Raw genomic sequence first — 57,671 nt, 5'->3', positions numbered from 1 at the left:
GGCCGGGCGGTGACGAGCAACGATTCGGATTTGGAGGATGCGGCACACATGGTGTCACCTTGGCGCCAGATCCCCAACGGTTCCGTTAACGTGGCGCCGGATTGTGCAATTTCTTTTCCATCGGCAACCACTGTCGTTCAGGAACACGACGACATCAGGCTCACCGGCGCGGTCCTGCCAGGCGGGATGCTGCCCTGATGTTCAAACAAAAACGGCCCGGAAAGCCGGGCCGTTCGCTTGTTCTGACAGAACAGGGATCAGAGAATGCTCTGACCGGTCTTGGCCCAGTCGGCCAGGAAGGCTTCCAGGCCCTTGTCGGTCAGCGGGTGCTTGACCAGCGCCTTCAGGGTTGCCGGCGGTACGGTTGCCACGTCGGCACCGATGATGGCGCAATCCTTGACGTGGTTCGGCGTACGGATCGAAGCGGCCAGAATTTCCGTATCGAAGCCGTAGTTGTCGTAGATCACGCGAATTTCGCGGATCAGTTCCAGTCCGTCGGCATGAATGTCATCCAGACGGCCGATGAACGGCGAGATGTAGGTTGCGCCCGCCTTGGCGGCGAGCAGGGCCTGGTTGGCCGAGAAGCACAGGGTGACGTTGGTCTTGGTGCCTTCTTCGGTCAGCAGCTTGCACGCTTTCAGTCCATCGAACGTCAGCGGCAGCTTGACGACCACGTTGTTGGCAATCGCGCTGAGAACGTGTGCTTCCTTGATCATGGTGTCGAAGTCGGTCGCGGCTACTTCGGCGGAAACATCGCCTTCGGTGATGGCGCAGATCTCGGCGATAACTTCCTTGAAGTCCCGGCCGGACTTTGCGATGAGCGACGGGTTGGTGGTCACGCCGTCAAGAAGGCCGGTGGCTTCCAGTTCCTTGATCTCAGCCGTGTCGGCCGTATCGACGAAGAATTTCATCTGTCTTTACTCCCTTTAGGGCTACCGGACCGTCGCCGGAAACCTGGTCCCGGCTTGCGGGACAAAACGATTGCGTGGTCAGCTGGGCTCTCTTTACCCTAGGATGATGACAAGAAGAACCCCTGATTCTCCGGTGGACGAATTTTTTGCGGTACGTACCTCAAGAATGGCGGGGCTTGATCCAGGGAACCGGACGGGCAATGTCCTGCGAGGGGCCGGACAGTGCTCGACACATGGGTCCGTGCCCGTTCGCGGAGCGATGAGGACCTGACGCCAAGTGTTGTTCGACGATCCAGACTTCCAGGAAACGATTGCCAGCGTGCTGGTGCCGGTCGCAGTCGCAGGGGCCTATACCTACAAGGTGCCTGCCGGAAAGTCCGTGGTTCCGGGCACCATCGTCAAGGTGCCGCTCGGCCCGCGAGAGGTGATTGGCGCGGTCTGGGATATCGAACCGGACGCGGCCATCAATCCCAAGAAACTGAAGACCATTTCCCATGTCTACGACACGACGCCGCCGCTTGACGACGATTTGCGCCGGTTCGTCGACTGGGTGGCGAACTGGACACTTGGCGCGCCGGGTATGGTACTGCGCATGGTCCTGCGATCCGAAGACGCGCTGGAGCCGGAGCCGCCCGTTCCCGGTGTTCGCCGTATCGAAGGGGCCGAGCCGGAGCGCCTGACGCCGGCGCGAGCACGCGTTCTGGCGACAATGGAAGACGGCTTTGCCTGGACCAAGAGCGGCCTTGCCCACGCTGCTGGCGTGTCCGCGTCCGTCATCGATGGCCTGCTTCAGCAAAATGTCCTCGAGACTGTCATGATGCCGGCGGCGCCGCCGCCGCCGAAACCGCAGCTGGACTATGCGCAAAAGCCGCTGACCCCTGCGCAGCAGGCTGCAGCAGACGGTTTGACAGCCTGTTTCGGAAAGGGCAGTGCCGTTGCCCTGATTGACGGCGTTACCGGATCGGGCAAGACCGAAGTCTATTTCGAGGCCATTGCCGAAGCCCTGCGGCGGGGTAAGCAGGCCCTGGTGCTGCTGCCCGAAATCGCCCTGACCGAGCAGTTCCTGCGGCGCTTCGAACAACGCTTCGGTGTCTATCCGGCCGAATGGCACTCGCAGATCACGGTCAAGAACCGCTCGCGGGTGTGGCGCGGCGTGGCCTCGGGAGATGTCCGGGTTGTCATTGGTGCGCGCTCTTCCCTGTTTCTGCCGTTCAGGGAACTCGGCCTGATCATCGTTGATGAAGAGCATGACGCAGCCTTCAAGCAGGACGACCGGGTGCCCTACAGCGCCCGCGACATGGCAGTGGTCCGCGGCCATCTCTCCGGCTTTCCCGTCGTTCTGGCTTCGGCAACGCCGTCGGTCGAAAGCATCGTCAATGCGGAAGTCGGCCGCTACAAGCTGTTCGAGCTGCCCGAACGGGCTTCCGGTGCCGCCCTGCCGGACCTCACGGCCATCGACATGCGCCAGGACGGGCCGGAGCGGGGACGCTGGCTGGCACCGGCGCTTGTCCACGGTATTGCCGATACCTTTGCCGAGGGCGGCCAGTCCCTTTTGTTCCTCAACCGGCGCGGTTATGCGCCGCTGACCCTTTGCCGCACGTGCGGCCACCGCTTTCAATGCGCCCATTGCAGTGCCTGGCTGGTGGAACACCGGTTTCAGAAAAAGCTCGTCTGCCACCACTGCGGCCATGTCGAGCCGGTCCCCAAGGCCTGCCCATCCTGTCAGTCGGTAGACAGTCTTGTCGCCTGCGGGCCTGGCGTGGAAAGAATCGCCGAAGAGGTCTCGGAACGATTTCCGCAGGCGAGGGTGCTGGTGCTTTCGTCCGATATCGCCGGCGGACCGGACCGGCTGAAGCGGGAAATGAAGATTGTCGAGGAGGGCGGGGCCGACATCGTCATCGGCACGCAGCTTGTCGCCAAGGGACATAACTTCCCGCTGATGAAGCTGGTCGGCGTGGTGGATGCGGATCTGGGCCTGGCTCATGGTGACCCGCGAGCGGCGGAAAAAACCTTTCAGCTTCTCGCCCAGGTGACTGGCCGTGCGGGCCGCGTGACCGGAGGTGGCAAAGGCTATCTGCAAACCTACAATGCGGATCATCCGGTCATCAGGGCATTGCTCTCCAGCGACAAGAAGGCGTTCTACCAGGCAGAGATCGAGGCACGGCGCGTGGCGGGACTGCCGCCGTTCGGGCGCCTTGCCGCTGTTATCGTCTCCGGTCCGGACAGGGGATTCGCGGAAGGCTTCTCACGGGCTCTTGCCCGCGCTGCACCGCCCGATCAGGCCGTCATGCTGCTTGGCCCGGCGGAAGCCGCGCTTGCGATGGTTCGCGGACGCTACCGGTTCCGCCTGCTTGCGATGGCTCCCCGCCAGTACGACCTGCAAACCTATCTGCGCCATTGGCTGAGCATCGGCCCCAAGCCCTCAAAGGGCCTGCGCTTGCAGGTGGACATCGACCCGCAGCATTTCCTTTAGGTTCCCGACGCCGCAATCAGTAAAGCGTCGACCGCGCATGTTCCCTGAGGCGGAGAGAATCGGTCGCAGCCACGGAACCTGCCATGTGCCTCCTTTCCCTTTGCGTTCAAAACACCGCTACGACCGAACTGGCCGTCGGTGCGAGGCGCTCATTCAGCCTTAAATGAAGGATTGTCGGCGGGATGGTGCCTGTCGCCGGCTGCCGGTTTTGACGCAGGGAAGGAGAGAGGATGTCGGGCCGTCTGCGCGCCTGCGGCAAAAACGCCCTCCGGTCCTGCCCCTTGAACCCTTTTGGAACGGCCTTTCTGGCTGCTCTGCGGAAAACCGTCTAAAGGTTTATGACAGGGCGTAGACGTTGATCCGAAAGGGTTTTTATCAGCCTTTGACAAAAAACACCGAGGAATCGGCAATAACAGTCTTTAGGCGAAGTTGCACACTGGGAAACCCTGTGCTAATTGAGGCGCGGCTTTGGGGGCAGCGGTTTAACCGTCATACCTTCTGACCTTGAAATCATTCATTTTTTCAATGCTTTGCGGGCGCTTGCCGTTTCGCGGGCATGAAAAACGTCAGAGAGCACGGACCTGGTGACTGACAACGTATCTCTCGTATCCGGCGTGGCACAGCGTTATGCGTCCGCCCTTCTCGACCTCGCCGAAGGCGAAGGTGTAACGGCTGACGTGGAGCGGGATCTGACAGCTTTCGAAGGCATGCTTGCCGAAAGCGAAGATCTCGTCCGTCTCGTGAAAAGCCCGGTATTCAGTGTGGAGGAGCAGCTTGCAGCGCTTACCGCACTTCTCGACAAGGCAGGCATCAAAGGCCTGGCTGCTAATTTCGTGAAGCTGGCAGCCCGTAACCGGCGCCTCTTCGTTCTTCCCGGCATGATCAAGGCATTCCGCACCCTGCTTGCGCAAAAGCGTGGTGAGGAAACGGCTGAGGTAACCTCCGCAGCTGCTCTTTCCGACGATCATGTCGCTGCCCTGAAAGAAGCTCTTTCGGCTTCCACGGGCAAATCTGTAAACATCGTGGCAAAGGTTGATCCTGCCCTGATCGGTGGCCTCGTGGTCAAGGTCGGCTCCCGCATGATCGACACGTCGCTGCGTACCAAGCTCAATTCACTCAAGTTCGCGATGAAAGAGGTCGGCTGATGGATATTCGGGCCGCGGAAATCTCCGCAATCCTCAAGGACCAGATCAAGAGCTTTGGCCAGGAAGCCGAAGTTTCTGAAGTCGGTCAGGTGCTCTCCGTCGGTGACGGTATCGCCCGTGTTTATGGTCTGGACAAGGTCCAGGCTGGTGAAATGGTCGAATTCCCGGGTGGTATCAAGGGCATGGCCCTGAACCTGGAAACCGACAACGTTGGTGTCGTTATCTTCGGCTCCGACCGTGACATTAAAGAAGGCGACACCGTCAAGCGGACCGGCGCCATCGTGGAAGTGCCGGTTGGCAAGGGCCTTCTGGGCCGCGTCGTTGACCCGCTCGGCAACCCGATCGACGGCAAGGGCCCGATCGAGGCAACCGAAAAGCGCCGCGTGGACGTCAAGGCTCCTGGCATTCTGCCGCGCAAGTCCGTGCACGAGCCGATGTCTACCGGCCTGAAAGCCATCGACGCCCTGATCCCGGTTGGCCGTGGTCAGCGCGAGCTGGTGATCGGTGACCGCCAGACCGGCAAGACCGCGATCATTCTCGACACCTTCCTGAACCAGAAGCCGCTGCATGCTTCTGACGACGAAGACGCCAAGCTGTACTGCATCTATGTTGCGGTCGGCCAGAAGCGCTCCACCGTCGCTCAGTTCGTGAAGACCCTGGAAGATGCCGGCGCGCTGGAATACTCCATCGTTGTTGCCGCGACCGCTTCCGATGCTGCTCCGCTGCAGTTCCTGGCACCGTTTGCCGGCTGCGCGATGGGCGAGTTCTTCCGCGACAACTCCATGCACGCCGTGATCGGTTACGACGATCTGACCAAACAGGCCGTTGCTTATCGTCAGATGTCCCTGCTGCTCCGTCGTCCGCCGGGACGTGAAGCATTCCCGGGCGACGTTTTCTACCTGCACTCCCGTCTGCTGGAACGTGCGGCGAAGCTCAACGAAGACCATGGCCGTGGCTCTCTGACCGCTCTGCCGGTCATCGAAACCCAGGGCAACGACGTGTCCGCGTTCATTCCGACCAACGTGATCTCGATCACCGACGGTCAGATCTTCCTGGAAACGGACCTGTTCTATCAGGGTATCCGTCCGGCCGTGAACGTCGGTCTGTCGGTGTCCCGCGTGGGCTCTTCCGCTCAGATCAAGGCGATGAAGCAGGTTGCCGGCCCGATTAAGGGTGAACTGGCTCAGTACCGCGAAATGGCGGCCTTTGCCCAGTTCGGCTCCGACCTCGACGCCACGACCCAGCGCCTCCTGAACCGCGGCGCGCGTCTGACCGAACTTCTGAAGCAGCCGCAGTTCTCGCCGCTGAAGACCGAAGAACAGGTTGCAGTCATCTATGCCGGCGTGAACGGCTACCTGGATGCAATCGCGGTCAACCGTGTGAAGGACTTCGAAGAAGGCCTGCTTCTGTTCCTTCGTGGCGAGCACAAAGCGTTGCTCGATGCCATCTGGGAGAAGAAGGCACTCGACGACGAGCTGACCGGCAAGCTGAAAGCTGCCATCGACGCGTTCGCCAAGAACTTCGCTTAAGACCACGCCGGGATAAGGAGCAGGGGCGGCCATGCCGAGCCTGAAGGACTTACGAAACCGCATCGCTTCCGTTAAGGCGACGCAGAAAATCACCAAGGCCATGCAAATGGTGGCCGCGGCGAAGCTGCGTCGTGCTCAGGAAGCTGCGGAGGCCGCACGCCCCTATGCGGAACGCATGGGTGCGGTGCTGGCCAACCTCGCTGTGGCCTTCGAGGGGCGCGACGACGCTCCGAAGCTCATGTCCGGCACCGGCAATGACCAGGTTCATCTCCTGGTCGTAGCGACTGCCGAACGCGGGCTGTGTGGGGGCTTCAACACCAACATTGCCAAGCTTGCGCGTGAAAAAGCGCGCAGCTTGATGAAGCAGGGCAAGACGGTCAAGATCATCTGTGTCGGCAAGAAGGGCTACGACGCCCTGAAGCGTGAGCTGGGCCAGCACATCATCAAGACAATCGACCTGCGCAGTGTTAAGAATGTCGGCTTCAACAACGCGGACGAAATCGGCCGCGAAGTGCTCTCCATGTACGACAATGGCGAGTTCGACGTTTGCACGCTGTTCTATTCGACTTTCAAATCCGTGATCGCGCAGGAGCCGACCGCCAAGCAGCTGATCCCGGCCCATTTCGAGGCTGGCAGTTCTGACGAAGGCGCAGGTGCCAACGCGGTTTACGAATATGAACCGGAAGAGACAGAGATCCTTGCGGATCTGCTGCCGCGCAACATCTCCGTTCAGATTTTCCGGGCACTTCTGGAAAATGCTGCGTCTGAACAGGGTGCTCGTATGTCCGCAATGGACAACGCGACCCGCAACGCCGGCGAGATGATCGACAAACTGACGATCAACTACAACCGCCAGCGCCAGGCTCAGATTACGACGGAACTGATTGAAATTATCTCGGGCGCGGAAGCGCTCTAACGGGATCGAGACGAGGATTAGGGATATGGCTGACAAAAAGGTCGGACGGATCACCCAGGTCATCGGCGCCGTTGTCGACGTCAAGTTCGATGACCACCTGCCGTTGATCCTGAACGCTCTTGAAGTTGACAACCAGGGCACACGTCTTGTGCTCGAAGTTGCTCAGCACCTTGGCGAAAACACGGTACGTACCATCGCGATGGACTCCACCGAGGGTCTGGTGCGCGGTCAGGAAGTTGTCGACACCGATGCACCGATCGTGGTGCCGGTTGGCGACGGCACCCTGGGCCGCATCATGAACGTGATTGGTGAGCCGGTTGACGAAGCCGGTGAGATCCCGCACGAAAGCAAGCGTGCGATCCACCAGGAAGCTCCGACGTTCATCGAACAGTCCACCGAAGCTGAAATCCTTGTAACGGGCATCAAGGTCGTCGACCTTCTGGCTCCGTACGCAAAGGGCGGTAAGATCGGCCTGTTCGGCGGTGCCGGCGTGGGCAAGACCGTTCTCATCATGGAACTGATCAACAACGTCGCGAAGGCGCACGGCGGTTACTCCGTGTTTGCTGGCGTGGGCGAGCGTACCCGTGAAGGCAACGACCTTTACTGGGAAATGATCGAATCCGGCGTGAACAAGGAAGGCGGCGGAGAAGGCTCCAAGGCTGCTCTGGTTTACGGCCAGATGAACGAGCCCCCGGGAGCCCGCGCACGTGTTGCTCTGACCGGTCTGACCGTTGCTGAACACTTCCGTGACCAGGGCCAGGACGTGCTGTTCTTCGTGGACAACATCTTCCGCTTTACCCAGGCAGGTTCCGAAGTGTCCGCACTTCTCGGCCGTATCCCGTCCGCTGTGGGCTACCAGCCGACGCTGGCCACCGACATGGGCGGCATGCAGGAGCGCATCACCACCACCAACAAGGGCTCGATCACGTCCGTGCAGGCCGTGTACGTTCCGGCCGATGACTTGACCGATCCGGCACCGGCTTCGACCTTTGCTCACCTGGACGCAACGACGGTTCTCAACCGTTCGATCGCTGAAAAAGGCATCTATCCGGCTGTGGATCCGCTGGACTCCACGTCTCGTATGCTGGATGCCCGCATCATCGGTGAAGAGCACTACGAAACGGCTCGTGCAGTCCAGGTTACGCTGCAGCGCTACAAGGCTCTGCAGGACATCATCGCCATCCTGGGCATGGACGAACTGTCTGAAGAAGACAAGCTCACCGTTGCCCGCGCCCGTAAGATCGAGCGCTTCCTGTCCCAGCCGTTCTTCGTGGCTGAAGTCTTCACCGGTTCTCCGGGCAAGCTGGTTGCTCTCGAAGACACCATCAAGGGCTTCAAGGGTCTGGTCGAAGGCGAATACGACCACCTGCCGGAAGCAGCTTTCTACATGGTTGGCTCCATTGACGAAGCCATCGAGAAAGCACAGCGCCTGGCTGCTGAAGCCGCTTAATCGGCGAATTGACCGGACGCCCGTCTCGGGCGTCCGTCTTCTTCATGCATGATGGCTTGCCATCAGAATCTGACTGACAAGGAAGACGCCAAATGGCTGAACTTTTCCAGTTTGAGTTGGTCTCGCCGGAGCGCCAGCTCCTCTCCGAACAGGTCGCCGAGGTTGTTGTACCGGGCGCCGAAGGCGAGTTTGGCGTTCTGAAGAACCATGCCCCGTTCATCTCCACCATCCTGCCGGGCATCCTGAAGGTGCGCAGCGAAGCTGGTGGCTGGGACGAGTACTTCGTCCGTGGTGGTTTTGCCGATGTTGCAGCAGGCGGCCTGACCGTTCTGGCTGAACAGGCCGTTCCGGTTGGCGAAATCAGCCGCGAGCAGCTCGATCAGGCGATCCAGAACGCGCAGGAAGATGTTTCCGACGCCAAGGACGACGCCTCCCGGCAGAAAGCCGAGATGACACTGGCTCAGCTCAAGGACGTTGCTGAGGCCCTTACCAAGGCCTGATACGTGTCCCCAAGCTTCTATTGAGAACGCGGTCCGGAAACGGGCCGCGTTTTTGTTTGTGGTGAGAGGGAAAACAGTTTGCGGACCATGACAGGCTGATCAAGTTTGCCGGATATGATGGCCCGCTGGCGGCGTCGGTGGCACGTGGGATCAGATCCGGGCGAACCTTGCCACGTCATCCTCTTCAAAGAACTTGAAACCGTTGCGGCCGTTTTTCTTGACCTCGTAGAGCGCCAGATCCGCGCGCTTGATCACTGGACTGGGATCGATCTCGGCGCCCGTGATCGGAGAGATACCGACGCTGACGCCAACTGAGATGAGCTGCCCCTGTACGGCAAATGGCGTTCCGATCTTGCGAACAATACGGTCTGCAATTTCGGCGGTTCCGGCATTTCCCGACCCGGTTCCTGTGAGAATAATCCCGAATTCGTCGCCACCCAACCGGGCGACAAGGTCGGAAGACCGGACGCATTCCCGCAAACGCTGTGCAACGGATTTCAACAATTCATCACCGACATCATGGCCGAAGCTGTCGTTAACCGGTTTGAATTTGTCCAGGTCGAGAAGCATCAGGTCGCCGGCAAGGCCGTTGCCTGCCGCCGAAACCAGAGTTTCGTCCAGCTTGGCGTTGAACAGCGTGCGGTTGGCTAATCCCGTCAAGGTGTCATGGTGAGCCGCATATTGAACTTTTTCAGCGGCCAGTTCACGCAAGGTGATATCCTCATGGGTGCCGATCCAGCCTCCGGCGGGCAGGGGGGCATGCACGGCACTGATGATCTTGCCGTTGGGATGTCTGAATTTCGAACGGACCACTTCACCTGCCGACAGGCGGATCATCAGGTCCATCACGTGTTCCTGGACATTGCCCTCGAATTCTCCGCGTTCCTTCTCCGCCTGAATCAGTTCTATCAGGCTGACGCCCTCGCGCACGTCGCCTTCGGGTTTGCAGAAGATTTCGATATACTGTCTGTTCCACAACGTGAGACGGCCGCGTGCGTCGAAGACACTGACGCCCTGGCGCATGTTGGCCAGAATTGCTTCGAGCTCCTGTGAGCGGTTTCTGGCAAGCCGTTCGTTAGACGCCAGTTGCTCTTCCAAGTTCTTGCGGTCGGTGATGTCATAAAAATTATGAATCAGACCTCCGGACGGCAATGGTGTGCTTCGGGTTTCGATATAATTGCCGTTTGCTGCACGACGTTCGAAAACCTGGGACGTATTCAAATCGTAATGCCGGAATCGCTCCAGAGCGAGGGTCTCCGGATCACCTGGTCCATAGTCTCCTCTTTTCGCGTTGTAGCGGAAGAAATCATAGAGATAGGGTCTGCCGTCAATCAGCTCCTTGGGATAGTTCAACAACTGGCGGAACTGTTCGTTGCTCGACGCAAGCCGATGCGTTTCATCGTAATAAACGATGCCGCCGGGAAAGTTGTCGAAGATGCTTTGCAGAGTGTCGGCCTGCTGCTTGGTTTCGGTGATGTCCGTCAGCGACACGACCACGCCGTCGAGATCGAATTCCTGATCCTCGTCAACAGGTCTGGCGCTCAGGCGCAGCCATCGCCGCGGGCGTCCGTTGGTAGGCGACAATCGGGCGATGACATCCCGAATCGACCCAGGGTCGCGCGCAGCAAGCTCAAGAGGTGCATCGCACTCGCCCTTGCCTTCCAGGTCGCAACGAAGGCCAAAGTCGACGTCGGACACATTCATGCCCATCAGGTCCTTGTCGGCGAAGCCGAGCAGATCGACCGCCGCAGGATTGGCTGACTGAATTTCACCGGTATGGGTCAGCAGAAGGATACCTTCGCTGAGCGATTCGAGCGTTGTCCGGTGCACGGCCTCGGAGTGACGTAAAATATGTTCCGCCCGCTTTCGCTCGGAAATATCGAAGAAACTCGTGACAAGCCCTCCGCTTGGCAGCGGAATGCCGCGCACTTCCAGATGGGTTCCGTCGGGACTGACGCGTTCATAGATATGCGGTTCGGGATTGTCGAACTGCTCGAATCGTTTTTCGACAAGCCTGGCAGGGTCTCCGGGGCCGTAGTCTCCCCGTTCAGCCAGATAGGTCGCCACTTCCAGAAGGTGTGCCTTGCGATCGATGAAGCCCTGAGGCAACTGCAGTAATCTTTGAAAATTCCTGTTGCAAACCGCCAGCCGTCTCTCCGCGTCGTAATAGACAAGGCCACCGGGCAAATTGTCGAAGATGGCCTGAAGCGCGATGAGCTGGCGCTTTGTCGCCGTAACGTCGGTCAGGGAAAGAACAACACCATCAAGACCAAGGGCATTTGTGTCGCCAATCGATTTTGCATTCAGACGGAGCCAGTTGGACTGGTCTGTCCCGTGCCGGGCCACATTGGCGACAACGTTCCGGACCTTGTCCGGATGTGTCGCTGCCAGTTGCAGAGGATTGCAGCCGCCAACTTCGCCGTCTTCCTCGCAATGAATGGCCAGATCGAGATCCTGAACATTCTTGCCCTTGATTTCCGCGCTCGAATAGCCGAGCAGAGCGGCGGCGGCAGGATTGAGTGACTGGATCTGTCCGGCTCTGTTGATGAGCAGAATACCTTCGCTCAAGGATTCAAGAGTGGTTCTGTGAACTGCCTCGGAATGGAGAACCGCCTGCTCGGTCTGCTTGCGTTCGGTGATATCCTGGAACGCTCCGACCAGGCGTGTCGGGCGACCACCTTCCGTGATGGGCCTGCCTGCCGTGCGAACCCATATTTCGCGTCCCTTTGCGGTGACGAACGGCAGTTCAAGATCCCAGGCGACACCTTCCCTGATGCTCTTGATAACGGCATCCGAGATCTGGCGGCGGCAATCCGGCGCGTAGAACGAGAGCGCCATGTCGACGGTGGGTTTGAAATCCGTGTCGACTTCATGGATATCGCAGGTTTTGTCCGTCCAGGTCACCGTGTCCGTATCGATGTCGAATTCCCAGCCACCAACGCCCGAAACGGCTGTAATTTCTTCAAGCAGGTCGCTTTTCCGGATTGCCAGCCGCTGCTGTTCTTCGGCGGCCCGAAGAGCGGACTGCGTTTCACGTTGTGCCTGGTGCGACTTCATCAGTCCCAGAACAACGGTTCCGAGTTGACGAAGCTGGTTGAGCTGGCCTTCGCTTGGGTGCATTGGCTTGTTATCGAGGACGCACAGCGTTCCGAGCATGTGCACACCGTCGAGGGACAGCGGATAACCCGCATAAAACCGAATGAACGGCTCCCCCACCACACGCTCGGAGTTGCAAAACCGCTCGTCTTTGGAGGAATCGGTGATAACCGTGAGCTCTCCCGACAGGATTGCCAGATCGCAGAAACTGCCCGCACGCGCGGTGGTGTCACTCTCGATGCCCATACGGGCCTTGAACCAAAGCTCGTCCTCGCCAACGATAGAAATGCAGGCCATGGGGCAGTCGAAAATCGTGGCGAGCGCGGAAACAACCGCATCGTATTCAGGAAGACGTTCAGAATGCAGAATCTGGAGGCTGTCTAGCGCCCTGAGACGTTCCTGCTCGCTGTGTACCGACACAGAATTCATGATGCACAGCGTCTCCCGGACAAACGCGCTCAATTCTCGGGTTCCGATTAATTACTTTTACCCAAGGAACCAAAACAAATACTTAACTTCGGGAGGTTGAATTGATTTGTCTATAAATACAGGGTTGTTATTAAAGGCTAATCCAATTTTTTCAAAGGCTAACGAGCCTCTAGGTAATATTGGGTGCGAATATTTGCGCAGCGGGAAAAGATGAAATGAATACAGGGGGGCCTTTGCGTCCCGTGCGGTGCGCCGCTGCGCGATCCGTACTGCTCCGTCTCAGTGAGCGCCTTCCGGATACAGGCAACAAAAAACCCGGCCTGACGACCGGGTTTCGAGGTGCGTGGTCTTGGCCACGGTATGTCTGCTTTTCTCGTTCAAGCAGCTTGAACAGCTTTTATGCCGCGCGGCGGAAGGACAGGCTCATGCCACCACCGGAACGGTTGCGGCGGCGCTCTTCCGGCGGGATGTAGACGATGGCACTGTGTTCGGTGCAATAGGATACACCGGCTTCAACGCGCGTGCTGCACGGGAAGATGTAGTTACCAGAGTCGCCTTCTGCCCATTTGCAGCAGCCCGGGCGCGGGAGAGACAAGTCAGCCATGACGTTTTCCTTCGTTCTTCTTCTAACCAAGCGACAAAAGCGCTCGAGCATCCTCGGGAGGGAGGATCCGAACAGCTTTCGACAGAAATCGGATGTAAGCGGCGCCCGGGACGTCATCCGTTGTCCAACCCAAATGGGTGCCCTTCAGCAAGCGCAGGCATTACATAAGCGGCATGTCACAAAATTGCAATAGAATAGCTGGCAATTCCGGCCTGCACTCAGTGCATACCGGGTTAATGTAGTGTTATCGTTTGTTTTTATTGCTTCAGCTTACTTTGCAAGCTCAAAACTTTAGCCTTTTGTCCCAGGCAACTTGCCTCCGGCTTGCCGAAGCGCGTCGGGCGTATCGAGATCCAGTCTTGCGGCTGCGCCAATCTCGACTTCAGACACAAACCCGGGATTTTCGCCAATGATATGGCGAGCACCGACGTCGCCGCTCAGGGATTTCAGAGCTTCGAAGAAGCGCCGGTCCCACAAGACGGGATTGCCGCGCTTGCCGTCGGCTGTCGCGGTGACGATCAGGCTGTTGTCGTTGTCGCGGTAGGCGCTGATCAGCTTCGTCAGAACATCGCTGCCGATGCGCGGCATGTCGCCAAGAAGCACGATTACGGCGTCGGTATCGGCGGCAAGGGCATTCATGCCGGCGCGGATCGATCTGGCCATGCCATCGGCGAAATCGGGGTTATGCACCAGCGTGACGCCCAGATCTTCAACCTGTGCACCGACCTCCTCCGCAAGATGCCCGGTCACCAGAACGGTCTGCGTCAGGCCCGCGCCGGTCGCGGCTTCAGCGGCGTGCCGGATCAGTGTCTTGCCGTCCAGTGTCGCAAGCAACTTGTTCGGCCCGCCCATGCGCGAAGACTTGCCTGCTCCCAATATGAGAGCAGCGATCTTTGCGGCCCCGCCTTTGCGTTTGGCCTCGCGTGGTTGCGGCCGTGTTCCGATTTCCATCAACAGCCCTCCGACACCCATGGCCGTGATGTCGTCTGGACGGACCTCCAGCCCGGCCAGAAGACGATCGAGGACCCAGTCGAAACCGTTCTCCTTCGGGCTGCGCGCACAGCCAGGTGCGCCAAGCACCGGAAGACCGTCGAGACTGCCGAGCATCAGCAGATTGCCCGGATCAACCGGCATGCCAAGGTGATGAACCGACCCTCCGGCGAGATCAAGTCCTGCAGGCAGCACATCCTGCCGATCGACAACGGCAGAGGCGCCGAACAGGATCAGAAAATCGGCGCCTTCGCTCTTCAGTGCCAGAAGGGCTTCGGCAACGGCGTCCTTGTCGTGGGGCACCCGGCGTTCGCTCAGCACCGTTGACCCGCTCGGCAGGAGACGGTCTTCCAGCACACGGCGGGTCTTGTCCATGGTTGACGATTTGAGGTGAGGCAATTGCGTTGCCACAAGGCCGACCTTGCGCGGACTGAAACCGGCAACACGGACTGCCTCCTTGAGGGCCTCCTCGGCGGCGCTCAGTTGCTCTTCCGGCACGGCGAAGGAAATGATCTTTGCGGTTGCGACCATGCGTCCGGTCAGAACCTTGCTGTAATTCGGCAGCGTCGCGAAGGTGATGGCCGGATCGATCCGGTTGGCCGCGGTGATGGCGTTCGCATCGACCACCAGAATGCCGTTGGTGCCGGCATAAAGGTTCATGCGACCCGTGAAGGCGGTGTCGGTCTCAAGACCTGCGCCTGCTGCTGCGGTTGCAAGCCGTTGGGCGGCCGCGTCCTCGCCAGTGTCGCCAGGCTCTGTCCGGGCGACCACGAGGCTGGTGATTCCGGCGGCGGCTATGTCGGCACAGTCTTGTCCGGTCAGAGGGTGGCCTTTTTTCAGCACACGGTTCGGCAGAGCCGTTCGGTGCGCGAGAATACAGCCTTCAGCTTCTTCCGGCGGACAGGGGCCGAATTTCATGCGGCAGCTCCCGGGGCTGTTCGCAGTGCCTTGATGATGGCGCCCAGCACCGCCACCGCGATCTCCTCCGGTGATGCCGCACCGATATCGAGGCCGATCGGAGCATCGATCCGGTCAGACAGGTCGGGTGCAAGACCTGCTTCGGCAAAGCGTTTCAGCCGCTTGCCATGGGTCTTGCGGCTGCCGAGTGCGCCAACATAGAAACAGCCGGTCTTCAGCGCTTCCATCAAGGGGAAATCGTCGATCTTGGGATCATGCGTAACGGCGGCCATGGCCGTGAAGGCATCAAGCGGGGCGTCCTTCAAGACGTCTTCCGGCCAGGCCGCCTTGAGCGTGCTTCCGGGAAAGCGGTCTTCCGTGGCAAAGGCCGTGCGCGGATCGATAACGGTCACATCAAGCCCGGCGATCTCCGCCATCGGCACAAGAGCCTGGCTGATATGAACGGCGCCGATGATAACCAGACGCGGTGCGGGCACGGATACGTTCAGAAAGACCTCGCCGTCTTCACCGGTGATCATGCCGGATTTGCCGGACCGGAATCTCTTCGCGAGTTCCTCCGCAAGGGGATCACCTGAAAAATCGTCGGACTTTCGAACAAGACGTTGCCGCCCGTCCGTCATGTTTGTCACCAGAATCGCTGCGCGGCGTGCGGCGCGGTCCTTGTTGAGGTCGCTGAGCAGTGAAAGGTCCATGGTCTATGTGCGGTCCGTTGCCAGTTTGAGTCCAAGGCCGACCAGAAGCGATCCACCGAGCCATCGTGTGAGGCTCTGGAGCTTCGAAGCTCTGGTCAGGCGTTTTTTCACTTCCGAGGCAAACAGCACGGTGACGATATCCGCCGAAGTGAAGGCACAGTTGACGATCGTGCCCAGGATCAGGAACTGAGCCCAGATCGGCAGGCCGGCGTCGGGGCTGACGAATTGCGGCAGGAACGCAATGAAGAAGATGGCGACCTTCGGATTGAGAACCTCCACCAGGACGCTGTCGGCAAAGGCCCGCTTTTCTGACTTCTGCGGCAAACTGGGCATGGGACCGGCCGCCACGCGGGTGCGGATCATCTGGATGCCGAGGAAGATCAGGAAAAGTCCGCCGACCAGTTTCAGCGCAAAATAAAGCGCGGGTACGACGGAAAAGATCGCCGACAGGCCGAACGCGGCGGCAACAACGTGGACATAACAGCCAAGGTGAATTCCGGCAGCAGCCATGAAACCGGCGCGACGTCCGCGGGCAATCGTCTGCGCGGCCGTATAAAGCAGGGCGGGGCCGGGCATATAGGCGAAAAGGGCCGTCGCGGCAATGAAAGCAAGCAGGGTTTCCGTGGTCATCGAAATCGGATCCGGGATCAGCTGACAGGTTCGACGTAAACGCGGATGCGGCCGCCGCAGGACAGGCCGACACGCCAGGCGGTCTCGTCTGCGACACCAAATTCCAGCGTGGTCGGTTTGCCGGTCTCAATCACGTCGATTGCTTCCGAGACCACCGCCCCCTCGACACAGCCTCCGGAAACGGAGCCTTCGAAATTGCCTTCGGCATCGATCACAAGATGGGAGCCGACGGGACGCGGAGCGGAGCCCCAGGTCTCAACCACCGTTGCCAGAGCAACGGAACGGCCAGCGCCGCGCCAGCTTTCCGCAGTCTTCAGAACATCGGGAATGGAAGTCGTCTCTGTGGCCGTCATGACGTCGCCCCTTCAAGGTAGGACCTTCAATATAGATCTTTCTGAATTTGATGAAAGAGATGAGGCAAGGGAAAGCAAGGGCCCCACCTGCTTTTCGCAAACGGAAGCATGAGGCGGGTTCAGCCGGGGCTCCTGCCGATACTCATGGCCCTGCCTCGGCACGGTAAACGGACCTACGTATACGGACCTGTTGCCCAGCCATAAAAAAACGGCCCCTCGCAGGGAGGAGCCGTTCAGGTTGTGCGGGGTATTTTTTCGGGCTTATTCGGCTGCCATGCGCACGGCGGGGGCGGCGTTCAGCACCGCACCGTCGACATGGGCTTCAAAAGTCTCGAAGTTGCTGACGAACATATCCACCAGCTTGGCGGCCTGAACGTCATAGGCATCCTTGTCGGCCCACGTTTCGCGCGGTTTCAGGATGGTATCGTCGACGCCGTCAACGGAAACCGGAACATCGAAGCCGAAATTGGCGTCGGTGCGGAACTCGGCATCCTTCAGGCTGCCGTTGAGCGCGGCGGTGAGCAAAGTACGTGTAGCCTTGATCGGCATTCGGTGGCCGGTGCCATGGGCGCCGCCTGTCCAGCCGGTGTTGACCAGCCAGCAGTCCACATTGTGCTTGGCAATGAGGTCCTTCAGCAGGTTGCCGTATTCGGACGGATGCCGGGGCAGGAAGGGGGCGCCGAAGCAGGTAGAGAAGGTCGCCTGCGGCTCGGTCACGCCTTTTTCGGTGCCAGCCACCTTGGCGGTGTAACCGGACAGGAAGTGATACATTGCCTGGGCTGGTGTCAGACGTGCAATCGGAGGCATGACGCCGAACGCATCAGCCGTCAGCATGATGATCGTCTTCGGCATCGGCGCGCAGCCGGTGTCGCTTGCGTTGGAGATGAAGTGGATCGGGTAGGCGGCGCGGGTGTTCTCGGTTTTCGAGCTATCGTCGAAATCGGGCACCCGGTTGTCGTCCAGCACCACGTTTTCCAGAACGGTCCCGAAGCGCTGGGTGGTGGAGTAGATTTCCGGCTCGGCTTCAGCGGAAAGCTTAATGGTCTTGGCGTAGCAGCCGCCTTCGAAGTTGAAGACGCCGCTTTCGCTCCAGCCGTGCTCGTCGTCGCCGATCAGCGTGCGGGAGGGGTCGGCGGAAAGCGTGGTCTTGCCGGTGCCCGACAGGCCGAAGAAGACGGCTGTGTCGCCATCGTCGCCAACGTTCGCCGAGCAGTGCATCGACATTACGCCCTTGGCCGGCAGCAGGTGGTTCAGCATGGTGAAGACGGATTTCTTCATTTCACCTGCATAGGAGGTGCCGCCGATCAGGACGATCTTGCGCGTCAGATCGCAGGCAATCACCGTCTCGCTGCGGCAGCCGTGCCGTGCCGGATCCGCCTTGAAGCTCGGCAGATCGATGATGGTCATGTCCGGAACGAAGCCTTCCAGTTCGGCGGTTTCAGGCCGTAGCAGAAGGTTGCGGATGAACAGCGAATGCCAGGCATATTCGGTAAAGACGCGCACCGGAAGGCGGTGGGTCGCGTCGGCGCCGCCATAAAGATCCTGCGCGAACAGCTCCATACCTTCCGCATGGGCCTGGAAGTCGGCCAGCAGCACGTCGAAATTGGCTTTCGACATCTGCGCATTGTTGTCCCACCAGACCGTGTCGCGGGTTTCCTCGTCCAGGACTACGAATTTGTCCTTCGGCGAACGGCCCGTGTGGATGCCGGTCTCGGCGACAATCGCACCGCCAGCCGCCAGCCGCGCTTCACCGCGAGACAGGGAATATTCATAAAGAGCAGGCTCGTTCTGGTTCCAATAGAGCGCTTTCAGGCCTTTGAAGCCGAAAGTTTCGCAACCAATTGAGGGATTCCTGACACCTACTTCTTGCATGTTCCCGCAGTCCTCGTGATGGGGGCTAGTTTTGTCACGGCCGGAGAAAGTTAAGAAAAGCTAAATCTGGCTGTGAGGGCTGCGAACGTAGTGGAATGACTAAACGGCAGCAAGACTACCAAAGGAGCTATGTAATTGTTTAATCGATTAAAAATCACCATTAAATCGCCGATGATTAATTTGGACATCGAACTAAAAATCGAAACTTTCGGAATGTTCGAAATGTTGATTGAATCGAAAGAAAGTGCGTTCATTTCGCACTTGCGATAGAGACTCGGCGGAGCCTGGCCAATGAAATCCCGAGACTTGACGTTAAGTCGGTCTCTTGAAATCTTTTACAGTGATCCCCACCAATGCAGCCGGCTGGGCGGTCTTTGTGTCCTGCAAGCATATCGGCGGGCGGATTGCCTTAATTTATGCGCATTTAGCAGGCCAAAGGCTGTGTGTTACATTAATGCCGATGCGCGCCATCGGTGCGTTGCCGGAAATGGAAAAACAAAGCATGCCGACAATTGCCCTGGTCGATGACGACCGCAACATTTTGACTTCGGTCTCAATCGCATTGGAAGCGGAAGGCTATCGCGTTCAAACCTACACCGACGGAACATCGGCGCTCGACGGCCTGCAGAGCGACCCGCCGGAACTCGCGATTTTCGATATCAAGATGCCCCGCATGGACGGAATGGAACTGCTGCGACGCCTGCGCCAGAATTCCGACCTCCCGGTGATATTCCTCACCTCCAAGGATGACGAGATCGACGAACTCTTCGGCCTGAAGATGGGCGCCGACGATTTTATCCGCAAACCCTTCTCGCAACGGCTTCTGGTCGAGCGAGTGCGCGCGGTGCTGCGCCGGGCGCAGCCGCGCGATGCTTCCACACCGCGTGACGATGCCGACAAGCTGCTGGAACGCGGTCAGCTTGTGATGGACCAGGAGCGCCACACCTGCACCTGGAACGGCAAACCCGTCACACTGACGGTCACCGAATTCCTGATCCTGTCCGCGCTTGCGCAGCGCCCCGGCGTCGTCAAGAGCCGGAATGCGCTGATGGACGCTGCCTATGACGATCAGGTCTATGTTGACGACCGCACCATCGACAGCCACATCAAGCGGCTGCGCAAGAAGTTCAAGGTTGTTGACGACGACTTCGACATGATCGAAACCCTCTACGGTGTCGGTTATCGTTTCCGAGAAGTCTGAAACGGACCGGTAGAGCGACAGTCCCGGTAAAACCTGGAAACGATCTGCTTTTGGCTGTTCAATCGGTTTCGATTGAACAGCCTTTGATCTAATGTGAGCCCGAATGGCGGTGGAAAGCGAGCGCGCGGAAGAGATTGGTGCATCTGAACCTCAGAACGGTTCGGATCGGTCTCGTCTGCGCCGTCTCGGCAACAAGCGCATCCGCCGCCGCCTGCTCAACCAACTTGGCCGTATCTTCGGTACCTATGTACTGTCATCGCTGACACGTCGGATCATTGCCATCAACCTTGTTGGCTTGCTGGCACTCGTGATCGGCATTCTCTACCTCAACCAGTTTCGTGCCGGTCTGATCGACGCACGGGTGCAGAGCCTTCTGACCCAGGGCGAGATCATTGCCGGGGCAATCGCAGCGTCGGCCACCGTCGACACGGGCACAATCACCGTCGACCCGGAGCGCCTGCTGCAGCTGCAGGCGGGTGAAAGCATCACCCCGACCCAGGAAGACCTCGACAGTCTCGATTTTCCGATCAACCCGGAACGGGTCGGACCTGTCCTGCGCCGTCTGATCTCCCCGACCAAGACGCGTGCCCGGATCTATGATCCGGAAGGCATTCTCATTCTCGACAGCCGCCACCTTTATACCAGCGCCCAGATCCTGCGCTTCGACCTGCCGCCCCCGACGGCGGAAGAGGAAGGCTTCTGGGATTCAGCCTGGCAATGGGTCAAGCGCTGGCTGCGCCAGGGTGACCTGCCGATCTATCAGGACGTCGGCGGCGGCGATGGCCGCGCCTATCCGGAAGTGGAGGCAGCGCTTGCCGGGTCTCCTGCCAGCGTGACGCGAATTTCCCAGCGGGGTGAGCTGATCGTCTCAGTTGCCGTGCCGATCCAGCGGTTCCGGGCGGTACTTGGAGCGTTGCTCCTGTCGACCCAGGGCGGCGACATCGATGCCATTGTTCGCGCCGAACGCATCGCCATCATTCGCGTGTTCCTGTTTGCCGCCACGGTTACCATTCTTTTGTCGATCCTCCTGGCCGGCACGATTGCCGGTCCCGTCAGGCGCCTTGCGGCCGCTGCGGACCGGGTGCGGCGGGGCTCGACCTCCCGCGAAGAGATACCGGACTTTTCGGACCGCCAGGACGAGATCGGTCACTTGGCCCGCTCGTTCCGGGAAATGACTCACGCGCTCTACAACAAGATCGATGCCATCGAGCAGTTTGCCGCAGACGTCGCACATGAGTTGAAGAACCCGCTGACATCGCTGCGCAGCGCAGTGGAAACCCTGCCACTGGCCAAGTCCAAGAATTCGCAGGATCGGCTGATGGAAGTCATCCAGCACGACGTCCGCCGTCTCGACCGCCTGATCAGCGACATTTCGGATGCCTCCCGTCTCGACGCGGAACTGGCCCGGATCCAGGCCGAACCCATCGACCTGGCCGAGCTGCTGCGCAACATGGCGGATGCGGCCAATCAGCGGTCCGGCGTGGAAGAGGCAAGTGTCAAACTGGCTGTCGCCGACGCTCAGGGAACCAAGCCCTACCAGATGCAGGGCCACGACATTCGCCTTGGACAGGTGGTCAGCAATCTTCTGGACAATGCCAGGTCCTTCTCTCCCGCCGACGGTACGGTTCGGGTGGACCTCAGCCGGGACGGCCAGATGATCAAGATCATCGTGGACGACGACGGTCCGGGGATCCGTGCGGAAAACACGGAACGCATTTTCGAACGCTTCTATACCGACCGGCCGGACGGCGAAGGCTTTGGCAACAACTCCGGCCTCGGCCTGTCGATCTCCCGGCAGATCATAGAGGCGCATGGCGGCACCATCACGGCAACCAACCGGCTGGTGCCCGGCAAGGGCGGTAAGGAGAAGATCGCAGGCGCCCGTTTCACCATCTATCTGCCGGCAGGGCGATCCAAGTGATGCGGCCGGCCGTTCACGCCAACAGCGTGATCGTTGGCACCGCAGGCCTTCTGATCCGGGGGGATGCGGGAAGCGGCAAGACGTCCCTTGCGGACGTCCTGATTGAGGCGGCATGCGCCAAAGGCAATCTCGGGATTCTGGTGGCTGACGACTACACGCATGTCGGCGCAACTGGCGGACGTCTGGAGGCGCATGCACCCGGAACGATCGAAGGCCGCATGGAAGTGCGCGGGTTCGGAGTTGTCGAAGCTCCCTTTATGCCGCACGCGCAAATTCACCTGGTGGTCGATCTGAACCCCGCCGAAACCATCGAGAGACTGCCCGAGCAGCCCCTGGCATCGATCTGCCTTGACGGCGTGCATTTGCCGGTCGTTGTCTGCCCGAAAAACGATCTGACGCATTCCCTGCGGTTGATCCGCTGGGCATTACGACACCTTTTCCCCAATGGGCCGGATTATATTTGAGGCAGCAGCGGCGTTTTTTGCTTGCAACTGTCGAAGCGGTTGAAGAGAGTGCATCAGACTGATAAACGCCCGGCTCTTCCCTGATCCCATTTGGATCTTGAGCTTAACGCACTCGATAATCAGGCTAACTGACGCATGATCGGACTTGTACTTGTTACGCACGGGCGCCTTGCTGAGGAATTCAAAGCGGCGCTGGAACATGTTGTCGGTCCACAGGAACAGGTTGAAACCATCTCCATTGGCCCGGATGACGACATGGAGCAGCGGCGCCAGGACATTCTGGCCGCTGTGGAAGCTGCCAATTCCGGCAAGGGCGTCGTGCTTCTGACGGACATGTTCGGTGGCACGCCGTCCAACCTCGCGATTTCTGTCATGGACAGCAAATCCGTCGAAGTGGTCGCCGGAGTCAATCTGCCGATGCTGATCAAGCTCGCCAGCGTTCGTGCCGACCGCGAACTGGCTGATGCCGTCGATGAAGCCCGTCAGGCCGGCCAGAAATACATATCAGTCGCCAGCCAGGTACTGTCGGGCCAGAACTAAATCAATCAGAACTAAAACAATAATGACAACGCAGACCCTGTTGGAAAAAGACCTCACAATCGTCAACCGGCGCGGCCTGCACGCCCGGGCCTCCGCAAAACTCGTGAAGCTGGTCGAGACGTTCGAAGCGGACGTCCAGGTCTCCAAGGACGGTCAGACGGTTGGCGGGACCTCGATCATGGGTCTGATGATGCTCGCCGCCAGCCCGGGTTGCTATATCACTGTCAGTGTGACCGGCTCCGATGCGGACGACGCAATGGCTGCGATTTCCGAGCTTGTCGAGAGCGGTTTCGGCGAAGAAGATTGATTTTGACCTATCGCGCCGCCACCATGCGGTACACATTTCCTTTGCGGTCGATCGAGTGAATTCCGGGCATCGGCCAAGTCTTTCCAAACCGAACCGGGGGCCGACATGGCGAGCCATCCTCAGGACCGACTGATCTCCGCTGCGCGTACCGCGCTGACCCATGTCCACGAGGCGTTGGAACTTCAATTCGCGTTCGAACTCTGGGACGGATCCCGGGTGCCTGCCGATGCACCGGCGGACGGGCTGCGGCTTGCGCTTTCCGAAACGGCCCTGACGCGTCTTCTTCGCCGCCCCGGCATCAAGACGCTGATCGATCTCTACGCAAATGGCGACGTCGACCCGCGCGGTGGCAGTATTTTCGACTTTGCCGAAAAGCGGCCGGCTCTCAAAAGCCGGGAAATTCGCAAGCGCCTCAACAAGACCCTGCTGCTGAAAACCGGATTTTCGCTCTGGCGCGGCTCTGGCCGCAAGGCAGAAGCCAACCCGGACGGGCTTGATGCCGGGCAGTCAGCGGACCGAAGCTCCGGCAGCCGCAAGGACGACATCGCGTTCCATTACGACGTTTCCAACGACTTCTATCGGCTCTTTCTCGATCCGGAGATGGTCTATACCTGCGCCTATTTCTCCGACTGGTCGAACGATCTGGCGACGGCGCAGAAAGACAAGCTCGACATGATCTGCCGCAAGCTGCGGCTGAAGCCGGGCGACCGGATGCTCGATATCGGTTGCGGCTGGGGCGCCCTGATTTGCCACGCCGCCGAACATTATGGTGTGACAGCCGTTGGTGTCACACTGGCGGAAGAACAGCTGAAGCTTGCCGAGGAGCGGATCAAGGCGCGTGGCCTGGAAGACAAGGTCTCGGTCAAGCTGATCGACTATCGCGACATGGACGGGAAGTTCGACAAGATCTCCTCCATCGGCATGTTCGAGGCGGTCGGGCTGGACAATTACGACAATTATTTCCAGAGCGTGCACCGCCTGCTGAAACCGCGGGGTGTCTACCTGCACCATGCGATCACCCGCCGCGGCAAAAAGGATCTGAAGGCGTTCCGTCGCAAGAAGCCGGAATACCAGGCGCTGGTACGCTACATCTTCCCGGGTGGGGAGGTCGACCACATCGGCTGGACGCTGACCAATCTGGAAGCGCACGGCTTTGAGGTGCACGACGTCGAAGCCTGGCGCGAGCACTATGCCCGCACGACACGGCTGTGGGCGGAAAACCTGATGAAGGTAAAGGACGCGGCTGTCGCGGAAATAGGCGAGCACAAATATCGTCTGTGGCTGGCCTATCTCATCGGCGTCTCGCTTGGCTTCGAACGCGGCTCCATCGGCATCTTCCAGACGGTCGCGACGCGTCGCACCAAGGGGCCGTCAGGCATGCCGCCGTCACGCGCGGATCTCTACAGGACGTGATCGGGACATATGATATAAAGAATTCTTTATATCTTTATTGCGTGATGACACTGCTGACGCTATAACCCCTTCCAACGATTTCCGGAGCCTTCCGGATTTCGGCTGTCGCCCGCCCCTGGTGCCGTTTTGGCACTGGTTCACGAGATGGCGGCGACACTCAAGGGGCCTTGCGCCTGAAGCTGGCTCAAAACAGCAGGACATATTCATGACCGACTACATCATTAAAGACATCGGGCTCGCAGACTGGGGCCGCACCGAAATCGAGATTGCCGAGCACGAAATGCCGGGCCTGATGGCCTGCCGCGCCGAATTCGGTGACGCCAAGCCGCTCAAGGGTGCCCGCATTGCCGGTTCCCTGCACATGACCATTCAGACCGCCGTTCTGATCGAAACGCTGGTTGCGCTGGGTGCGGAAGTCCGTTGGGCGTCCTGCAACATCTACTCCACGCAGGACCAGGCAGCCGCTGCGATTGCCGCAGCCGGTATCCCGGTTTTCGCCGTCAAGGGCGAAACCCTGGAAGAATACTGGGATTATGCCGACAAGATCTTCGACTTCCCCGAAGGCGCGAACATGATCCTCGACGATGGCGGCGACGCCACGCTCTACATCCTGCTCGGCGCACGGGTCGAGGCCGGTGAAACCGGTCTGATCGAGAACCCGAAGTCGGACGAGGAAGAGTGCCTGTTTGCTCAGATCAAGAAGCGCATGGCCGCCAACCCGGGCTGGTTCACCAAGCAGAAAGAACTGATCCAGGGCGTTTCGGAAGAAACCACCACCGGCGTGCTGCGTCTTTATGAAATGCAGAAGAAGGGCGAACTGCCGTTCCCGGCGATCAACGTCAACGACAGCGTCACCAAGTCCAAGTTCGACAACCGCTATGGCTGCCGTGAATCCCTGGTGGACGGTATCCGCCGCGGTACCGACGTGATGATGTCGGGCAAGGTTGCTGTTGTCTGCGGTTACGGCGACGTCGGCAAGGGCTCCGCCCAGTCGCTGGCCGGTGCAGGTGCCCGCGTGATCGTCACCGAAATCGACCCGATCTGCGCCCTGCAGGCTTCCATGGACGGCTTCGAGGTCAAGACCATCGAACAGGCGCTTCCGGAAGGCGATATCTACGTCACCGCGACCGGCAACAAGGACATCATCACCTTTGACCACATGCGTGGCATGAAGGACATGGCGATTGTCTGTAACATCGGCCACTTCGACAACGAAATTCAGGTTGCTGCCCTGAAGAACACCCAGTGCCGCCCGGTCAAGGATCAGGTCGACATGTATGTGTTCCCGGATGGCAAGCGCATGATCCTGCTCTCGCAGGGCCGCCTGGTGAACCTTGGCAACGCCACAGGTCACCCGAGCTTCGTGATGTCCGCCAGCTTCACCAACCAGGTTCTGGCGCAGATCGAACTCTTCACCAAGGGCGATCAGTACAAGAACGAAGTCTACGTGCTGCCGAAGCATCTGGACGAGAAGGTTGCCCGCCTTCACCTGGAGAAGCTCGGCGTCACGTTAACCGAATTGTCGGACGAGCAATCTCAATATCTGGGGATTAATAAGGCTGGTCCGTTCAAGTCGGAACACTACAAGTACTGATTCTGGATGAGGCGACTACTACATCTGGTGATTGCCTCGATTCGGACGTGTGAACAAAAAAATGCAGGACCCTTTAATTTTAAGGGTCCTGTTAACTTTTCAATAACGGACTCTTCTGCGTGATTCTCAAAAAGGTTATGGTTTAGGCGAATCAAAGGCCACGAGGCGGATGTCTTTGATTTGCTCCCAGAAACCGGGAGCTGCAGCCCGCAAGAACAGGGCAAGGCGGCACAAGGGGATCACAATATGCCGATAAGCGGCAGGGACGACGCGCGGCCACGCGCGGCGTGGCGAGATTGGAGTCTGAAATCGGTGAAGCTCGGCGGAACGGCGCTGGCAGGCTGGGGCCTGTCCTGCGGTTCGGCGGCAGCCGACATGCTCGCCGACACGACTGCTGCTATTTCCCCCGATAACATGATTCTTTTCGGTGCGTTAGGCGGAATGTGCGCGTTTGCCGTCACCGCATCTGTCGCTCTCGTGCGACATCGCAAGCAATCCGGACTGCTGACCGACACGCTGGAAAAGGAAAAAAGCGATCTGAAATTCCGGGTGGACCGCCTGGAGGCGATGCTCAATACCGATGAGCAGCGTGTGATCGTATGGACCGGCAACGGCGCCATGCCGCAGATCTGGGGCATTCTTCCCGAAAAATCGGGCGTTCCGCGCCCGCCGGCGCAATTGCTTGCGTTCGGCAGCTGGCTTACGGCGAAATGCGCCGGCGATCTGGAACGTCATCTGGACATGCTGTTCCGCACCGGGGAAGCCTTTACCACCACCTTGAAGACCCGAACAGGCACCTATGTGGAAGCGCTGGGGCGCACCACCGGCGGTGCCGTGGTCCTGCGTCTGCGCGATCTGACCGGCGAACGGCAGATGCAGGCGGAACTTGCTGCCCGCAATGCCAAGATCTCCGGCGAACTGCATATGCTGCACGCGCTGCTGGACGCCATGCCGGCACCGGCCTGGCAGCGCGACGCGGAAGGAAATCTCATCTGGGCCAACCAGGCCTATGCGGAAGCGGTCGACATGACCGACGCCGATCTTGCGATCAAGGAAGGCGCAACCTTCCTTGACGCTGCAGCCCGCACCGCAATGGCTGTGCAGCGCACCGAGGACGGCTGTTTCAACGCGCGCATTCCGATCGTCGCCTCCGGTGAGCGCCGGGTGTTCGAGGTGACCGATGTCAACGCCAATGTCGGCGGGGCCGGCATTGCCGTGGACATCAGTGAACTGGAACAGGCCCAGAAGGAACTCGGCCGTGCTGAGGACTTCCACGGCCGCACGCTCGATCAACTGGCCGCCGCCGTTGCCATCTACAGCGCCGACCGCAAGCTTCAATTCTACAATGCGGCCTTCCGCCAGCTCTGGGATCTCGATCCCGCTTTCCTGGAAAGCCGGCCGGAAGACAGTGCGGTTCTGGATGCCTTGCGCGCGGCGCGCAAGATCCCGGAACAGGCCGATTATCGCGTCTGGCGCAACAAGATGATGGAAAGCTACCAGTCGCTGGAAGCCCGCGAAAGCTGGTGGCATCTTCCGGACGGCCGCACACTGCGCGTCATCGCCAATCCGCATCCGCAAGGCGGTGTCACCTATATCTATGAAAACGTCACCGAACAGCTCGATCTGGAAAGCCGCTACAACGCGCTGACCCGCGTCCAGGGGGAAACCCTCGACAATCTGTCGGAAGCAGTTGCCGTGTTCGGGTCCGACGGGCGCCTGCGCCTGTGGAACCCGGCCTTCGGCCGCATCTGGGGTCTGGAAGAAGATCAGCTTTCCGAATTGCCGCACGTCAAGGAAGTCGTATCCGCCTGCACGCTCAGCGAAACCGAGCGTGATGCCTGGGAACAGCTTGCCGGCAACGTGACGGGACTTCTCGACAACCGCACCCAGAAGGTCAGCCGTCTGGAACGCCACAACGGCGACGTTGTCGACTATGCCACGGTTCCGCTGCCCGATGGCGGCACGCTGGTGACCTTTGTCGACGTGACCGACAGCGTCAATGTCGAACGAGCGCTTCTGGAAAAGAACGAGGCGCTGGAACAGGCTGACCAGATCAAGAACGCTTTCATCCAGCATGTTTCCTATGAGCTGCGCTCACCGCTGACCAACATCATTGGTTTCGCCCAGCTTCTGGCCGATCCGAAATTCGGCGAACTGTCCGACAAGCAGAGCGAATACGCGGACTATATCCAGTCCTCCTCCTCGGCGCTGCTTGCCATCATCAACGACATCCTGGACCTGGCGACGTTAGATGCGGGCATCATGGAGCTGGACCTTGGTGAGGTCGACGTCGCACCAACGGTCGCCGCAGCCGTCGAAGGGCTGAAGGACCGGATCGCAGAAGCCCGCATCAACCTGCGGACCCATGTGCCCGGCGATATCGGCATGATGGTTGCCGACGAAAAACGCCTGCGCCAGGTCCTGTTCAACCTCATCTCCAACGCCGTGCGCTATTCCGAGCCAGACGGCGTGGTCGATGTCAGCTGCAGCCGCGAAGACGACAAGGTGACCTTTGTCGTCAAGGATCACGGCTACGGCATTCCTGCTGAAATCCTCACCCAGGTCTTCAACCGCTTTGTCGGGCACGACACCGGCTCGCGCCGTCAGGGTGCAGGTCTTGGCCTTGCCATCGTCAAGAGCTTTGTCGAACTGCATGGCGGCACGGTCGACATTCAGTCCGCTGAAGGCAAGGGCACGACCGTCACCTGCGTTTTTCCCGCGCGGCCCGAACTGGCGGACCAGGCGGCGGCCGAGTAGGACGCCGGATGGCAGACCACCAGCTGCAGGCCCTGTCGGGCGCTTTTCAGACAATCGACATCGCCGACGAACAGGGCACACGGCGCCTTGCGAACGACATCGCGCTGGTGTTGAAGCCCGGCGATGTTATCTGCCTGTCCGGCGATCTAGGGGCCGGGAAGTCCACCTTCACCCGGGCCCTGATCCGCGCTTTCGCCGGTGAGCCCGAGCTGGAGGTGCCAAGCCCAACCTTCACACTCGTTCAGACTTATGAGTTCGACCGTTTCGACCTCTCCCACTTCGATCTCTACCGCCTTGAAGAGCCGGAAGAACTCGAAGAGCTAGGACTGGAGGATCTTCTGGAAACAGGCGCCGCGTTGATCGAGTGGCCCGAGAAGGCTGACGACCTGCTGCCCGGCAATGCCCTCTGGATCCAGATCACTCAGCCAACGGAAGACGAGAACCAGCGCCGGTTCAGCCTTTATTCGGACAATCCTCTCTGGCAGAACCGCATCGGACAATCGCTGGCAACGCGGTCCTTTCTGGACACGGCAGGCATGCCGGATGCCTTGCGTCGTTTTCTGGCTGGCGATGCATCCCTGCGCACGTTCGAGACAGTCACGTCGGGGGCTTCGACAGCCGTGCTGATGCGTTGGCCGTTCCAGGGGGATGCGGTGCCGGAAGCAGTCCGCGCTTACATGGCAAAGGTTCATCTGGCGCGGGATTGCCGGGCGATTGTCGCGGTGGGAACGGAACTGCGTTCGCGGGGATTTCACGCGCCAGACCTTCTTGCAAGCAATCTGGACCAGGGCCTGATCCTTTCGTCCGATCTAGGCCGCGAAACGATCGTGCAACAGGGCCGGCCGGTGCGTGAAAGATACCTGGCTGCAGTCGAGGTGCTGGCCGTCATGCACGGGCAGGCCTGGCCGCATTCGGTAAGTCTGGCAAACGGCGACAGCTATGACGTGCCGGAGTATTCGGCAGAGGCGCTGATTGCAGAGGCTGCCTTGTTTCTGGATTGGTATGTTCCAGGGACTGCCGGTCAGGCTGTGGATGTGGGAACCCGTCAGGAATTCGAACGGCTCTGGCGTGAGGCTCTGGAAGGCATAAGCGATGCCCAGACGGGCTGGGTGCTGCGCGATTTCCACTCGCCGAACCTGCTCTGGCAGGAGGGGGCGAAGGGAATCGACAGGATTGGCCTGATCGATTTCCAGGACACGGTATACGGGCCGGTCGCCTATGATGTTGCTTCCCTGCTGTTGGACGCACGCACGGACATGGATGAGGCTCTGGAAACGGACCTCTATCGTGCTTATGTCTCGGCGAGAAAATTGCAGTCCGCGGAGTTCGATGAAGTCGGCTTTTCGAAGGCCTATGCGGTCATGGCGGCGCAGCGGATCTCCAAGATCCTCGGCATCTTCGTCCGCCTTGCCGAGCGCGATGGTAAGCCGGCTTATTTGAGCCATTTGCCGCGCATGCTAGGCTATCTCGACCGGGCGCTTGACAGGCCGTTCCTGTCGGATTTGAAAGACTGGTACGCACGCTACCGGCACTGAACGCGCCGCGTTCAACCGGAAGCACATTTGAGACAGAAGATGACAGACAAGCGGTTTCGCCCTTCCAACGCCATGATTCTGGCCGCCGGCCTCGGCAAGCGCATGCGCCCGCTGACGGCCACGACGCCGAAGCCGCTGATCGAGGTCAACGGTCAGGCCCTGATCGACCATGGCATGGACCGGCTCGCGGCTGCGGGTGTGAAGTCCTGCGTGGTCAACGTTCATTATCTAGCCGATCTGGTGGAAGTTCATGTCCGCCGTCGCGCCGATATGGACATCCTGATTTCCGACGAACGTGACCAGCTTCTGGAAACGGGTGGTGGCATCAAGAAGGCCCTGCCGCTTCTGGGCGACGAACCGTTCTTCCAGCTGAATGCGGACACCTGCTACTGGATCGAAGGCGTCAAGCCGAACCTGGAGCACATGATCGAAGCCTGGGACGAGAACCGCATGGATGCGTTGCTTCTGGTTGCCGAAACGGTGAAAGCCGTGGGCTATTCCGGTCGGGGCGATTTCGACATGGCCAAGGACGGCGCCCTGACACGGCGCCTGGAAAAGGGCGTCACGCCTTTCGCCTATGCGGGAGCCACCATTCTGCATCCGCGCCTGTTCGAAAACGCTCCCGACGGGCCGTTCTCCATGAACACGCTATTTGACAAGGCGATTGAGGCAGGGCGGCTTTATGGCGTTCAGATGGAAGGTCTCTGGCTGCATATCGGTACTCCGGACGCGATCCGCGCTGCCGAATATGCCGTTCGCGAGAGTGCCGCCTGAGGATGGCTCGCAGTGCCCGCCTCTGGTCTGTCCCGCCGTCCGTTCCCTTTCTGAAAACGCTGGTCGACACCCTGGTCGACGGGACGTTGATTCCCGGCTTTCGCCCGCTGGATGATCCACTGCTGCTGCCGGCAGTCACGCTGTATTTGCCGACCCGCCGCGCAGCACGTCTGTTGCCGGAGCTGTTCCAGCAGCGGTTCGGTGGCCGACCGGTCCTGCTGCCTGCCATCCGCCCCGTGGGCGATGCGGATGAGGATGCCCAGAGCCTGACCGCCAATGCGGATCTGGAACCCTTGCCACCTGCCATGCCCTTGCTGGAACGTCATCTGGCGATGACGCGGCTGGTGAAAGCCTGGAAGGGCATGCTGCGCCGGGAAGCACTCAGCCTCAGGTCCGACGAACCCCTTGGCCTACCTGCCTCGACAGCCGATGCCGCGTGGCTGGCGGCAGACCTGCTGACCCTGATGGATGAGGTCGAGACGGAAGAGGCCGACTGGTCAGAACTGGCCGGGCTGGTGCCGGAGGATCATGCTCGCTACTGGCAGATCACGCTGGATTTCCTGCAGATCGTGCGGGAGGCCTGGCCTGCGCATCTTGCCGAACTGAAGATGATGGACCCGAAGGCTCGCCGGTCCGCCCTGATCCGGCGGGAGGCGGAACGTCTCGAACGGACGCCGCCGCACGGTCCGGTTATTGTCGCGGGCGTTACCGGCTCGGTTCCGGCCACGGCTGAACTTCTGAAGGTTGTTTCCCGGTTGGAAACGGGCGTCATCGTGCTGCCTGGACTGGACCAGTATCTGGACAACCGTTCCTGGGCAGTGCTTGGCCAGAGAAGCGGCAAGGCGTCGACGCGCAAGGGTGTGGCACCAACTGACACGGCAACCTTGCCGTCCCATCCGCAATATTCGCTGAAGCAGTTGCTCGACCGGTTGGGAGCTGCGCGGGAAGAGGTCGCAACGCTTGGGCCAGACCCGGACCGGGGCCTGCTGTTGCGTGAGGAACTTGTCTCCGAAGCGCTCCGTCCCGCTGACACCTCCGATGGCTGGACGGCTTATCTGGACCGCCGTCCAGAATCTGACAGGGCGGAGGCTCTGGACGGCGTCTCGATCATGACCGCCCGCAACGAGGCGGATGAAGCCTTGAGCGTGGCGATAGCCCTGCGCGAAGCCATCGAGCGGCAGGAAAGCGCGGCGCTGATTTCGCCGGACCGTATGCTGACGCGCCGGGTCGCGGCCGAGCTTGCCCGCTGGAACATCCAGGTAGATGACAGTGCCGGCCGTCCTCTCGATCAGACAGCACCGGCGATCCTGGCGATCCTGGCGGCGAAACTCGCGCTTGGCGACTGCGATCCTATCGACCTTCTGGCGCTGCTGAAACATCCGCTGACACGGCTCGGCCTGCCGGTGAAGGACATCCGGTCCGCCGCCCGTGCGCTGGAGCGTGGTGTGGTTCGTGGGCCTCGCGCCCGGCCGGGCACCGCAGGATTGCGTCTGGCTGTCGAGGCAAGCCGGGAAGAGGCGGGCAAGGCTCACACGCCGCGCTGGAAGAAGATCCACGACGAAGACTGGGACGTGATCGCGAACCTCGTCGAGCGGCTGGCGGCAGCGCTGAGGCCGCTGGAAGAGCTCGCCGGTGAAGGCGGAACGATCCTTTTGACCGATATCGCGCGGTGCCATATCGAGGTGATCGAGGCGATCTCGATTGATCACGAAGGCTCGGTGTCAGAACTTTATGCCGGTGAGGCGGGTGAGGCCTTGGCCCAGTTCCTGACCGGTCTTCTGGAAGCGAGTTCCAGCGGACTGGAAATTCCGGCCGGAGAATGGCCGTCCGTCTTGCCCGCGCTGATGTCCGGACAAGCCGTGCGCCGCAGGCTGCCGGGTGACCAGCGGGTGCAGATTCTCGGCCCCATGGAAGCACGGCTTCAGGCCTTCGATTTCGCGATCCTCGGCGGTCTCAACGAAGGTGTCTGGCCGCAACGCACCCGGAACGATCCCTGGCTGAACCGGCCGATGAAACGGGACATGGGGCTGGAGCCACCGGAGCGGCGGCTAGGGGCCGCCGCGCATGACTTCGCACAAGGGATGGGCGCAAGGCGTGTGCTTCTGTCCCGGGCTGCCCGGTCTGACGGAGCTCCCACGGTCGCGTCCCGCTGGCTGCAGCGTCTGACGACGCTCGCCGGGCCGGACCTGACGAAAAAGCTGGAAGCGCAAGGCGCGGTCTATTCCGGCCTCGCAGCCCAGCTCGACCGGCCGGAAGGCGCGGTCCGGCCTGCATCCCGTCCGCATCCCCGCCCGCCTTTGGCGGCACGCCCGAAATCACTCTCGATCACGGAAATCGAGCGCCTGATCCGAGACCCCTATGCGATTTTCGCCCGTCATGTACTTGAGCTGCAGCCGGTCGATCCGATCGGCGGCGAACCCGGTGCGGCGGACAAGGGCAATCTCGTTCACGATGCTCTTGCAGACTTCCTGCTGACCTGGACCGGTCCATTCGACGACAGCGCCGTCAAGGCCCTGACGGAGATCGGTGAGGAACTTTTCGAACCGCTTGACGCCTTTCCGGCGATCCGGGCCCTCTGGTGGCCGCGCTTCCAGAAAGTCGCAGCCGGCTTCGTTGCCTATGAGGCGAGACGGTCACAGCACGTCAGCCAACGGTTCCTGGAAATCGGCGGTGGCGTGGAGATGAAGCTGCCGGGGTTCGATTTCCGTCTGCGCGGCCGGGCTGACCGGATCGACCTTCTGACAAGCGGCGGCCTTTCGGTGGTGGATTACAAGACAGGCCAGGTGCCCTCGCAAAAGCAGGTCGACGCATTGCTGTCGCCGCAATTGCCGCTGGAAGCGGCGATGATCCGGCGCTTCGGGTTCAAGGACGTGCCGGCGGATGCTCCGATCTCCGAGCTCTTGTATCTACAGCTCAAGGGGGGCAGCGAGCCGGTGATCGAGGCCCCGCGCAATCCCAAGGACACGTCGCTGGAAGATCTGGTGGAAGATGCCTGGAAACGGCTGGAACAGTTGATCGCCCATTATGTCAGGGAAGACACCGGCTACCTCTCCCGCGCCCGCGTGATGCGCGAACGGCAGATGGGCGGTGATTACGATCATCTTGCCAGAACGCAGGAATGGGCACTTGGATCGGAGGAGCCGTCGTGAGCTTTCAGATCCCCGAAGTGACCAGACAGCGGCAGGATCTTGCCTCCCGCCCGCGCGCCTCGGCGTGGGTGAGCGCAAACGCCGGATCGGGAAAGACCTTCGTGCTGTCCCGCCGTGTGGTGCGGCTGTTGCTCGATGGCACCGATCCCTCCCGCATTCTGGCACTGACCTTCACCAAGGCGGCGGCTGCCGAAATGGCGACCCGCGTTTTCAAGATCCTTGGCGAATGGGTCACCAAGGACGACGAGGCACTCGCAGGCGAACTGCAGGACATTGAGGGCCGAAAGCCCGATGCCGCTCGCCTGGCAATGGCACGCCGCCTGTTTGCTCGCGCACTGGAAACGCCGGGCGGGCTTAAAATTCAGACCATTCACGGTTTCTGCGAATCCCTTCTGCACCAGTTTCCGCTGGAGGCGAATGTCGCCGGCCATTTTGCCGTGCTCGACGACCGGGTGGCGGCGGAACTCATGGCAGCTTCGCGCGCAACGGTGCTGCATGTTGCGGAAACCGAACCGGACAGCACCTTCGGCAGGGCGCTGGCGTCTGTCATCGATCTGATGAGCGACGGTGGTGCACAGAAAGCGCTGGACGAACTGATTCAGAGCCGCGATGCCTTCCGCCGCTGGACGGTCGATGCCGGCGATCTGGAAACCGCGCTTGCCGAACTGGCCGACCTTCTGGAAACGGATCCCGCCCTGAGGCTGGCGGATTTCGATGCGCAATTCCGAACCGCTTGCCCGCTCGATCTGAACACCTGCCTTGCCTATGCCGAGGCTCTGCGCACCGGAACCAAGACCGACCAGACCCGTGCGGACGATCTCATTGCTGCCGCCAAACTCACCGGCATTTCCGCCTTCCGGGAGGCCTGGCAGTCGATTTTTCTGACGGCCAAGCTCGAGCCGCGCAAGTCGCTCGCGACCAAGAAGGTGGCAGAAGCGTTCCCTCAGATGCTTGAAGCACTCGAGGCCGAACAACAGCGCTTGCTGGCGCTGCTGGACCAGCGCCGCAAGGTGGCGACCTATGAGGGAACATCCTCGCTGCTGCGGCTCGCAGATGCGGTGATCGGTCATTACGAACGCGCCAAGACGGCCCGCGGCTATCTCGATTTCGAGGATCTCGTGGTCAAGACGGCAACGCTGTTGCAGAAGTCCGACGCAGCGCTCTGGGTGCAATACAAGCTTGACCAGGGGCTCGACCATATCCTGGTAGATGAAGCCCAGGACACCAGCCCGCGCCAGTGGGAAGTGGTGACCTCGCTCGCCTCGGAATTCTTCGCCGGGTCCGGAGCGCGAGACCGGGTGCGCACTCTGTTTGCAGTGGGCGACGAAAAACAGTCGATCTACTCGTTTCAGGGCGCGGTCCCTGCCTATTTCGATGCGATGCGCCGGTCCTTCTCCGGCAAGGCCGAGGCGGCGGATCTCGAGTTTCATTCCGTCAATCTGCAACTCTCCTTCCGGTCCACACCGGATGTGCTCGGCGCGGTCGACAAGGTGTTTCACGATGAGAGCGCTCACAGGGGCCTGTCGCAGGATGTGAAACCACCGGTACATGAAGCCATCCGGCGCGATCCGGGGATCGTTGATCTGTGGCCGCTGGAAGCCGAAGCCGAGATCGAGGAGCCGGACGACTGGCGCCAGCCCATCGATCATGTCGGCTCCGGCAGTCCGATGCTGAAGGTGGCCAGGCGCATTGCGTCCGAGATCGCGCAGTGGATGCGCGATGGCACGGCAGATCCGGGCGATGTGATGATCCTCGTCCGCAAGCGCGGACCTTTTGTCGAGGCGCTCAACCGGGAACTGAAGGAGCTGGACATTCCGGCCGCCGGCAGTGACCGCCTTGTTCTGACGGACCATATTGCGGTTCAGGACCTTGCCGCCCTCGGCCGGTTCCTGCTGCTGCCGGAAGACGACCTGTCGCTTGCCTGCGTGTTGAAGAGCCCCCTGTTCGACCTGACGGACGACGATCTGCTGGAGATCGCCCGGGAAACGCCGGAGAAAGTCCGGCCCGGAACGCTGTGGCAGATGCTGGTGAAACGGTCCGACACGTCGGACAAATGGAAGGCTGTGCGCGCAAGGCTGGAAGACTGGCGCGCACGTGCCGACTTCGTGCCGCCTTGCGAATTCTATGCCCGTCTTCTGGGGGGCGATGGCGGCCGGAAGGCATTCCGCGCCCGGCTCGGAGTCGAAGTCGACGACGTTCTGGACGAGTTTCTGGCGCTTACCATCGCCTATGAGCAATCCGGCACGCCGGGCCTGGAAGGCTTTCTTGCCTGGATGGCCGCGGCACCGACCGAGATCAAACGCGAGCTGACCAACACCAAGGGCATGGTCCGCATCATGACCGTGCATGGTTCCAAGGGGCTGGAAGCGCGGATCGTTGTCCTGGTCGATCCGGGCGCGGCTCCCGTCAGCGCGATCCACGACCCGGCCTTCCTGCCGCGCAAGCGCCTGGAAAACGATCTCCTGCCACCGGCGCTGGTCTGGCTGCCGCCCAAGGCAGACCGCACGCCATGGCACGATGCGGCGGTGGAAGCCCTGCGGGATGCGCAGGAAGAGGAATACCGGCGCCTATTGTATGTGGCTCTCACCCGGGCCGAGGACCGGCTGATCGTCTGCGGCTGGGAACCGAAACGCGGTGCCCACGAGAATTGCTGGTACTCCATGGTTGCGCGAGCGTTGAAGCCCGAGGCGCGTGAAATGACCGGTCAGGATGGAGCTGTCTCGGCCTGGCGCTGGCAGAAGGATGGCACCACGGCCGAGCCGGAGGCAGGTCGCGCCGCGCATATGTCTGAAGCACCGCGCAGCGAGGAACCACCGCTGCCGGACTGGCTCAGCGCTCCGGTCCGCCCGCTAGCCAAGAAAAAGCGCCTTCAGCCCTCAAGGGCGTTCGAGGCCATGGAGGAAAAGGAAGGCATCGAACCGGTGCCCGCGGTCTCGCGCCTCCAGGCGGGTCGGGACCTGGCGTCCTGGCCCTTGGAACGCGGGCGACTGATTCACCGGCTGCTGGAGTTGTTGCCGGATCTTTCCGTGGATGAGCGCATGGTGGCATCCGAGGCCTATCTCAACCAGGCACTCAAACCGGAATTCGCAGATCGTAGACCTCACCTTCTGAGGGAGGTGGCCGCGATTCTCGAAATGCCGGAATTCGAGACACTGTTTTGCGGTCATGCCCGTGCCGAAGTTCCTCTGGTCGGGACGATTCGGGCAAGCGACGGCACGGAAGTCGAGATTTCCGGACAGATCGACCGGCTGGTGGTTGAGGATAACCGGGTGGTGATTGTGGATTACAAGACCAATTTCCATCCACCGGCGTCGGTTGCCGAAATCCCGCTGGAGTACCGCGCACAGCTTTGTGTTTACAGGGAAATGCTGAAGCAGATTTATCCGGACAAGGAGATTTCCGCGCAGCTTCTGTGGACCGCGGTGCCGAACCTGATGGAAATCCCCGAAAAGGTGCTGGAAGAAACCTTCGCCGGACTGCGTCCAGACGGCACATCGGCTTGACGGCAGGCCCTCGGCTTCCTACGTTCTTGCCAACTGACGCGCTTACATCGGGTAGGCGCGATCCTGAGACCTACGAGATCTAGTTATGGCTACCACACAAGTTACCGACTCTTCGTTCGAAGCCGAAGTCCTGAAATCCGACGGCCCGGTCGTGGTCGACTTCTGGGCCGAATGGTGCGGTCCGTGTAAGATGATCGCTCCGGCTCTTGAAGAAATCTCCGAGGAGATGAACGGCCAGGTGAAGATCACCAAGCTCAACATTGACGAGAACCAGGACATGGCCATGAAATATGGCGTCCGGTCCATCCCGATGCTGATCCTGTTCAAGGACGGCGAACCGATGGCAACCCAGATCGGTGCCGCGCCGAAGGGCAAGCTCTCTGACTGGATCAAGAGCGCACTTTAATTCCGAAAATAGTCTGCGGCTGCCCGGCTGCGGTTCATACGAGCGCATCCGGCGGGTAAGCGAAAGCCTATCCGCCGATGCTCTTTGAAAAAAACTCAACCGGTCGTATAAGCACCCGCAAACAGTCTGAGCAAACGGATCATTCATGAGCGACGAAAACAAAACCCCGGAAGAGCAGCCGGCAGAAGCAGCGCCGGAAACTGCAGCAGCGGAACAGCCGGAAGCTGTCGAGGAGGCCGGTGTCGATCCGATCGAAGTTCTGAAAGCGGAAAACGCAGATCTGAAGGATCGTGCGCTTCGTGTCATGGCGGAAATGGAAAACCTGCGCCGCCGTACGGAAAAGGAAGTCAAGGACGCCCGCCAATACGCGGTGTCCGGCTTCGCCCGCGACATGCTGACGGTATCCGACAATCTGCGCCGCGCGCTTGAAGCATTGCCGGAAGACGACCGCAAGAATGCCGATGCAGGTGTTGCTTCTCTGATCGAGGGCGTTGAGATGATCGAACGTGATCTCCTCAACCAGCTTGAAAAGAACGGCGTCAAGAAGCTGGACCCGGAAGGCCAGAAATTCGATCCGAACTTCCACCAGGCGATGTTCGAAGTGCCGAACACCGAAGTGCCGAACAACACGGTTGTGCAGGTGATGCAGGCCGGCTACGTCATCGGCGACCGCGTGCTGCGTCCGGCCATGGTCGGCGTTTCCAAGGGTGGTCCGAAGGATGTAGCCGCGTCGGCTGAAGCCGGGCAGACCGTCGACAAGAACGCCTGAGGCCAACCGGCCTTATTGCTTTGAAGGGGGCTGCGTCCGCACCATGCGGAGCAGCCCTTTTCTTTTGGCGTTACGGATCAAACGCTTTTCAAAACCGCTCCGGTCAAAATTCTCCCGTGTCTTCAGCGCGATATGTTGGCCTTCAGAGGCTAGGCCGGTCTCCAGTGGGACACGCCATGGGATGACAAAGATCCAGACCTCGGGTAATGCCTTCGAGTAGACGATGGGGCCTGGGGGACGGAATGCTGCTTCAAATGCTGGATTATCTCGGAGTGGCGGTGTTTGCCGTTACCGGGGGCATCGTCGCTTCGCGCAAGCAGCTGGATATCGTTGCCCTGCTGTTTTTTGCGACACTGACGGGAATCGGTGGTGGGACCCTGCGTGATCTTCTGCTGGGCGTGCCTGTCTTCTGGGTGGAGAACGAGTGGTACCTGCTGGTGTGTTTCGTCGTCAGCGCACTGGTCTGGTATTTCGCCGAGTGGATCGAAAAACTCAGCAAACCCTTGCGCTGGGCGGATGCTGTCGGCATCGCCGCCTATTCCGTCATGGGCGCCGCCAAGGCTCTGACCGTGGGGGACACGATCCTGGTCGCCATCCTGATGGGCGTTTCCACGGCCACATTCGGAGGCATCCTGCGGGATACGATCGCCCGGGAACCCTCTTCCGTCGTGAAACCGGAAATCTATGTTGGTGCCGCCTTTGCCGGGGCTGGAGGATTTGTGGTGCTGGTGCAACTCGGCACGCCGCAATTGCTTGCCGCGGTCATTGCGGCCTGTTGTGCCCTGGTCCTGCGGGGAGGTGCGATCCTGCGTGGCTGGACGCTGCCCGGACATCGCGCGGGAACAGCGCCCGGTCAGGAGTAAGCCGTTCAGCTTTATGCCCGGCCCGTCGGGTGCCGCACCTCAAAAACGACAAAAGCCGGTCCACATGGAACCGGCTTCACAATTGTCACATGCGGATTGGGCAGGATCGATCGACCGCGCCAAAGCCGGACAGACGACCGCTCGTCTCAATTGGGGCGAACGGGTCAGGGTGCCTTCAAGGCACTAGTATACAAGCCCCGAGCAGGCTGACACATAGTACATCAGCCCAAGTGCGATTGCCGGAAGGCTTGCCGAATAGGCAAGCGTCGTCAGCATGATAAGCTCCTTCGAAATACAAATGAGAAAGCGAACCCATGGCGGCCAAGCCGTCATACGGGCGTCCCTATTCGGGCGCACGCTTTCATGGATTCCCTCTGCTGCACCGATATATGGTGCATCGAGGCACGAGTACCAGTGGTCAGGTTCTCAAAAAAACGTGTGCGGCGAGGGCGTAGTCGGCGAGCCCTGTGCGCAGGGCGGGCAGGAACAGCGTGCGCTGACCGTAGTAGCGCCGCCCGGCCTTTTTGCCCTGGGTGAGCTCCTGCAGGTCAGCTGCCCATTCCAGGTCCGGCCTTGGCGGTTCGGATAGATCGGTGGTGAACAGCCGCGCTTCCTGCAGCAATTCCGTCGGCAACTGGGCTTCCGGATCGAGCACGTCGATATGACAGCCTGCCGGAGGATCCAGATAGGTCAGGGCATGATAGGTGCCGGTTTGGTTCTCAGGTCCGGCGATGCAGATCATGTCCGCGCCTTCCTGCGCGGCGTAGATTTCGTTGGTGGTGCCGACGTTGACGCCTTTTAGCGCGGGCAGGGCGGCAATCCGTTTCTGGATCTCCGGCGAGACCCCCGCCAGCAGGATCGACGTCAGGTTCCGCACGGCCGCATAGCCGCAAACCAGCCGGGGCAACCGCGGGTCGTCGCCAATAACGAGAAGCCGGGACGTGTCTTCCCGGCACAGATAGCTTGCACCCAGTGCATGCAGGCCGGCTGTCCGCCAGACAGTCAGGCGCATGCCGTCCAGGAGAGCAATCGGCTGTCCGCCGGTGCCGGAATACAGGAGATAGAGGCTTGAAGACAGGCCGGGCTGTTCCGGAAGATCCAGCGACAGAGAGCAGCCGATATAGCCGCGCTTGATGTCGCCCTGCGCGGTGAAATCGGTCCAGGCCGGCTGCATGGTGAGCGCGCCTTGCTGCTGGTTCAGCCGGCCGATGGGAAGAGGCTTCGCCTGAGGGGCAATGGTGCTGGACCGATAGGCCCGGCGCAGCGTTTCAAGAACGGCCCTGTCTTCCAGGCAGGCATCGATCTCGTCACTGGAGATAATACGCATGGTACCGTCGGCCGGTCAGGCAGCGTTGCGATTGCCCGGTCCTGTCAGCCCCTTGAGACCGGACGCCGGCTGGGCTGCTGTGTTCATGTCCCGCAGTTGATCGGCTTCCTTGTGCCATTTCGCGGCTTCGCGGCGCTTGACGCGCGCTTCCTTGCGCCAGCGACCCTGCTTGGCCCACGCACCAAGTCCGCCGACGATAATACCGACGCCCAGGCTTGCGAAAATGATCCAGAACAGTGGAATGTCCGGAATGGTCAGGCGCGGGTCCTGCGGGTCAAGGGGGTTGAGTGACAGGGACACCGTGTGGCGGTTTGCCACCGACAACGGGATCAGGACCACCGCGATTGCGAACAAGATCACGTTCTTGAGGAAACGGGTCACTGGGTTCTCCCGGTTTTGGCCAGATCAGAAGTCGATTTTAAATGGCGTACCGTGGCGAGCGCAATCAGTCGTCGCCGTGGTCCACACCATCGTTCAACCGTATACGCATTTCCTTGCCGGTTTTGAAGAAGGGCACGAATTTTTCGTCCACTTCCACTTTCTGGCCGGTACGCGGATTTCGGCCGACGCGGGCAGGGCGGTTCTTGACGGAAAACGCGCCGAAGCCGCGCAGTTCCACGCGGTCGCCACGCATGAGCGCTTCGGTGACCTCATCCAAGATGGCGTTGACGATGTTCTCAACGTCCCGCTGATAGAGATGCGGATTTTGTTCGGCGATATGCTGAACGAGCTCAGATTTGATCATGAAGTGCCCCCTCGCTTACGGATTATTGTCTGCCGCGTCAGAAGCCTGCCAAACGGATACGAGCCCGTCAAGCGTAAGGCCTCGTGGAATCAGCCCCTTAGCATCACTAATCGGCCCCAGAAGGCTCGATCCGATGCCTTTCCCGAATTCTCGCGAGACCCGGGAGGAAAACGGCAGCTCCTCCAGGTTTTCGTTTGCGCTCCAGGTGACGACCGGAAGATCCTTCGCAACGCCCTTTTCGTTCACCAGCCAGTCGATTGCGACATCTTCGCCGCCAATGGCATCGATCAGCTGTTCCGTATGGGCATCGTGGCCCGTCAGAATGCGGCCATCGGCCAATTCCTTGGCCCTGGGCAGGTCCATGGACCGCCGCTCGGCGACCAGGGCAACGAACCAGTCGTAGGAATTGTTGACGAGCTTCTGCAGCATGGCGCGCGCCTCTGGGCTCGTCTTCGAATAGAAGTCAGGCTCTGCCTTCAGCGGGGCACTCTTGACCGCGTCCATTTCCACGCCGACTGTTTCCATCAGTTTGCTGATATTGCCGAACTGGAACAGCACGCCGATGGAACCGGTGATTGAATTGTATCTCGCGACGATGTGATCGGACGCAAGCGCGATCATGTAGCCCGCGGAAGTGCCGATGGTGCGAATTTCGGCAACAACCGGCTTCTTTTCGGAGAGCTTGCGCAGTGCTTCATAGAGAGCTTCGCCGCCGGTTGTGCTACCGCCCGGGGAATTGATGGAGATCACCACGCCCTTGACCGCGTCGGACTTGCCGATCTTTTCGATCATCTGCAGTGTCTTGCGGCTTTCGAGGATGACGCCTTCGATCGGAATTCGCGCGATATGCGCTGTCCGCTTGGACAATTCCGATGCTCCGGAGACATAAAGCAGCCCCCCGACCAGTGCCGCGGCGATGACGACAAATGTCGCGATCCGCCAGAAGGTCACTTTGCGTCTGAGGCGCCGTCTGTCCACCAGCGCGTCAACATCTACCGACATGAATACGATGTCCCCGACAAGAGCTTATGAAAACCAATAACATACATAGGGTGACCGTTGTAGGAAATGCAATCAGCTTCTATCAGTTTCACATCAGATTGCGGCGGTTTCTGGCAAGCCGGCGCAGTTTCGCGAGTTCTTGAAGCTCAATCGCCCAGAGGTTGAGGTCCGGTCCGGCCATGAAATGCGGTCAGGGAGGAGCGGATCCGGCGCAGGTTTTCGCTGGTGCTGGCAGAGCGGACCTGGGCGACCGTCATGGCGATGGCGTCCACAATCACCAGATGCGCATATCGCGAGGCGGTGGGTTTGTAGATGTCCGGATCCTCGGGAAGGTCGACCAGAATGGGGATCTTGGAAATCAGCGCGAGGCGGGAGCCCTTCGGTGCAATCGCGATGGTGGTTGCTCCGTAACCGCCGGCGATTTCAGCCGCGCTGACCAGTTCGTCCGCTTCCCCGCTGGCGGACACGCACAAAAGCACGTCGTCGGGGCCGAGCGTCGCCGCCCGCATCTGCAGAAGGTAACTATCATGCAGGGCAACAGACGGGATACCGAGACGGAAGAACCTGCTGGCGGCTTCGCCCGCCACCATCGTCGAGCCGCCGCCGATCCCTGCAGTCAGAAGCTGTCGGCATTCTGCGATCTTCTCGACAGCCCGTTCGATCACGGCCGGGTCGACCTGCTGGCGCATGACGTTCGCGGTTGCGTAGAGAGCACCCAGAACGCGGTCGATGGCCGTTTCGCTGGCAACCTGCTCCGTGGTCGGCGGTGCGGAAATATATTGCAGGCTGACCGCCAGGTTCTGTGCCAGGCGCAGCTTGAATTCCCGGAACCCGTCGCACCCGAGCGTGCGGCAGAAGCGGACCACCGTCGGCGTGCTGACGCCGCAGGCCCTCGCAAGTTCGGCGATCGTCATGTCCGATATGGCGGACAGGTGATTTTGCACATAGTCCGCAACCTTTTGTTCCCGCGCCGGAAACTGGCCGGCGTGGTCACGGAGTGCGGAAATGAGATCGATAGCCGCATGGCCGTTGGAATTGTCGCCGGTCGCGGTTCTGATTTTTGCCTGCACGCATGACTCCCTCGTTGCGGGATTTGTAATTAGGTTACACAAAATCGTCAATCAACGCCTGATCATAGTCTCATTTGATCTCAAAATGTAATTTAAAAACAAAATAAGCTTGACGAAACGCAATTTCTGCTCTGAAAATGTAATTAAGGTACATTTCTGCGGAGGGGTTATGCGCGAGTGGGCTGCCAGAACCAGCGCCAGGCTGAATACGGGCGTCGAGGCTGTAATAGCCATTTTGATGGCACTGCTTGTGCTTGATGTCTGGCTAGGCGTGGTGGATCGCTACTTCTTCCATTGGCAGTTGCCCTGGCCGGAGATCCTTGCCCGCTACCTGATGATCTGGGCTGCCATGCTGGCTGTGTCCTCCGGCATCGCCAGACGCGACCATATCGGCCTGACCGCCGCCATCATGCGCGTACCCTTGCATTTGCGCCGCGTCGTTCTGGTGGCAATCGATCTCTGCGTTCTGGCTCTGTTTCTCTATGTGCTGTGGTACGGGCTCGGTTTTGCCGAGAGCGGCGCCAAGCGGCAGGCGATGATCTTCGGCATCAGCTTGCAGCCGTTCTATTCGGCAATTCCGGCCGCCGCGGCGCTGGCCTCTATCCAGACGGTGCTGGCGATGATCCGCGACAGCGGCACCCATCTCGACAATCCTCCCTTCTCAGAGGCCACAGCATGATCGTTGCAGCTGTCTTCATCGGGTTCATCCTGCTCGGCATGCCCATCGGCTTTGCCATCGGCGCGGCAGGTGTGATCGGCCTCATCCATATGGGCGGTGACCAGTTCCTGGCCATCGGACCGAGCCGGATTTTCAACGGACTGAACATCTTTCCCTTCCTGGCGATGCCGTTCTTCATTCTTGCCGGTGAAATCATGAACCAGACCGGCATCACCGACAGGCTGGTGAAGCTGGCACAGGTGCTGGTCGGTCATTTTCGCGGTGGCCTCGCCCACACCAACATGCTGGCGTCGGTGTTCTTCGCCGGCTTGACCGGGTCGGCCACAGCTGATGCGGCAGCCTTCGGCCGCACGCTGGTGCCTGCCATGGTCAAGGAAGGCTACAAGCGTGATTACGCCTGTGCGGTCACGGCGGCCGGTTCGATCATCGGCCCCACCATTCCGCCGTCCGGACTCATGGTCGTCTATGGATCGCTCATGGGGGTGTCCATTGGCGGGCTTTTTGCCGCGGGCATCCTGCCGGGCCTCGTCATCTGCGGCGTCTGTATGGCGGTCATTGCACTCGGTGCGGCCCGCAACGGTCTGCCCAAGGCGGAACGCAGGGCAAACCTGAAGGAAATCGGGCAGGTCTTCGTTTCCTCCATCACCGCCCTGCTGATGCCGGTGATCATCCTGGGAGGGATCCTCGGCGGTGTCGTCACACCTACGGAAGCGGCCTCCATCGCGGTGGCCTATGCGCTCTTCATCGGCGCGTTCGTCTACCGCACGCTGACGTTGCCCGCGCTTTACCAGATGCTCGTGCGCACGGCGCGTATTACCGGCGTGATCTTCGTCATCATCGCCTTTGCCGGCATCCTCGGCTGGTGGATGAGCTTTGAGAAAATCCCGCAGATGTTAGCCGAAACAATCCTGGGTCTCGCCGACAACCGGTACGCAGTGATTGCCATCATCATCGGCCTTTTGCTGATCGTCGGCATGGTCATGGATATCACCGCCATCCTGATCATCCTGGCGCCGGTTCTTGTTCCGCTTACCGCCCAGGTCGGTCTGGAGCCGATCCACGCGGGGATCATCTTCGTTCTGGCACTCAACATCTCGCTGATGACGCCGCCTGTCGGCGCGTGCCTGTTCGTTCTCTCATCGGTCACCGGTGAGAAACTGGAACGGATTGCCATCAAGCTGGGGCCATTCCTGGTCGCCGAAGTGGCTGTCCTGTTCCTGTTCGCCTTCTGGGAAAGCGCGGCGATGATGCTGCCGCGCGCTCTCGGGTTTGCCCAATAACAAAAAAACAACCTGACAGAGGAATGGAGAATATCATGAAGAAATTCGCAAAGGGATTGGCGGTCGGGCTGACCGCGGCACTCATGACCGGCAGTGCGCTGGCGGACGGTAAGGTGCTGAAGTTCGGTCACGACAACAAGACCGATCCGTTTGAAAACCCGGCTCACGCCTGCACCGCGGTGTTCTCCAACATCGTCAATGCAGATACCAACGGAGCTGTCGAAGTGGAGGTTTTCGGGTCCAACCAGCTCGGCTCCGCCGCAGAACATGTCCAGCACGTGCGCGACGGCATCATCCAGGCGACGCTGACCTCAACCGGCGCACTGGCCAGCTATTATCCGCGCATCGACGTGTTGAACCTGCCGTTCGCGTTTGCCGACAACGCCGCCACCTACGCGGTTTTCGACGGTGACTTCGGCAAGGCACTGGCAGCCGATATCGAGGAAACCCTCGGCGATGTCGTGGTGCTCGGCTTCCCGGACACGGGCGGGTTCTTTGCGGTCACCAATTCCAAGCACCCGATCGCGTCGCTTGAGGATTTTGACGGCATTCGCATCCGCACCATGACCCTGCCGTCTCACCAGACCATCATTCAGGCACTCGGTGCGCAGGCCTATCCGCTGTCCTGGGGCGAGGTCTATTCCGGCCTCCAGACCGGCGTAATCGACGGTCAGATGAACCCGGTGCCGATCATTTCCTTCGCGAACTTCTCAGAAGTTCAGAAATACATGACGCTGACCAACCACCTGTTCTCGCCCTATACCTTCATGGTCAACCGGGACTTCTTCGAAGGACTGACCGAAGAGCAGCAGAAGACGCTGCGCTATGCGGCGGAAAGCTGCGTCACTGCCAGCCGTGGTCTGTCGCGCATCATCGAGGCTTCCGACAGAGGCCTGGCCGGTCTGATGGACAAGATGGAGGTGACTGCTCTCACCGCCGATCAGCGCGCGTCCATGGCGGCAGCGGCCCAGCCGGCATTCGAAACCCACGTTGCTGAAAATCTGGATCCGAAAGCCAACGAACTGCTTGGTCTCTTCAAGGCCGAGGTCCAGAAAGCAAACGACAGCGTCTTTATGGACTGAGGCAGGTTCTGAAATGTCCGCGTGCCGGTCTTCAGCGCCGGCTCGCGTAAAAAAGAAGCCCCGCGGGTAACCGCGGGGCTTCTGTCTGTTTCAGTGTACAGGCGTTATCGCAGAGCCGACAAGTGACCTGTGCCTGCACGTTCAACGCCTCAGTTGATGGCGGTGAGCTGGATCTCGAACGTCAGTGCCTGACCGGCCAGCGGGTGGTTGGCGTCCAGAATGACTTCGTTTTCGGAAATTTCTACCACCGTCACGGTCATCATCTGGCCGTTCTCGGTCTGCGCCTGAAGCTGCAGGCCGACTTCCAGCGGAATGTTGGCCGGAATGTTGGTCCGCGGAACGGCCTGGCGTGCGCCGGGATTGTGAGGTCCGTAGGCATTGTCCGGTTCGATGCGGACCGTCTTCTCGTCGCCAACCTTCATGCCCGGAATGGCCTGGTCGAGACCCGGGATGATCTGGCCCGATCCCACGGTGAATTCCAGCGGGTCGCGGCCCTCGGAGCTGTCGAAGACGGAGCCGTCGTCCAGAGTTCCCTTGTAATGAAGACGAACCGTGTCGCCGCTTTTGGCTTCGGTCATGGTGCGTATCGCAATTCTGTCTGTTGGGTGAGTTTTGAGGCCGCGTATCGTTGGCGGGTGCTCGTCGTGAAACCAAGCCTAAAGGACGGGCCGCAAAAGTAAAGTCTGCGGCTGCGTCAGGTTCTGGATAGTCTCGCGGACAAATCGTGCCGGAAATGGTGTAACCACAGCACCGGCCGCTTCAGACGATGGGTCCGGTGCCGTGGTTCTACTTCGTCAGGTGATGCAGTTGCGCTTATTTCTTGCCGAAATTGGCGCCGAGCCGCATCTGGATGTAGTCATGTGCGGTCATCGGCTCATACTTGCCTTCCGGGCCCGCAAGAACGGTGTCCATGTTAGCCTGGGCGAAATAGGCCATCGAATAGCGGGGACCGAGATACTCTTCCGGTTTCGGCATGCGCACCCGGTGCAGGTTGGACAACAGCTTGTCGTCCGACCAGCGCATCAGCATGTCGCCGATGTTGCAGGTGATCACCCCCTCCAGCGGCGGCACGTCTGTCCAGGCAATTGCCCGGCCCTGGCTGTCCTTGCCGGGGCAAAGCTGCAGGCCACCCTGACCCGCCTTCTGGTGCAGCAGCGTCAGACAGTCGAAATCTGTGTGGGCGCCAGCCCGCCAGAACTTGAAGTCTTCGGGCTTGGCATCTTCCATGCCCAGATAGTGGATCAGCCGCAGCGTCGACTGGTATTCCGGCGTCAACGGGTCGTGGCCTTCCGTGAAGAAGTCCGGTGGAAACGTCAGCTTGTCGGCAAAGCAGGACAGAACCTTCATCGCCAGCGCCCAGTTGTGCCGCTCGAACGCCAGCATGGTCGCCTTGAAGCCGGACAGCTCTTCGCCGCTTGGCCAGAGGCCGGTCATGCGCGGCAGGGTGATCTGGTAGCTTTCCTTCTGATCCGCGGTGCCGGTGGACGGGCGGACCTGCGCCTTGAATTCCCAGCCTGCATTGGTTCCGGGCCGAAGGGGATATTTTTCCTTGGTCTCGGGCGGCAGGTCGAAAAAGCCGGCGGACAGCCGGAAAGCTTCGTCGATCAGCTCCTGCGGAATGCCGTGGTTGCTGAGCTGGAAGAAGCCGATATCCGTGGCGGCCGCCCAAAGGTCTTCTGTGATTTCCGCCTTGCGGGAAAAGAAGTCCGACATGTCGACCTGGGGGATTGCACGGTCGACCGTCTCGCCGACGCCGCCGAAGCCTTTTTCCTTTTCCAGTTCGACAAGGTCGTAGGATGCAGAGGTGCTCATATTTCCGTTCTCCTTGAGAAAGAGGTCCGGGAGCAATGACCCGTGCCCGACGGCACTGACAGCTTCTACTCCACATAAGAATGCGCCTGCCGAACGCAGGCGATTTGCCCTCAGGCCAGGGCGGCGCGGGCCCGATAAGGCGCCTTCATTTCCTTTCTGCGTTCCATGAGTTGCCGGGTGACACGCCTTGCGTCAGCGCCAAGCCCGGCCAGATCCAGTCCGGGTATGGTGCCGTCCCGGACGATCTGCCGTCCGCCAACGAAGCTGTGGCGCAAGGTTGCAGCGCCTGTCAGCACCGGTGCCAGGGCCGGGTCGTGGAGCCCCAGATTACGGGGTGCCGAAATGTCGAAAATGGCAATGTCGGCGATCATTCCGGGGTGCAGCACGCCTGTTTCCTCAAAGCCGAGCACCTTGGCGCCGCCTTCGGCTGCCCAGTTGAGCAGGGTTTCGGCGCGAACCGATTGCACGCCTTTTGCTGCCCGGTGCAGTGCGAAAGCACTGTAGAGAGCAGCGCCCATGTCGGCGGCCTCGTTCGCGCCCGCGCCGTCAACGGCCAGGGAGACATGGCCGCCTGCATGGTGAAGGGCGTCAGCCGGGGCAATTCCCGACCCGAGCCTGGCATTTGCCTGCGGGCAATGCGCCATGCCGGTGCCGGTTTCCGCAAGCACGCGCACCTCGTCCCGATCGCATTCCACCAGATGCGCGAACCAGACGTCCGGTCCGAGCCACTCCTGCTCCGCAAGCCAATGAACCGGACGCTTGCCGTATTTCGCCAGGGTGAAGTCGACGTAGGTCCGGTTTTCCGAGAGATGCGAATGCAGGCGCAGGCCCTTGCTGCGGGCAAAGCGGGCGATATCCGGAAGGTCTCCGGCCTCGAGATTGAATGTCGGTGTGGTCGGTGCGACGGCAACCCGCCTGCTTGAGGTGGGAGACGGGTCATGCCAGCGGCACGCCGTCTGCTCGATGCTTGCCAGAAAGCTCTCCAGCGACTCGCTGGGGGAGGGCGGCAGGCTTGGGTCGGGAAAGGACCGGCCCTTCGTGCCGCCACCGCGGGCCAACACGAAGCGGATGCCGAGGGCCTCGGCTTCCTCGAAAAGCACACTCGCCGGATCGTAGTCATAGTGATCCGAAAAGACATAGTGATGATCGCAGACCGTCGTCGTTCCCGTCAAAAGCAGTTCCGCCAGGCCAATCCTGGCCGACACCCGCAGCGTTTCCTCGTCGATCAGTGGCCAGTAGCTGTAGGGAACGTTCATGAGCCAGTCGTCAAGCGGCGCATTCATGCCTTCCGGCACGGCCTTCAGGACCGACTGGAACAAGTGGTGATGGGTGTTCACCAGACCAGGCGTGACCACGCATCCACTCGCGTCGACAATCCGTTCGCCTTCCTGAGGCTGAAGGTACCCGACTTCCGTGATCCGGCCGTCTTGAATCCGGATTGCACCGCTGAGGCGGTCTCCGTCCCGGTTACCGGTGAGGCCATAGTCTATGTTGGCAATCAGGAAGTTGGTCATTTCTGTCCTTTCGGCAGCGACCAGGGGAAGAAGACCCGCTGCGTGAGGCTGACAAGCTGGAACAGCACGAGGGACATGATCACGAGGATGACCAGCCCGGCCCAGGCCTGGGGCAGTTTGAACATCGACGTGGAGAACTGGATGAAGTAGCCGATGCCTTTTTCGGCGGCGACGAATTCAGACACGACGGCGCCGATGACCGACAGGGTGATCGAAATCTTCATGCCCGAGAAGATGTAGGGCGTTGCGAAAGGCAGGCGGATCTGTGTGATTTCCCGGAAGGACGGCGCGCGCAGCGATCTGGACAGTTCGATCAGCTCCGGCGGCGTCGCGGCCAGACCCGTCGTCATGGAAACGACCAGCGGAAAGAACGAGATCATGAAGGTGATCACGACGCGTGGCGCATCGCCCGTACCCAGCACCACGATGATAATCGGCGCGACAGCAACGACCGGGACGGACTGGATCACCACCAGCAAGGGATAGAACGCTCCGGAAAGCAGTCGCGATTTTGCAAGGCCGACGGCAATCGGAAGCGATATGACGAATGAGACCGCATATCCGGTGAGGGCAACCCGAAGCGTTGCCCAGATATGCTCCATCCATCGCCCGGCTGTAACGCTTTCAAACCCGCCCAGTATGCGGGAGGGGGCCGGCAGCACGAAGGACGGAACGGCAAAGAGCCGGGTTCCCGCTTCCCAGACGATCAGGATCAGGACAAAGGTGATCAGGGGCAGGACAACCGGCAGACGAAGCAGTTTTTCGGAAAGCGGCAAATGCCGGTCCTGAGGCGTCGGTGGTGGGGGCGTCTTGGCCGCTGCATTGCCTTGCGTTTCGGTGACGGTCATCAGGCGGCTTCCTTCCTGATCAGGAGCGAGCGGAGTTCGGCGGAGAAGTCCTGCATCTCGGGTGTCCTGAGTGCGCTTTCGTCTCTCGGGCGGGCGGTCGGCACCTGCAGGTCCGCGATGATCCGTCCGGGACGCTCGCTCAGCACCAGGATCCTGTCGGCGAGCAGCGCGGCTTCCGGAATCGAGTGCGTGATGAAGAGAACGGTCTTGGGGCTTGCCTGCCACAGCCGCAGCAGTTCGAAACCCATGGCGTCGCGGGTCAGCGCATCGAGCGCTGAAAACGGCTCGTCCATAAGGAGAATGTCCGGGTTGAGAAACAGCGCCCGGGCAATGCCGACCCGCTGCTGCATGCCACCGGAGAGTTCCGACGGCAGCCGTTTTTCAAACCCTTTCAGTCCGACTGTCTCGATGATGGCTTGGGCTTGTGCGCGGTCCTCTGCCGTCACCCGGCCGTATTTGTGGCGGACCGGAAAGACGACATTGTCCTCGATGTTGGCCCAGGGCAGCAGCGTCGGCTTCTGGAAGACGATGCCGACATCATCCCTTGGGTCTGTCACCTGTTTGCCGAAGACGCTCACCGAACCTTTCGAAGGTTTCATCAACCCGGCAGTCAGCCTCAGCAAAGTCGATTTTCCGCATCCGGATGGACCGAGCACCGCAACAAACTCGTGCTGAGCGATGGTGACGGTGACCCCGTCCAGGGCGGTGACGGATCCCGAGCCGGTCAGAAAAGTCTGACCGACAGAGGAAAAGCTGATCGCGTTGTTGGTGAGCGCCACTTGCAGGTTACTCCGCTGCCGGCAGGAACGAGCGGTTGACGGCGTCTTCCGGTTTTAGGGATGCCGGGTCCAGATCCTGCGCTGCGGCAACGCGCGTCCATGTCGCCGCCAGCCGGTCGGCATCGATGGTGCCGAGTGGAAACTTCTCCGTGACCTCGTTGAAGGCGAGCTTGGACGCATCCAGCCAGGATCCCTTGACGTCTTCCGCCGAAAGCTCCGGCACCTGTGCGGACACGGCCGCTGCCGCCTTGTCCGGATTGGCGTAGGCAAATTCGAGAGACTTCTTGAATGCTGCCACGAAGCGCTTGGCGACGTCCGGGCGCTCCTCAAGGAATGTGTCGTTGGCAACAAGCGATGCGGAGTAAAGCTCAAGGCCTGCATCGGCCCACGGAAACACGACCAGTTCCTTGCCGGCATCCGCAGCCTGTCCGGAATAGCGCGAGACGTCGGTCAGCCAGGCGATGATCGCGTCCGACTGGCCGGTCATCAACAAGGGCCCCAGTGCTCCGGGATCGGATTTGGTCAGGGTGATATCCTCCTCCGACAGTCCGTTGTCGGCCAGAACAAGCGGCAGGAACACGTTGGAGGAAGTGAAGGGCGAGGTCGCAATCTTCTTGCCCTTTACATCCTTGATCGAGGTGATGCCGCTGTCCTTGGTCGTATAGAAGGCGTGCGGCCCCATGTTGAAGATGCTCATGACCGCGGTCACCGGCACACCTTCGGTCGCCTTGGCTGCCATCAGGGCACCCATGCCGGCGGATCCGATGTCCGATGCGCCTGTGGCGATCTTGGTGATGGCTTCGGACGAGCCGCGCCCCGGTTCGATCTTGATTTCAAGCCCGGCTTCTTCACAGAAGCCTTCCTGAATGCAGACGTAGATCGGAGCCTTGTCACCGCCGGGCAACCAGTCGAGCTGATAGGTCACGAGTTCGGCCGCAGCCGCCGGAAACGACCCAACGATTGCCGCCATGGCAACAACCAACGACTTACCGTCAAACATGCGCATCGGCACACCCTTTCGCTGTACTCTCTCTGGAAGGTTTACGAGTGGCGGGAGCGTTTTGTTGTCTTTGGCCGGCATTGTCATCTCCTGGTCTTGGATGCCGGCGCATTGTGCCGGTGCATCGTCGATCATCTGAAAGATGAGCAATGTCGGAGCCACTGGGCTCCACCGCTTCTACTCGATCTCTACGGGAAACCGGTGCGCGATTTTTGTCAAGAAAGCGCCAAGATGAAACCGTGAGAATTGCGGCAACAAGATCAATATTTCAGCAGATGCCTTTTATATTGTCAGTCTTTTGATTGATTGCTGTTCAATGTGACTGGCGTGTTGCAAGGTATTGCAGGGCGAAGAGGAACGTGCTCCCTTCAGCATGAAGAATTTCAAGGAGCCATGCGTGACCGTTACTCAGAAAGACAAAGATATTGCGCTGTTGCGCAGGGCATTTGAAGTCGCGCGCCAGGCACGCGAAACGGGCGATCATCCCTTCGGGTGCCTGCTGGCAGGGCCTGACGGTGAGGTTCTGATGGAGCAGGGCAACGGCTTTTCCGCCGAAGGGCAGGACATGACGGCCCATGCCGAACGGCTTCTGGCAACTCGGGCAAGCAAGCGCTGGCGGCCGGACTTTCTCGCTGGTTGCACCATGTACACGTCGGCGGAGCCGTGTGCCATGTGCTCGGGTGCTGTCTACTGGGCGGGCATCGGCAGGGTTGTCTTTGGCCAGACGGAAAAGTCTCTCAAGGAACAGACCGGCGACCACGAGGAAAACCCGACGCTTGATCTGCCTTGCAGGACGGTTTTTGCCGCAGGGCAGCGTCAGGTGGAGGTTGTCGGCCCGCTTCTGGAAGAGGAGGCTGCGAGCTTGCAGGCGGATTTCTGGGCGGAGAAATAAGGCCTAACGTTCTCTGGCCTGTTGCTGGCTCGTCAGAGGAGGGTTACAGGCCGCTCAAGTCTTTTCAGCGGCTTTTGACGCGGTGCGCAGAGGTGCACGGCTGAGGCCATTGACTGCTTCTGTTGCCTTGTGCAGCAGCCGCATGAAGTCTTCGGCCTCCTGCCGGTCAAGCCCGCTCAGCATCACTTCCTGTGCCTTGTCCACTGCGGGACCGAGCCTGGCCAGCGCCTCGGTGCCCGTATCGGTCATGTGCAGAACCTTTGCTCTCCTGTCCTTTTCGCTCACGGCGCGTGACAGGAACCCTTTTTGAATCAACCGGTCGACCACACCGGCAATCGTGGTCCGGTCATAGGCAATCAGCCCCGCCAGCGTAATCTGGTCGATGCCCGGATTTTCAGACACCCGCACCAGCGCCGCAAATTGCACCGGCGTCATGTCGAACCCGACAGCTTCCACCTCCGCGTGAAAGACCGCCACTGCGATCTGCTGCAGGCGGCGGATCAGGTGTCCTGGCATCTGTTCAAGGTCGTGCATTGCAGTCTCCAGGTGGTCGAGCAAAAAAGGAAGTATGCTGATTATATTTGACAGCATACTGATTATCAGTATGCTTTCTAATTAATCGGTTGTCGATGTTTGTTTGGGCATCGCGGCGGGATTGTCAAATGCGAAAGACCCGCATGTGCGGCAATGAAGGTCGAGCCTGAACGCGGACGCTTTTGCATGGCCCCAAAAGACCCGAGCCAGGGCTGATCGGCGGGCGGGTAGCGATAGCCGGACAGGCAGTTGCGGCGGAGGAGACGGTTTCATGCAATTTCATCTCGACGGATTCAAGACCGGCGATCCGGTCATTCATCAGCAGAATCCGGACACCTCTGCCCTCGCCAATACCGACAGCCTGCCGGTAGAGGTTGATGTCCTGATCGTTGGCTGCGGCCCTGCGGGGCTGACCCTCGCCGCTCAACTGGCAGCTTTCCCGGATATCCGGACCCGGATCGTGGAACAGAAAGCCGGCCCGCTGCAACTCGGCCAGGCGGATGGCGTCGCCTGCCGGACAATGGAAATGTTCGAGGCCTTCGGCTTTGCCGAGCGGCTTGAAAAGGAAGCTTGCTGGGTCAACGAGACGATTTTCTGGAAACCGGATCCCAGATCGCCAGACACCATCGCTCGTAGCGGCCGGGTTCAGGATGTCGAGGACGGACTGTCCGAGTTTCCGCATGTCATTCTCAATCAGGCGCGGGTGCATGATTTTTATCTGGAGATCATGCGCAATTCTCCCAATCGGCTGGAGCCCAATTATTCCCGTCGGCTGGTCGATCTGGAAGTGGCAAATGATGGTGGGCAGGAGCGGCCGGTGACGGTCCATCTGGAACGTATAGATACCGGTCACGAAGGCGAAACCGAAACGGTGCGGGCGAAATACGTTGTGGGTTGCGATGGTGCCCGCAGTACGGTGCGCAAGGCGCTCGGTCGCGACTTGAAGGGCGACAGTGCCAATCAGGCTTGGGGTGTGATGGATGTCCTGGCGGTCACGGACTTTCCAGACATCCGCTTCAAGGCGTTGGTGCAGTCGGCCGGTGAAGGCAGCATCCTGATCATTCCGCGCGAAGGCGGTTATCTGGTCCGCATCTATGTGGAACTCGACAAGTTGCGGCCGGATGAGCGCGTTGCGAACCGGAACATCACCGTGGACCATCTGATTGCCGCCGCCGGTCGCATTCTTCATCCCTATTCACTCGACGTGAAGGAGGTTGCCTGGTGGTCGGTCTACGAGATCGGCCAGCGGCTTTGCGACAAGTTCGATGATGTTCCGCTGGAAGGCATGCCGACCCGTCTGCCTTACGTCTTCATCGCGGGTGATGCCTGCCACACTCACAGCCCGAAAGCCGGGCAAGGCATGAATGTGTCCATGCAGGATACGTTCAATCTCGGCTGGAAACTTGCGCATGTGCTCAAAGGATTGAGCGAACCGGAGCTGCTTGCCAGCTACTCGGCCGAACGCCAGGCGATTGCGCAGAACCTGATCGATTTTGACAGGGAATGGGCAAAGCTCGTCAGTGCACCGGTAAAATCCGACAGCAATCCCGATGGCGTCGACCCGGCTGAAGTTCAGAAATACTTCGTGCAGCATGGCCGATACACAGCGGGAACTGCCGTGCGCTACCAGCCGTCGCTCCTGACGGGCACCGGTACGCACCAGCATCTGGCAGAGGGATTTCAGATCGGGATGCGGTTTCATTCCGCACCCGTCGTCCGTCTTGCCGATGCCAAGCCGTTGCAATTGGGTCATACCGTGAAAGCCGACGGCCGCTGGCGGATTTTTGCATTTGCCGATGCAGGCGACCCGGTTGAAGAAACGTCGGCCATCCGCCGTCTGTGTGATTTTTTGCAGGGTGATCCGTCTTCGCCGGTGCTACGGCACACGGCAGAATGTGAGGACATCGACACGGTTATCGATCTGCGCGCGGTCTTCCAGCAGAACCACCGCGAACTTGCCCTTGAGACCATGCGGTCCATGCTGTTGCCGGCAAAAGGGCGCTACGGGTTGAAGGACTATGAAAAGATGTTCTGCCCGGACCTTAAAAGTGGCGGCGACATTTTCGACATGCGCGGCATCGATCGGCGGAGCGGCTGTGTCGTGATCGTCCGGCCGGATCAGTATGTCGCCGAGGTGTTGCCACTGACTGCCTATGAAGCACTGTCCTGCTACTTTCAGCGCATTCTCAAACGGAGGCGCTGATACTGGCGCTTCCCGCCGATTTGGACACGGCTCAAGGATGTCTGGATGCTGTTTCTGGCGGAGCGATATACCGCCCGGACGAAGTGGCAGCGTTTGATGGCGGGCTCGGGCGGGCGCCGGTGGCAGAAACGTGAGCCTGCTGTTGGTTTTTATTAATCTAACTCTACGGAATTAAGCCAAGAAAAACGTCTCTGTAAAAAATGCTATCAGAAATACAACTTATAGAAGTATTTTAGAGTGAAAATCACTTATTGAGGGAATTCAGGCTCTACTCCTCTTTTTGGGGAGGCGTTGAATGGGCTCACGAGACATCGACAAGGAGCGGGGAGACCGGTTGACGCAGGCAATGCGCAGCCGGGGTCACCGAAAGGCCATGGCGCTGGCAGCCGAGCTGAATATTTCGCCAGCAGCCATCACAAAATGGAAGCAGGGACACGCAATGTCGATAGATAACGCGTGTAATCTGGCAAATTCCCTAGATATTTCATTGGATTGGCTTCTCCTTGGCCGAAATGGCCCTGATTGGCTGTTACCGAGTAGCATGAGCAGGCAAGAGCTTGAGCTCGTCGAAAAGCTGCGTGCCCGTCCGGCACGGATCGTGAAATTGCTTCTCGGACTTTTGTCTGAAGTGCCGGAACGGCTGGGGCGTGAATAGTTTTGAAAAACAACCAACGGTAAATATTTCCAGATTGCATGAACTGCAGGTAAACAACTAAAGATAGCAAATTTTTGAAATTCGCGGATGATAATCTGCGAGGGCAAGGCAAATGCTCCAAGATTTTTCAGAAATTAATTCTGAACTTTGCTGGCATTCGCGGCCCTTTTTAAATATAAATGATGGAGACTGAAAACATGTCTACGCTTTTGACAATCAATGTAAAGAACTTGGAAAATGCCACGCAGGGTTTTTATTTTTTCCAGCAACCGGCGATCTATACCGGGGGTGGGCAGGTTTACAGCAACAGCCTGTATTCCCAGAGCCTCGGCAACTATGCCCAGACCGGGTCGATTTTGACGTTCCAGGTCAACATGCAGTTTTATGCCGGCATTCAGGAAGCGCACAGCACGCCTCAGGTCGGCCAGTCATCCGGTTATTCCTCTGCCAGCAGGGCAATCGATCTCGCACCGGCCTCCGGCAGTGCAAACGATTGGACGACGGCTTCCGTAAGCCCGCTCGGACTGAGCCAGCCAACCGCCGGT

The 57,671-nt window shown here is 60.1% G+C and carries 49 protein-coding genes (2 of these 49 cut by a window edge); 28 read left to right on the top strand and 21 right to left on the bottom strand.

Annotated elements, in window-relative coordinates; translation table 11 throughout:
* Positions 1-50, bottom strand: the start of a protein-coding gene (locus ACYQ54_RS17330) for a tyrosine recombinase XerC (RefSeq protein ID WP_460084493.1). The gene continues 910 nt to the left of window position 1, outside the view; 50 of the gene's 960 nt are visible here — the first part of the coding sequence; it begins with the start codon at positions 48-50; its stop codon lies off the left edge, out of view.
* Between the two features lie 207 nt (positions 51-257).
* The gene (gene fsa, locus ACYQ54_RS17325) at positions 258-911 is read right to left on the bottom strand and encodes a fructose-6-phosphate aldolase (RefSeq protein ID WP_460084491.1); all 654 of its coding nucleotides are present in this window, start codon (positions 909-911) and stop codon (positions 258-260) included.
* A 277-nt stretch (positions 912-1,188) separates the two neighbouring features.
* Here fsa and ACYQ54_RS17320 point away from each other — a divergent pair, with 277 nt between their 5' ends.
* The 6 genes from ACYQ54_RS17320 to ACYQ54_RS17295 all read left to right on the top strand — a co-directional run bounded on the left by ACYQ54_RS17320 (position 1,189) and on the right by ACYQ54_RS17295 (position 8,924).
* Positions 1,189-3,384 carry a primosomal protein N' gene (locus tag ACYQ54_RS17320; RefSeq protein ID WP_460084488.1) on the top strand — a complete coding sequence of 732 codons (2,196 nt, stop codon included), beginning with the start codon at positions 1,189-1,191 and terminating at the stop codon, positions 3,382-3,384.
* A gap of 584 nt (positions 3,385-3,968) precedes the next feature.
* Complete coding sequence (locus tag ACYQ54_RS17315; RefSeq protein WP_022998997.1) at positions 3,969-4,529, top strand: F0F1 ATP synthase subunit delta; 561 nt, start codon at positions 3,969-3,971, stop codon at positions 4,527-4,529.
* A complete protein-coding gene (gene atpA / locus ACYQ54_RS17310; protein WP_460084486.1) occupies positions 4,529-6,058 on the top strand; it encodes a F0F1 ATP synthase subunit alpha in 1,530 nt (509 codons plus the stop codon). The genes ACYQ54_RS17315 and atpA overlap by 1 nt, the downstream gene beginning before the upstream one ends.
* 31 nt (positions 6,059-6,089) lie before the next feature.
* Positions 6,090-6,974, top strand: a complete 885-nt coding sequence (locus ACYQ54_RS17305; protein ID WP_460084484.1) for a F0F1 ATP synthase subunit gamma — start codon at positions 6,090-6,092, stop codon at positions 6,972-6,974.
* A 25-nt stretch (positions 6,975-6,999) separates the two neighbouring features.
* The gene (gene atpD / locus ACYQ54_RS17300) at positions 7,000-8,424 is read left to right on the top strand and encodes a F0F1 ATP synthase subunit beta (protein WP_460084482.1); all 1,425 of its coding nucleotides are present in this window, start codon (positions 7,000-7,002) and stop codon (positions 8,422-8,424) included.
* A gap of 92 nt (positions 8,425-8,516) precedes the next feature.
* Complete coding sequence (locus ACYQ54_RS17295) at positions 8,517-8,924, top strand: F0F1 ATP synthase subunit epsilon (RefSeq protein WP_460084479.1); 408 nt, start codon at positions 8,517-8,519, stop codon at positions 8,922-8,924.
* A gap of 150 nt (positions 8,925-9,074) precedes the next feature.
* On the opposite strand, the gene ACYQ54_RS17290 is transcribed toward ACYQ54_RS17295, so the two are convergent.
* From ACYQ54_RS17290 to ACYQ54_RS17260, 7 genes are all read right to left on the bottom strand, one after another.
* Positions 9,075-12,449 (bottom strand): PAS-domain containing protein, encoded by a 3,375-nt coding sequence (locus ACYQ54_RS17290; protein WP_460084476.1) that lies wholly within the window; start codon positions 12,447-12,449, stop codon positions 9,075-9,077.
* Positions 12,450-12,846: 397 nt separating this feature from the next.
* Positions 12,847-13,053, bottom strand: a complete 207-nt coding sequence (locus ACYQ54_RS17285) for a hypothetical protein (protein WP_022998990.1) — start codon at positions 13,051-13,053, stop codon at positions 12,847-12,849.
* A 291-nt stretch (positions 13,054-13,344) separates the two neighbouring features.
* Entirely contained in the window at positions 13,345-14,961 is a 1,617-nt protein-coding gene (locus ACYQ54_RS17280; RefSeq protein ID WP_460084474.1) for an NTP transferase domain-containing protein, read from the bottom strand.
* Positions 14,958-15,653, bottom strand: a complete 696-nt coding sequence (locus tag ACYQ54_RS17275; RefSeq protein WP_460084471.1) for an XdhC family protein — start codon at positions 15,651-15,653, stop codon at positions 14,958-14,960. The genes ACYQ54_RS17280 and ACYQ54_RS17275 overlap by 4 nt, the downstream gene beginning before the upstream one ends.
* Positions 15,654-15,656: 3 nt before the next feature.
* Positions 15,657-16,283, bottom strand: coding sequence for a LysE family translocator (locus ACYQ54_RS17270; RefSeq protein WP_460084468.1), 627 nt, complete (start codon positions 16,281-16,283; stop codon positions 15,657-15,659).
* Between the two features lie 17 nt (positions 16,284-16,300).
* On the bottom strand, positions 16,301-16,636 hold the full coding sequence (locus ACYQ54_RS17265; protein WP_006935528.1) for an XdhC family protein: 336 nt from the start codon (positions 16,634-16,636) through the stop codon (positions 16,301-16,303).
* Positions 16,637-16,897: 261 nt separating this feature from the next.
* Positions 16,898-18,508, bottom strand: coding sequence for a phosphoenolpyruvate carboxykinase (locus ACYQ54_RS17260; RefSeq protein WP_460084465.1), 1,611 nt, complete (start codon positions 18,506-18,508; stop codon positions 16,898-16,900).
* 502 nt (positions 18,509-19,010) lie between these two features.
* On the opposite strand from ACYQ54_RS17260, the gene ACYQ54_RS17255 reads away from it, so the two are divergent.
* The 15 genes from ACYQ54_RS17255 to ACYQ54_RS17185 all read left to right on the top strand — a co-directional run bounded on the left by ACYQ54_RS17255 (position 19,011) and on the right by ACYQ54_RS17185 (position 39,704).
* Positions 19,011-19,709, top strand: coding sequence for a response regulator transcription factor (locus ACYQ54_RS17255; protein ID WP_031268674.1), 699 nt, complete (start codon positions 19,011-19,013; stop codon positions 19,707-19,709).
* 103 nt (positions 19,710-19,812) lie between these two features.
* A complete protein-coding gene (locus ACYQ54_RS17250; RefSeq protein WP_460084462.1) occupies positions 19,813-21,630 on the top strand; it encodes a stimulus-sensing domain-containing protein in 1,818 nt (605 codons plus the stop codon).
* Complete coding sequence (locus ACYQ54_RS17245; protein WP_460084460.1) at positions 21,630-22,094, top strand: HPr kinase/phosphorylase; 465 nt, start codon at positions 21,630-21,632, stop codon at positions 22,092-22,094. Before ACYQ54_RS17250 ends, ACYQ54_RS17245 begins: the two co-directional genes overlap by 1 nt.
* Before the next feature lie 135 nt (positions 22,095-22,229).
* Positions 22,230-22,634: a PTS sugar transporter subunit IIA gene (locus ACYQ54_RS17240; RefSeq protein WP_022998980.1), complete on the top strand. Its 405-nt coding sequence runs from the start codon at positions 22,230-22,232 to the stop codon at positions 22,632-22,634.
* Between the two features lie 22 nt (positions 22,635-22,656).
* Positions 22,657-22,941, top strand: coding sequence for an HPr family phosphocarrier protein (locus ACYQ54_RS17235; RefSeq protein ID WP_460084457.1), 285 nt, complete (start codon positions 22,657-22,659; stop codon positions 22,939-22,941).
* Between the two features lie 105 nt (positions 22,942-23,046).
* Positions 23,047-24,354 (top strand): class I SAM-dependent methyltransferase, encoded by a 1,308-nt coding sequence (locus tag ACYQ54_RS17230; protein ID WP_460084455.1) that lies wholly within the window; start codon positions 23,047-23,049, stop codon positions 24,352-24,354.
* Between the two features lie 205 nt (positions 24,355-24,559).
* Complete coding sequence (gene ahcY, locus ACYQ54_RS17225; RefSeq protein WP_460084452.1) at positions 24,560-25,948, top strand: adenosylhomocysteinase; 1,389 nt, start codon at positions 24,560-24,562, stop codon at positions 25,946-25,948.
* A gap of 312 nt (positions 25,949-26,260) precedes the next feature.
* Positions 26,261-28,705: a PAS domain-containing sensor histidine kinase gene (locus tag ACYQ54_RS17220; protein WP_460084450.1), complete on the top strand. Its 2,445-nt coding sequence runs from the start codon at positions 26,261-26,263 to the stop codon at positions 28,703-28,705.
* Between the two features lie 8 nt (positions 28,706-28,713).
* On the top strand, positions 28,714-30,240 hold the full coding sequence (gene tsaE, locus ACYQ54_RS17215; RefSeq protein ID WP_460084448.1) for a tRNA (adenosine(37)-N6)-threonylcarbamoyltransferase complex ATPase subunit type 1 TsaE: 1,527 nt from the start codon (positions 28,714-28,716) through the stop codon (positions 30,238-30,240).
* Positions 30,241-30,279: 39 nt separating this feature from the next.
* Positions 30,280-31,014, top strand: coding sequence for a nucleotidyltransferase family protein (locus ACYQ54_RS17210; RefSeq protein WP_460084446.1), 735 nt, complete (start codon positions 30,280-30,282; stop codon positions 31,012-31,014).
* Between the two features lie 2 nt (positions 31,015-31,016).
* Positions 31,017-34,163: a double-strand break repair protein AddB gene (gene addB / locus ACYQ54_RS17205; RefSeq protein ID WP_460084443.1), complete on the top strand. Its 3,147-nt coding sequence runs from the start codon at positions 31,017-31,019 to the stop codon at positions 34,161-34,163.
* A complete protein-coding gene (gene addA / locus ACYQ54_RS17200; protein WP_460084440.1) occupies positions 34,133-37,666 on the top strand; it encodes a double-strand break repair helicase AddA in 3,534 nt (1,177 codons plus the stop codon). The genes addB and addA overlap by 31 nt, the downstream gene beginning before the upstream one ends.
* 85 nt (positions 37,667-37,751) lie before the next feature.
* Positions 37,752-38,072 (top strand): thioredoxin, encoded by a 321-nt coding sequence (gene trxA / locus ACYQ54_RS17195; protein WP_022998971.1) that lies wholly within the window; start codon positions 37,752-37,754, stop codon positions 38,070-38,072.
* Positions 38,073-38,217: 145 nt separating this feature from the next.
* Positions 38,218-38,841: a nucleotide exchange factor GrpE gene (gene grpE, locus ACYQ54_RS17190; protein ID WP_460084437.1), complete on the top strand. Its 624-nt coding sequence runs from the start codon at positions 38,218-38,220 to the stop codon at positions 38,839-38,841.
* Between the two features lie 242 nt (positions 38,842-39,083).
* A complete protein-coding gene (locus ACYQ54_RS17185; RefSeq protein WP_460084434.1) occupies positions 39,084-39,704 on the top strand; it encodes a trimeric intracellular cation channel family protein in 621 nt (206 codons plus the stop codon).
* A 418-nt stretch (positions 39,705-40,122) separates the two neighbouring features.
* Here ACYQ54_RS17185 and ACYQ54_RS17180 read toward each other — a convergent pair whose 3' ends face one another.
* The 5 genes from ACYQ54_RS17180 to ACYQ54_RS17160 form a co-directional block, all read right to left on the bottom strand.
* Entirely contained in the window at positions 40,123-41,031 is a 909-nt protein-coding gene (locus tag ACYQ54_RS17180) for an ornithine cyclodeaminase (protein WP_460084431.1), read from the bottom strand.
* A gap of 15 nt (positions 41,032-41,046) precedes the next feature.
* Entirely contained in the window at positions 41,047-41,412 is a 366-nt protein-coding gene (locus ACYQ54_RS17175) for a lipopolysaccharide assembly protein LapA domain-containing protein (protein ID WP_460084428.1), read from the bottom strand.
* 64 nt (positions 41,413-41,476) lie between these two features.
* Complete coding sequence (ihfB, locus tag ACYQ54_RS17170) at positions 41,477-41,776, bottom strand: integration host factor subunit beta (RefSeq protein WP_006940254.1); 300 nt, start codon at positions 41,774-41,776, stop codon at positions 41,477-41,479.
* A 15-nt stretch (positions 41,777-41,791) separates the two neighbouring features.
* The gene (gene sppA, locus ACYQ54_RS17165; protein ID WP_460084426.1) at positions 41,792-42,778 is read right to left on the bottom strand and encodes a signal peptide peptidase SppA; all 987 of its coding nucleotides are present in this window, start codon (positions 42,776-42,778) and stop codon (positions 41,792-41,794) included.
* A 146-nt stretch (positions 42,779-42,924) separates the two neighbouring features.
* Complete coding sequence (locus ACYQ54_RS17160) at positions 42,925-43,848, bottom strand: MurR/RpiR family transcriptional regulator (RefSeq protein WP_460084424.1); 924 nt, start codon at positions 43,846-43,848, stop codon at positions 42,925-42,927.
* Positions 43,849-44,017: 169 nt separating this feature from the next.
* Here ACYQ54_RS17160 and ACYQ54_RS17155 point away from each other — a divergent pair, with 169 nt between their 5' ends.
* The 3 genes from ACYQ54_RS17155 to ACYQ54_RS17145 are packed head-to-tail and all read left to right on the top strand — an operon-like array spanning position 44,018 to position 46,889.
* Entirely contained in the window at positions 44,018-44,527 is a 510-nt protein-coding gene (locus ACYQ54_RS17155; RefSeq protein ID WP_460084422.1) for a TRAP transporter small permease, read from the top strand.
* Complete coding sequence (locus ACYQ54_RS17150) at positions 44,524-45,807, top strand: TRAP transporter large permease (RefSeq protein ID WP_460084419.1); 1,284 nt, start codon at positions 44,524-44,526, stop codon at positions 45,805-45,807. The genes ACYQ54_RS17155 and ACYQ54_RS17150 overlap by 4 nt, the downstream gene beginning before the upstream one ends.
* A gap of 35 nt (positions 45,808-45,842) precedes the next feature.
* Positions 45,843-46,889: a TRAP transporter substrate-binding protein gene (locus ACYQ54_RS17145; protein ID WP_460084417.1), complete on the top strand. Its 1,047-nt coding sequence runs from the start codon at positions 45,843-45,845 to the stop codon at positions 46,887-46,889.
* Between the two features lie 149 nt (positions 46,890-47,038).
* On the opposite strand, the gene ACYQ54_RS17140 is transcribed toward ACYQ54_RS17145, so the two are convergent.
* The 6 genes from ACYQ54_RS17140 to ACYQ54_RS17115 form a co-directional block, all read right to left on the bottom strand.
* Positions 47,039-47,467 carry an FKBP-type peptidyl-prolyl cis-trans isomerase gene (locus tag ACYQ54_RS17140; RefSeq protein WP_460084414.1) on the bottom strand — a complete coding sequence of 143 codons (429 nt, stop codon included), beginning with the start codon at positions 47,465-47,467 and terminating at the stop codon, positions 47,039-47,041.
* A 235-nt stretch (positions 47,468-47,702) separates the two neighbouring features.
* Positions 47,703-48,701 (bottom strand): isopenicillin N synthase family dioxygenase, encoded by a 999-nt coding sequence (locus ACYQ54_RS17135; RefSeq protein WP_460084411.1) that lies wholly within the window; start codon positions 48,699-48,701, stop codon positions 47,703-47,705.
* Between the two features lie 110 nt (positions 48,702-48,811).
* Positions 48,812-50,215, bottom strand: coding sequence for an amidohydrolase family protein (locus ACYQ54_RS17130; protein WP_460084409.1), 1,404 nt, complete (start codon positions 50,213-50,215; stop codon positions 48,812-48,814).
* Positions 50,212-51,063 (bottom strand): ABC transporter permease, encoded by an 852-nt coding sequence (locus tag ACYQ54_RS17125; protein WP_460084406.1) that lies wholly within the window; start codon positions 51,061-51,063, stop codon positions 50,212-50,214. Before ACYQ54_RS17125 ends, ACYQ54_RS17130 begins: the two co-directional genes overlap by 4 nt.
* Positions 51,063-51,842 (bottom strand): ABC transporter ATP-binding protein, encoded by a 780-nt coding sequence (locus tag ACYQ54_RS17120; protein ID WP_460084403.1) that lies wholly within the window; start codon positions 51,840-51,842, stop codon positions 51,063-51,065. The genes ACYQ54_RS17125 and ACYQ54_RS17120 overlap by 1 nt, the downstream gene beginning before the upstream one ends.
* 7 nt (positions 51,843-51,849) lie before the next feature.
* Positions 51,850-52,842: an ABC transporter substrate-binding protein gene (locus ACYQ54_RS17115; RefSeq protein ID WP_460084859.1), complete on the bottom strand. Its 993-nt coding sequence runs from the start codon at positions 52,840-52,842 to the stop codon at positions 51,850-51,852.
* Between the two features lie 373 nt (positions 52,843-53,215).
* Between ACYQ54_RS17115 and ACYQ54_RS17110 the strand changes: the two genes are divergently transcribed.
* A complete protein-coding gene (locus tag ACYQ54_RS17110; RefSeq protein ID WP_460084400.1) occupies positions 53,216-53,734 on the top strand; it encodes a nucleoside deaminase in 519 nt (172 codons plus the stop codon).
* A 54-nt stretch (positions 53,735-53,788) separates the two neighbouring features.
* Here ACYQ54_RS17110 and ACYQ54_RS17105 read toward each other — a convergent pair whose 3' ends face one another.
* Positions 53,789-54,268 (bottom strand): MarR family winged helix-turn-helix transcriptional regulator, encoded by a 480-nt coding sequence (locus ACYQ54_RS17105; RefSeq protein ID WP_460084397.1) that lies wholly within the window; start codon positions 54,266-54,268, stop codon positions 53,789-53,791.
* A 271-nt stretch (positions 54,269-54,539) separates the two neighbouring features.
* On the opposite strand from ACYQ54_RS17105, the gene ACYQ54_RS17100 reads away from it, so the two are divergent.
* From ACYQ54_RS17100 to ACYQ54_RS17090, 3 genes are all read left to right on the top strand, one after another.
* Positions 54,540-56,471, top strand: a complete 1,932-nt coding sequence (locus tag ACYQ54_RS17100) for an FAD-binding monooxygenase (RefSeq protein ID WP_460084394.1) — start codon at positions 54,540-54,542, stop codon at positions 56,469-56,471.
* A 295-nt stretch (positions 56,472-56,766) separates the two neighbouring features.
* On the top strand, positions 56,767-57,126 hold the full coding sequence (locus ACYQ54_RS17095; protein WP_460084391.1) for a helix-turn-helix domain-containing protein: 360 nt from the start codon (positions 56,767-56,769) through the stop codon (positions 57,124-57,126).
* Positions 57,127-57,323: 197 nt separating this feature from the next.
* A protein-coding gene (locus ACYQ54_RS17090; RefSeq protein ID WP_460084388.1) for a hypothetical protein crosses the window boundary here: on the top strand, positions 57,324-57,671 show its 5' portion. It continues 318 nt past the right edge of the window; the window shows 348 of its 666 coding nt (coding positions 1-348); the start codon lies at positions 57,324-57,326; its stop codon lies off the right edge, out of view.

Source organism: Roseibium sp. LAB1 (assembly GCF_054658235.1).
Note: the sequence above shows the minus strand (reverse complement) of the source record. Positions and strands in the feature narration are given on the sequence as shown.

Excerpts from the sequence above, each read along its gene's own strand:
- fsa (WP_460084491.1), bottom strand. The coding sequence starts at position 911 with ATGAAATTCTTCGTCGATACGGCCGACACGGCTGAGATCAAGGAACTG.
- atpA (WP_460084486.1), top strand. The coding sequence starts at position 4,529 with ATGGATATTCGGGCCGCGGAAATCTCCGCAATCCTCAAGGACCAGATC.
- ACYQ54_RS17305 (WP_460084484.1), top strand. The coding sequence starts at position 6,090 with ATGCCGAGCCTGAAGGACTTACGAAACCGCATCGCTTCCGTTAAGGCG.
- atpD (WP_460084482.1), top strand. The coding sequence starts at position 7,000 with ATGGCTGACAAAAAGGTCGGACGGATCACCCAGGTCATCGGCGCCGTT.
- ACYQ54_RS17295 (WP_460084479.1), top strand. The coding sequence starts at position 8,517 with ATGGCTGAACTTTTCCAGTTTGAGTTGGTCTCGCCGGAGCGCCAGCTC.
- ACYQ54_RS17290 (WP_460084476.1), bottom strand. The coding sequence starts at position 12,449 with ATGAATTCTGTGTCGGTACACAGCGAGCAGGAACGTCTCAGGGCGCTA.
- ACYQ54_RS17285 (WP_022998990.1), bottom strand. The coding sequence starts at position 13,053 with ATGGCTGACTTGTCTCTCCCGCGCCCGGGCTGCTGCAAATGGGCAGAA.
- ACYQ54_RS17280 (WP_460084474.1), bottom strand. The coding sequence starts at position 14,961 with ATGAAATTCGGCCCCTGTCCGCCGGAAGAAGCTGAAGGCTGTATTCTC.
- ACYQ54_RS17275 (WP_460084471.1), bottom strand. The coding sequence starts at position 15,653 with ATGGACCTTTCACTGCTCAGCGACCTCAACAAGGACCGCGCCGCACGC.
- ACYQ54_RS17270 (WP_460084468.1), bottom strand. The coding sequence starts at position 16,283 with ATGACCACGGAAACCCTGCTTGCTTTCATTGCCGCGACGGCCCTTTTC.
- ACYQ54_RS17265 (WP_006935528.1), bottom strand. The coding sequence starts at position 16,636 with ATGACGGCCACAGAGACGACTTCCATTCCCGATGTTCTGAAGACTGCG.
- ACYQ54_RS17260 (WP_460084465.1), bottom strand. The coding sequence starts at position 18,508 with ATGCAAGAAGTAGGTGTCAGGAATCCCTCAATTGGTTGCGAAACTTTC.
- ACYQ54_RS17255 (WP_031268674.1), top strand. The coding sequence starts at position 19,011 with ATGCCGACAATTGCCCTGGTCGATGACGACCGCAACATTTTGACTTCG.
- ACYQ54_RS17250 (WP_460084462.1), top strand. The coding sequence starts at position 19,813 with ATGGCGGTGGAAAGCGAGCGCGCGGAAGAGATTGGTGCATCTGAACCT.
- ACYQ54_RS17245 (WP_460084460.1), top strand. The coding sequence starts at position 21,630 with ATGCGGCCGGCCGTTCACGCCAACAGCGTGATCGTTGGCACCGCAGGC.
- ACYQ54_RS17240 (WP_022998980.1), top strand. The coding sequence starts at position 22,230 with ATGATCGGACTTGTACTTGTTACGCACGGGCGCCTTGCTGAGGAATTC.
- ACYQ54_RS17235 (WP_460084457.1), top strand. The coding sequence starts at position 22,657 with ATGACAACGCAGACCCTGTTGGAAAAAGACCTCACAATCGTCAACCGG.
- ACYQ54_RS17230 (WP_460084455.1), top strand. The coding sequence starts at position 23,047 with ATGGCGAGCCATCCTCAGGACCGACTGATCTCCGCTGCGCGTACCGCG.
- ahcY (WP_460084452.1), top strand. The coding sequence starts at position 24,560 with ATGACCGACTACATCATTAAAGACATCGGGCTCGCAGACTGGGGCCGC.
- tsaE (WP_460084448.1), top strand. The coding sequence starts at position 28,714 with ATGGCAGACCACCAGCTGCAGGCCCTGTCGGGCGCTTTTCAGACAATC.
- ACYQ54_RS17210 (WP_460084446.1), top strand. The coding sequence starts at position 30,280 with ATGACAGACAAGCGGTTTCGCCCTTCCAACGCCATGATTCTGGCCGCC.
- addB (WP_460084443.1), top strand. The coding sequence starts at position 31,017 with ATGGCTCGCAGTGCCCGCCTCTGGTCTGTCCCGCCGTCCGTTCCCTTT.
- addA (WP_460084440.1), top strand. The coding sequence starts at position 34,133 with ATGGGCACTTGGATCGGAGGAGCCGTCGTGAGCTTTCAGATCCCCGAA.
- trxA (WP_022998971.1), top strand. The coding sequence starts at position 37,752 with ATGGCTACCACACAAGTTACCGACTCTTCGTTCGAAGCCGAAGTCCTG.
- grpE (WP_460084437.1), top strand. The coding sequence starts at position 38,218 with ATGAGCGACGAAAACAAAACCCCGGAAGAGCAGCCGGCAGAAGCAGCG.
- ACYQ54_RS17185 (WP_460084434.1), top strand. The coding sequence starts at position 39,084 with ATGCTGCTTCAAATGCTGGATTATCTCGGAGTGGCGGTGTTTGCCGTT.
- ACYQ54_RS17180 (WP_460084431.1), bottom strand. The coding sequence starts at position 41,031 with ATGCGTATTATCTCCAGTGACGAGATCGATGCCTGCCTGGAAGACAGG.
- ihfB (WP_006940254.1), bottom strand. The coding sequence starts at position 41,776 with ATGATCAAATCTGAGCTCGTTCAGCATATCGCCGAACAAAATCCGCAT.
- sppA (WP_460084426.1), bottom strand. The coding sequence starts at position 42,778 with ATGTCGGTAGATGTTGACGCGCTGGTGGACAGACGGCGCCTCAGACGC.
- ACYQ54_RS17155 (WP_460084422.1), top strand. The coding sequence starts at position 44,018 with ATGCGCGAGTGGGCTGCCAGAACCAGCGCCAGGCTGAATACGGGCGTC.
- ACYQ54_RS17150 (WP_460084419.1), top strand. The coding sequence starts at position 44,524 with ATGATCGTTGCAGCTGTCTTCATCGGGTTCATCCTGCTCGGCATGCCC.
- ACYQ54_RS17145 (WP_460084417.1), top strand. The coding sequence starts at position 45,843 with ATGAAGAAATTCGCAAAGGGATTGGCGGTCGGGCTGACCGCGGCACTC.
- ACYQ54_RS17140 (WP_460084414.1), bottom strand. The coding sequence starts at position 47,467 with ATGACCGAAGCCAAAAGCGGCGACACGGTTCGTCTTCATTACAAGGGA.
- ACYQ54_RS17135 (WP_460084411.1), bottom strand. The coding sequence starts at position 48,701 with ATGAGCACCTCTGCATCCTACGACCTTGTCGAACTGGAAAAGGAAAAA.
- ACYQ54_RS17130 (WP_460084409.1), bottom strand. The coding sequence starts at position 50,215 with ATGACCAACTTCCTGATTGCCAACATAGACTATGGCCTCACCGGTAAC.
- ACYQ54_RS17125 (WP_460084406.1), bottom strand. The coding sequence starts at position 51,063 with ATGACCGTCACCGAAACGCAAGGCAATGCAGCGGCCAAGACGCCCCCA.
- ACYQ54_RS17115 (WP_460084859.1), bottom strand. The coding sequence starts at position 52,842 with ATGTTTGACGGTAAGTCGTTGGTTGTTGCCATGGCGGCAATCGTTGGG.
- ACYQ54_RS17110 (WP_460084400.1), top strand. The coding sequence starts at position 53,216 with ATGAAGAATTTCAAGGAGCCATGCGTGACCGTTACTCAGAAAGACAAA.
- ACYQ54_RS17105 (WP_460084397.1), bottom strand. The coding sequence starts at position 54,268 with ATGCACGACCTTGAACAGATGCCAGGACACCTGATCCGCCGCCTGCAG.
- ACYQ54_RS17100 (WP_460084394.1), top strand. The coding sequence starts at position 54,540 with ATGCAATTTCATCTCGACGGATTCAAGACCGGCGATCCGGTCATTCAT.
- ACYQ54_RS17095 (WP_460084391.1), top strand. The coding sequence starts at position 56,767 with ATGGGCTCACGAGACATCGACAAGGAGCGGGGAGACCGGTTGACGCAG.